Genomic DNA, 54,568 nt, shown 5'->3' on the forward strand with positions numbered 1-54,568 from the left:
CTGGGCATGCGCCTGCCGCGCTTCGGCAAGGTCAACCTCAATGTCAAGGGCAAGAGCGTTGGCGGGGCCGGTGCGCTGGAGGCGTTGCCGAGCACCGGAACCGTCTTGGTCGCGGACGGCCTGGTGGGGCGCGACCTGTCCCGCGGCGACTTCACCGGGCCCTGCATGTACGTCGAACTCGGCGCGGGAGTCATCGCCGGCGGTTCGGGCACGGCGATCCTCTTCGGCCTCGATCCCAAGCTGCTGGCGGCGGTGGCGCTGGCGAGCGCCTCGCCATTGACCGCCGCGCTGGGCGCCAGCATGTCGCGGCAATTACTGCAATCGTCCCGTGGCGCCCTGTTGATGGCCGGGGTCAACGTCGGTGCACAGTTCGGCGGCGGCGCGGCGGCTTACCTGGGGGCGTTGTTCTGATGCAGGAGGGCGATCCGGGAGGATCGCCCTTTTTACCTTGCGCAGGCGTGCGGCGGCCAGGGCTCCGTTGAGTTCCATGGCCAGCGGGGCGGTGGCGGAAATCGTTACCGGCGCGGGGAACGGTCGTCGGAGATTCCGAACCGGCGTGGATCGGTTCTTTCCAAACAAGCCCATCCACTCGTTCGAGGTGTCGTGCTTGTGTCCAGGTTGATCATGCCCGGAGGGCCGTTGTCGCAAGAATCCGATGTCCGGATCTTCTGTTCACCCAAGGAGCGGCTGGACTTCTACCGGCGGGAAATCCACTACGAGACGGGCCAGCTATCCAGTCGGACCAACGCCTACCTGACGGCGCAGTCGTTCCTCGTCATCGCCTATGCCTCGTCGATGGCCAACCTGAACCCGGCCTGGGGCGAGCTGTTCACCCTGGTGGTGCCGGCGCTCCTGGCACTGCTCGGGATCGTCAATTCCCTGCATGCCTGGCCGGGCATCCAGGCATCCTCGGAGATCATCTGCCACTGGCAGTTCAAGCAGTCCTGCCTGTTGCACAGCGATCCGGAGATCGGCCTGGCCTACGATGATTCGCCATTGTTCAGCGAACGCGAGGTCAACCGCGGCAGCTTCGAGAAAACCTTGCTGTTCTCGCGACGCGTGCCGTTCCTGTTCGCCGGCTTCTGGTGTGCGCTGGGCGTGTTTTCGCTCTGGTTGCAACTGGCCGGTTAGCGCTGGTGGCCCATCGCTTCGGCAAGGCTTGGCGTTGGCGGAGGCTTGCCGGCTCGATAGGCGGGCGCCGTCGGATCCGGGAACGCCCGGCGTCAGGGCGCTGCCTGCTCGCAGAGATCGTTGCCGAGGAGGCGCGCGCCCAGGCCGCGAAGCAGGTAGGTCTCGACATGGCTGCCGTCCGGGCAGTCGACTCGGTAGCCGAGCGCCAGGCCGGCGGAAAGAAGAACGAACAGGAACAGGCCGATATGTTGCAGTTTGCTCATGGTGTTTTCTACGAAAGAGGCTTGAGGGCGCAGGCGCTGCGCCGGGCGATTCTAGTGCAATGAGGCAGGGGGAGGAGCCGATTTGCATGCCTAAGCGTTCTACATGGTCCAGGGCGCCCAGCGATTCGACAGTCGCCCTGCGCCGATCGACGGCGAGCCGGAGCGAATCCGGCTGCAACTGCGTCTGTACCTGGGTTGAGCCGTTGACGGGCGCTGTCGCTGCCTTTATAAGACCGCCTCACGCAGCCGGCAGGCAGTCGAAGATGAGCGACGAAGACGATATTCACGAACCCGAACACGATCACCTGCTGGATAACGATTACCTCGAGGACGAGCGTGACGAAGATACGTTCGGCGCGCTCGACGAGCCCGATGCCTGCGGAACCGGCAGGCGACGTTCCTGCGAATATTGCGACGCGGTCCAGGTGCCAGTCGATAGCGAGGGTTTCTCTATCTGCGCCGATTGCGCAGGGCTGGAGGACTAGCCCTGGTCAGACGCTGACCACCCGGTTGCGTCCGGCACGCTTGGCGTCGTACAGCGCGGCATCCGCCCGGGCGAGTGCCCGTTCCGGTTCTTCGCCGCTGCCGGCCAGGGTACAGCCGGCACTGATGGTCACCGGCACAGACGTGCCGGCACAGTCGATCGGGGTCGCTTCCATCAGTTCGCGGATGCGATTGGCGATCATGGTCAGTTCCGTGGTCTCGCGGACCCGGACCATCGCCACGAACTCCTCGCCGCCGAAACGCGCCAGGAGATCTTCCGGCCGCAGCGCCGCGCGCAGTCGCGAAGCCGCCTCGCGGAGGACGCTGTCGCCGGCCCGGTGCCCCAGGGTGTCGTTGATACGTTTGAAATGGTCGATATCGCTGTAGATGATGCCGATGCGCTGGTCGCTGGCCCGCGCCAACTCCAGTTCATGCTAGTGCAGCACGTGGAAGCCGGCCCGGTTCCACAATTGGGTGAGGGGGTCGAGCAGTGACTTGCGCTGCTCCCGGTCGATCTCCTGGCGCAGGAAGCGGGTGTGCTCGGTGAGGCTGCGTAGCTGGAGATATCCTTCGGCCAGGATCGACAGTCGATTGAGCTGGCGTCCTTCCCGGAGATCCAGCAGCCGCGGGCTCGGGTCGATCAGGCAGAGTGTGCCGATGGCCTGGCCATTGCTGGCGTGCAGGGGCTCGCCGGCGTAGAAGCGGATGAAGGGCGGCCCGGTGACCAGCGGATTGTCGTGAAAACGCGGATCCCTGGAGGCGTCCGTCACCATCAGCGGTTCGCTGGCCAGGATGGCGTGGCCGCAGAAGGACAGGTCGCGCGGCGTCTGTTCGGCATCCAGGCCGATACGGGCCTTGAACCATTGGCGGTCGTGGTCGATCAGACTGATCAGCACGGTCTTCACCCCGAAGGTTTCCCGCGCCAGTTCCACCAGGGCGTCCAGGTAGTGTTCGGCGGGGGTGTCGACCAGCGCCATGTCGTCCAGGGCCTGCTGGCGCAGGGCTTCGTCGGGAGGGAGGGGGCAGGCGAGCATACTGGATCCTGATCACGGTGGAGACTTTCGGTATAGCTGCCGGACAGGCTGAAGGCCAGCCTGGCGTCCGCAGTCGGCGCAAGGGTGAAGAGGGCAAAAAAAATCCCGGCCGCGTGGAGCAGGCCGGGAAAGGATCCAGGGATGTACAGCGCCCACAGCTTATGTCGGCGGCGGTTTCGATGAAGCTGCCGGATCTGGTAGGCGCGATTTTCGCGTCGATGTGTGACCCGCTTCGCCGACTATCCTGGCAAGTGGGGTCGCGAACCAATAGGATTTGCGGGTTTTATTCAATCTGGGTGAATGCGTGCAGGAAATCTACTCTGAAGAACAGATGCGCAAGGCGCTGGGCCTTGCCGAAACGCGACCGAAAAAGGTCCGGACCGAGGCCAGCCAGCCGGTCCGCTACACCATCGTCGAACTGAGCGTGCGCAAGGGCGGGGCGGGATTGCCGCTGCGTTTCGAACATCGCTCGCGCTCCATCAGCAAGGTCACCGCGCAACTGGAAGCGGAGAAGGAAGCCAAGCGCCAGGGTTACCAGGTCTGGGCGCTGCTGGATATCCGTCAGATCTGAGCGAGGCGCCTGCGCGGGGCGCGGCATTGTCCTGGTCTCGGTCCGGCTGCTAAGGTGCGCAGCCCATCGACACAGGAGTCCGGAACATGGAACTGACGATCTTCCAGGTAGACGCATTCGCCGACAGTCCCTTCCAGGGCAATCCGGCGGCGGTCTGCCCCCTCGATGCCTGGCTGGACGACGAGCGCCTGCAGGCCATCGCGGAAGAGAACAATCTTTCGGAAACCGCCTTTGTCGTCGGCCGCGACGGCGACTATCGATTGCGCTGGTTCACGCCGCAGGTCGAGGTGGACCTGTGCGGCCATGCGACCCTGGCGACGGCCTGGGTACTGATCCACAAGCTCGACGACGCTTCCCCGGTACTGCGTTTCGCTACCCGTAGCGGTGAGCTGAGCGTGCGGCGCGAGGGCGACTCGCTGGCGATGGACTTCCCGGCCAAGCGTCCGGAGCCTTGCGCGACACCGGACGGACTGCTGGAGGCGCTGGGTATTGCCGAGGCGGAAGTGCTGAAGACCGACGATTACCTCGTGGTGGTCGACGACGAAAAGACGATCGCCGCCCTGGCGCCTGACTTCGCCCGGCTGAAGGGCTTGCCGTGCCGCGGGGTGGCGGTGACCGCGCGCAGCCAGCGCTTCGATTTCGTCTCGCGCTGGTTCGGGCCCAACGTCGGCGTCAACGAAGACCCGGTGACCGGTTCCGCGCATACTTCCCTGGCGCCGTACTGGGCGCAGCGCCTGGGCAAGACCCGGCTGAGCGCCGAGCAGGGCGGGGCGCGCAAGGGGCGCCTGGAATGCGACGTGCGCGGCGAGCGGGTGGTCATCTCCGGCAAGGCGGCGTTGTACATGAGCGGTACGCTCCATCTCTGATCCCGAAGCAGGAGTACGACGATGCCGGCACCGCAGGTAGGCGTGGGCGTCCTGATCTTGCGGGACGGCAAGGTGTTGCTGGGGCGCCGCAAGGGCAGTCATGGCGCTGGCTGCTGGTCGGCGCCCGGCGGCCATCTCGAGTTCGGCGAGGCGGTGGAGGACTGCGCCCTGCGCGAAGCCCTGGAAGAGACCGGCCTGGCGCTGAGCGAACTGCGCCACGGCCCGTTCAGCAATGACGTCTTCGAGGGGCGCCACTACCTCACCGCGTTCATCCTGGCCGGTTGCGCGGAGGATGCCGAGGCGCGCCTCATGGAGCCGGACAAGTGCGACGGCTGGGCCTGGTTCGATTGGGCCGATCTGCCGGAACCGCTGTTCGCGCCCCTGGCGAGCCTGCGCCGGCGGGGCTATTCGCCCTTCGACCCGAAGCGCTGAGCGACAGGCAAAAAAAATCCCGACCGCGGGGGAGCTGGTCGGGAAATACCCTTGGGGTTCGCACACACCGTGAGCATAGGCCAGTCCGCAACGGCATCAAGAGGAGCCTGTTCGAACTGCTAGGCCCCTTTGGGGGCCGTTCCACTGTCGTCACTTCCGCTCGACGGCGAGCGAAGGGGCTGCCCGCTTGCGTTGCGGTATCCAGAACAGCATCAGCGGCAGCAGCGAGGCCCAGCCCAGCAGGACATCGCCGGCCAGGTGGATGTGTTCGCCGGGCATCAACAGTCCCTGCAGGAACATCAGGCCGAAGTGCGCGGCATTGGCCGCCACGGTGAAGTCGATGAACAGCCGGTGGCGGAAGGGCTGGCTGGCGGCGCGCCAGAGGAATGCGCCCCAGACCAGGTAGATCGTCGAGATCATCAGCTCATAGTGCTGTCCGCCGCCTTGCTGGTCGCCCCAGCGAACCAGGCGGAGCAGCAGGCGCCCGGCGTCGGAGTCGAGCAGCGACTGGTCGAGCCGCAGGAGCAGCGTGGCCAGGGCCAGGCCGAAGAACAGCAGGAAGCCGCCGGCCATCAGGCGAATGCTCAGGGTCAGCCAAGGCGTGGCGGAAACCGGGGAAGGGGAGGCAGTCATGCAGATCACCTGTAGGCCATGTCGATGGCGTTGCCTTCGGTCAGGTCGTCAAAATCCGCACGGCGGAAAGGGCGCTCTTCCCGGGTGATGGTGCGCACCCGTTCGATGTATTCGCGCATGGCGCGGCGGGTATTGCCCTGGGAGGCGGCGGAGAGGAAGCCGGCCTTTTCGCTGGCCATGCCCTCCGTCCAGTCGCGGGAAGCCGCCTGGTAGATCGAACGCTTGATCAGGCGCACCGCTTGCGGTGAGCGCCGGGACAGGCGTTGCGCCAGCGCGTCGGCGGCTTCCAGTAGCTCCTCCGCTGGCGCCAGCCCGTTGACCAGGCCCAGCGCAAGGGCCTGGCGCGGCTCCAGCAGTTGCCCTTCCAGGCACAGCTCCAGGGCCCTGGCTACGCCCAGGCTGCGCGCCAGCATCTGGGTGCCGCCGCCTCCCGGTATCAGGCCGATGAGTACTTCCGGCTGGCCGAGGAAGCGTTCCACCTGGTCGTCCTCGGCCATCAGGCGCAGGTCGCAGGCCAGCGCCAGCTCGCAGCCGCCACCCAGGGCCAGGCCGTTGATCGCGGCGATGAACACCTTGTCCATGCGGCGCATGTGCGCGGTGACCTCATGGAACAGGTTCATGTCGGCGACGCCTGCCAGCAGGGTGCGCCGCAGCAGCTTCCTCGCCCCAGGCAAGTGGCGCAGGAGGCTTTCGCTTTCCAGCAGCAGGCGTGTCAGCCAGGCCGGCATGGAAAAGGTGATGGGGGCGACGGCGCGCTCGATCTCGTCGACGTCGAAGTGGGTCAGGAAGACCCCGTCCGCCGCTCCGGAAAGGATGACGGCGCCGATGTCCTGGCGTTGCTCAAGGTCTTCCAGCAGGTCGGCCAGCTCCTGCATCACCGCCGTGGTGAGGAAGTTCGCCGGGGGATTGTCGAGCAGGACTTGCAGGACGCGTCCTCGTTGTTCTATGCGCAGGTGTCGCGGTGCTAGAGTCATTGCGGCTTCCTCATTGGATAACGAGCGTTATATAACGATCATTATCCAATGTGACGACATCGTCTCCCCAACCAACGGATAGTCGGCATGCGCTACAAACCGGAACAGAAACAGGCCACCCGCGCCCTGCTGTTGAGCAAGGCCGCTCCGCTGGTGAAGCGCCAGGGCTTCGCCAGCACCGGCCTGGACACCTTGATGAAGGCGGCTGGTCTTACCACCGGGGCGTTCTACTCGCAATTCTCCAGCAAGGCGGAGTTGCTCGAAGCGATCCTGCAGCGCGAGCTGAGCGCCCAGCACGATGCCTTTCCGCTGGACAGCCTGGAGCAACTGGCCGGCGCCACCCGTCTCTACCTCAGTCGCGGTCATGCGCAGCATGCCGACATGGGCTGCCCGATTCCGGCGCTGGCCGCCGAGGTGGGCCGGGCAGGGCCCGAGGTGCGGGAAACCTTCGAACGCGCCCTGGAACAACGGCAACGGCGGCTGGCCGAACTGATGGGCGACGAGAACCGGGCCTGGGTGCTCACCTGCCTGTCGGTCGGCGCGGTGCTTCTCGCGCGTGCCCAGGCGAGCGAGGTGGCGCGCGACAAGGTCCTGGATGCGGCGCTGGAGCATGCGCTGGGCCTGCTTTCGGCGAGCGGAGCGGTTTCGCCGCAAGCGGACCGGGACTGATTGCACAACTGCAATGTTCGGCGTCTAGCGTCAGGCTTTCCCTCCGACAGGTAAGCCCATGAACGCCCATCATCTCGAACTCGCCAAGGCCCTGCTGGTGTTTGCCCTTGCCGTCGCCGGCCTGGTGGTCGGTCTCATGCCGATGGAGTTCTGAGCGACGCAGGTCCGGCTTCGCGCTTTTCCCTCGTCTTCGAGTGGTCTCTGGCGTTGCACCGGTTTAGGATGCGCGGGTATTTCGGAGCCGCTTCGCTTGGCGTCGCCCGCCGCTGCGCTCCGAAACCGAGCATTGCTCGAACCAGAACGAGATCGAAGGTGCATCGCCACGAGCGGCGCACGGCCTGATGATAGATGGAGGCAACATGAGCGCGGCTCAGCCAGGCATTCTCACCCCGATTCCGGTGGTGGGTCGCTACCTGTTTTTCAGCATTTCCCAACCCGAGCAGGTGGCCGCGACCTTGGCCAGCCTGGCCGCGGCCACCGATGGTTACCAGCTGGTGGTGGGTATCGGCCATTCGCTGATGCTCAGCCTCGGCAAGACCGTCGAGGGCATGAAGGACTATCCGGTGCTCGCCGCGCCCGGCATCGACCTGCCGTCCACGCCCTCCGCGCTGTGGTGCTGGCTGCGCGGCGAGGATCGCGGCGAGGTGACGCTGCGCTCGCACGCGCTGGAACGGTCGCTGGCGCCGGCCTTCCAGCGGACCGGCGCGGTGGATGCGTTCCTCTACGGCGAGGACCGCGACCTGTCCGGCTACAAGGACGGCACCGAGAACCCCAAGGGCGATGCGGCGCTCGAAGCCGCGCTGGTCTCCGGGCGCGGTGCGGGCCTGGATGGCGGCAGTTTCGTTGCTGTCCAGCAGTGGCTGCATGACTTCGACCGGATGCAGGCGATCCCCGGCGAGGAGATGGACAACATCATCGGCCGCCGCAAGTCCGACGACGAAGAACTGGAAGACGCGCCGGCCTACGCCCACGTCAAGCGCACCGAGCAGGAAAGCTTCGAGCCCGCCGCGTTCCTCCTGCGGCGCGGCGCGCCCTGGTCCGACGAGCACCGCGCGGGGCTGTTGTTCGCCGCCTTCGGCCGCTCGTTCGAGGCCTTCGAGGTCCAGTGGCTACGGATGATCGGCGTGGAAGACGGGGTGCTCGATGGCCTGTTCCGTTTCACCCGGCCGATCAGCGGCAGCTACTTCTGGTGTCCGCCCATGGCCGACGGCCGCCTCGACCTGTCCGCCCTCGGCCTCTGAGCCCGCCGCGGCAGCAGGCCAGGCCTGCTGCCGCGTCCTGCGCGGCGCTAGTGGGCGGTGGCCACGGCGGCCTCGTCGATCAGCGCCGCTACTTCCTTCGCTCGCGAGGCCAGTGACGCGTGGCTGGCATCGAGGGTGACGATCTTCCTCGGTGCGATCCGCGCGGCCATCCGCTCCTGGTTCTCCGGCGCAATCATGCGATCGGCGCTGGAAATCTGGTACCAGGAGGGCTTGCTCTTCCAGGCCGGGCTGCCGATGGCATCGCCGAAAGTGCTGGCCAGCGGAGCCTTCTGGGTGATGCCCATGACCAGCCCTTCGTCCGCAGCGAGATCCTGGCAAAAGCTTTCGTGGAACCTGTCCGCCTTCACCCAGAGATAGCCATCGCTGTCCGGCGCCAGGTTCGCTGCGGCCAGGGGCAAGTGCTCCTGGGTGATGCCACCGGGACTTTCGCCGCTGTCGGGGGCGAAGGCGGCGATATAGACCAGCCCGACCACATTCGGCTGGTTGCCGGCCTCGGTGATCACCGCGCCGCCATAGGAGTGTCCGACCAGCAGGACCGGCCCCTGTTGCTGCGCGATCATCTTGCGCGTCCGCTCGGCATCGTCCGCCAGCGAGGTCAACGGTAGTTCGACGGCATGCAGGTTGTCGTGGCCGAGGCGTTTCAGTTCGAGAATGACCTTGCTCCAGTGGGCGGCGCCGCCCCAGAAGCCGTGGACCAGGATGATCGCAGGCAGGTTGCTCATCGTGTTGCTCCCTTGTGGGTGAGGGTTGCTGGCATGAGACATCGCCCGGCGAGCATACGAGGTCGCGATGGGCGGGCGATAGCGGGAGGCGAGGACGTTCGTCGAAAAGAACAACTCCTTGTTCCGGTAGGCGACGTGATATCGGCACGGCGGTATGTTGCAAGTCCGGACCCGACCGATCGGGTTGTCGCGACGGGCATGGAGGGGTGATCGGTCGGTCGGGTTCGCGTCTTTTCGGGGCACCCGAATCTGAAAAAATCTTGCTTCTCGCCATACCGGGGGAGCGGGGCGGGTAGATTTTCTTCCGAATCCTTCACTTTCTACCCGGTCATGGAAAAAGCTCTGAAATTGGCGTCATGCCTCTACGGCCTGCTGATCCTGCTCAGCCTGGCGATGGTCGCCTTCCTCAGCCAGTTTCCGTTTCTCCTCAGCTCGGGAGCGGAAAACCTCTCGATGTCGATCCTGCCGCTGCTGATCCCGCTGATGGTCGGGCTGGTCGTCTGCGAGGCGGTGCGGGCGGTGGTGCCGAAGAAGCGCTAGGCGCGGCGCCGGGATCAGCGGCCGAGAATGCGCTGGCGGCGCATCCGGTACTGCTCGTAGGGAAGGCCCTGGCGGTTCAGCTCTTCCAGCTGGCGTTCGCTGGCGCTGCGGGAAAACGATTCCTCGACTATCGAGTCCGGCGTGACAGGCTGTGCGCAGGCGCTGACCAGCAGCACGCCCAGGACCAGGGCAATGCGTGGCATGCGATCTCCATGGACTACGGCAGAAGGGAAAAAAAGGCCATTACCAAGCGGGGGGAGGGTTGGTAATGGCCTGTACAAGGGACATTTGCCAGGCCTTGGGGATCTGGCGAAAAAGACGATATCAAGGGGGAATTTGATTAGCCAGCTAACAAAGTGGAATGAAGTTTTGCGGCAGGCGTAACAATTCTGTCCGAATCGTCATTCTTGCGTCACCGCCGGGACAGAGCGGTTTCGGCAGACTGCGGGGGAGTCGCCGAAGGAGATTCGTCGTGGACGATACGCTCAGGTTCGCCTCGCGCTTGTGCAAGTTCATCGTCGCCGCCAGCTTCCTGCTCGTGGCGGTCGCCAGCCTTTGCCTGTGGTGGACGGGCCAGGCCTACGAATACGCGGCGCTGGCGTTCTTTCCGTTCGCCGTACCCATGCTGCTGCTGATCATGGTCTGCGACCTGCTGGCAGCGCTGAATGGCAGGCGTCGCTGAGTGCCCGGGCCGCCTAGCGCTTTCAGCTAGGCGGATGTCGAACCCAGACAACCGGCACCCCGCGCGTGGCCCTATGGTGAGGCATTCATCCACTGCCTTCCTGGAGCGACCATGTCAGATTTCATCACCGTACTGCGCGATACCTGTCCCGTACCCGTGCTGGACGCCACCAAGTGGAAGCGGATCGACGGCGATCCGCATACCGTCAACCTCAACGCATACGCCTCGGCGGACGGCAGCAAGCTGATGGGCACCTGGATCTGCACGCCGGGCAAGTGGGAGGTGAACTACGAACGCTGGGAGTTCTGCCACTTCCTCGACGGCTACTGCATCATCACCCCGGAAGGCGAGCAGCCGGTGCACCTGAGGGCGGGCGACGTGTTCGTCATCGAGCCGGGCCTGCGTGGTACCTGGGAGGTAGTGGAGACGGTGCGCAAGTACTTCGTCTTCGCCTGACGGTATTGCCGCACGTCCGGGATGCCTGCCGGACGTCGCGCCTCAGTCCTGGTGGACGATGCGGCGGATGGTGCCGCCGCAGGACTGGTAGCAACTGCGGTACTCGTCCTGGCAGTCGTCGCCGAAATCGAAGTTGCGCTGCGGGTAGGGGCAGGACTTGCGCTTCTTCTTGTCGCTGTTCTGCATGCAGTAGTTGTAGGCCGTGCTCTGCGCCTGGTAGAGCGCCTCGTCCTGGCGCTGCTGCAGCTTGGCGAGGGTCTTGCACTGGCGCTTCTCGGCATTGCACTGGCTCACGCAGTGCAGGCCGGCATCGCTGGTCGGCGGAATGTAGGAGTAGCTGACGCTAGGGCCGCAACCGCCGAGCAGCAGGGCAAGACCGAGGAGGGGGAGCAGAAGGTGTTTCCGGAACGGCATTGTCGATATCGATAAGCAATGGCAAGCGAGAGCGAATGCTATCACTGGCTTTCCGAAGCTGTACGGCTCTACCCGATAAGGTTGAACTGGCGCACGAAACGCAAAAAAGAAAACCCCGGGACTGGCCCGGGGTTCTCGTCGCGCTCGCAGGTTCGATCAGAACACGCTGAACGGGTACTCGACGAAGGCACGGATTTCGTTGCCGTCGTCGTTGTACGAGCGGGCGTCGTTGGAGACACGCAGGAACGAGCTGCGCAGACGCAGGGTGAGGTCCTTGGCCGGACCGCTCTGCACCACGTACTGGACCTGGTTGAAGATCTCGCGCTCCTTGCCGTTGCTGGTCTCGGCGGTCTTGATGTTGTCGCCGCGCACGTAGGCTACGCGGTAGGTCAGGCCGGGCACGCCGTACTTGGCGAAGTCCAGGGCGTAGCTGACCTGCCAGGAACGCTCGTCCTCGGCGTTGAAGTCCGACCAGTAGGAGTTGGCCAGCCAGATGGTGGTGCCGCCGTCGCCGATGCCGCCGGCATTCTGGTACCAGCCGTAGTTGTAGCCGGTGTCGCCGGTGTTGCGCTGGTGGGCGATCATGAAGGTGTGGGCGTCGATGGTGTAGGACGCCGCCAGGCTCCAGATCTTGTTGTCGCGGTTACCGTTGAAGTTCTGGTCGGCGAAGTCGCTGTCCAGCTTGGTGCGATAGCCGTTGAAGTCGAAGTTCAGCGACTGGTCGGCCTGCAGCGGGATGGTGTAGTTCAGGTTGATGTACTGCTTCTTCAGTACGTCCTCGACGTCGGAAGCGTACAGCGAGGCGTTGAAGTGATCGGTGAAGGCGTACTTGCCGCCGAACACGTTGATGCTCTTCAGGCCGCCGCTGTCGCGCCCTTCGGCGCTCTTGCGGGATTCCGCGGTGAAGCGACCGGCGTTCAGCTCCAGGCCCTCGATCTCCTTGGAGGTGATCAGGGTGCCGCTGTAGCTTTCCGGGAGCAGGCGCGAGTTGTCGTAGCTGAGCACCGGCAGGCTGGGCATCTGGTCGCCGTACTTGAGCACGGTGTTGGAGATGCGGAACTTCACCGCCGCGCCGCCCTTGGACAGATCGTCCGCCGCGGAGCCGCTGTCGCCCTGCTTGAAGAAATCGATACCGGCGGCGCCGCTACGACCCTTGCCGCCGTCCAGGCGTACCGCGTACAGGCCGAACGCGTCGACACCGACGCCCACCGTCCCCTGGGTGAAGCCGGAGGTGAAGGTGGCAGTGGCGGCCTGGCCCCATTCGGCCTTGTCCTGCCGGCCATGTTTGTAGTCACGGCTGATGTAGCCATTGCGGAAGAACAGATCGAGGTGGCTGTCCTCGACAAACCCCTTTGCTGCTTCTTGGTCATTGGCCATCGCCTGGCTTGCAGTCGCGATGCCCAGTGCCAGCAGGCAAATCCTTTTCTTCAACATCTTATTGTTCCTGGTTGTTGGCTTGATGTGCGCTGAAATTGAAGGAAGCGCAAGGTTCGAAGTGCACGGGAGTCATTTGTCCCATTTACCGTGCGTGGCGGTTCTGGTTTCTTGTTTCTCCCGTTGGCGGCGCAACAATACCAGAACATTGTTCGATCCAAGAAAGCTTCGAGTCATTTGCTAATAACCAAAGTGTAAGGAAAGCCCCTTCCATAGGCTCTGAATCGGGCGTTGCCGGATCGCTTCGTCATGCGCCTGCAATATCAACCTTATCGATAAGTACCATGCCGCGAAGTCGCTGCAGTTCTCGCTTTGGGCGGTGATACCGTCGAATCGTGAACGGATCGACAAAGAGGGACGTGACATGAAGATTCTTATCGCTGTATTCGCCGCCCTGGCCCTGTCCGCCTGTGCCTCGCCTCCCGCTTCGAACGCCCCGGCGCTGGCCGCCAGCACCAGCAAGGCTCCCTACGATTACGCGATGTGCGTCTTGCCCAAGTGGCAACGCCAGGCGCCGGGCGTGGCGCTGGTGGAGGAAGGCCGCGGCTATCGCCTGGCGGACGCCGGTCAGTGGCTGGAGGTGCAGCCGGCGGGGGGTGGCAGCCTGGTGCGAATCCATGATCAGCAGCCCTGGGTCACCCGCGGGGCCTTCATCGATGCGGCCAGGACCTGTTCCTGAGCCGCGAGGAAGAGGGAAGAGCTCCGGCCCCCCTAGCATGAAGTGTCCGGAGCTCTACGGCCGCAAACGGAGGATGGCCGCAGAACGATCATCTGCCTATGGCCGGCGCTGCGCTTGATCGAGATCAAGTACTGGAGGCCGGGGAGCCGGCGTGTGCGGCGATTCGCGTGACGGGTCTCGTTTTTTCTGTGAAGTGCATTGCATAACGCTTCAATCGGGACGGGTGGCCAGCATGCCAACCAGTTCCTGGGCGGCCTTGCGCAATGGCTGGTTTTTCAGCCAGATAGCGTGGACAGGCAGTTTCAGCTCGTTCTTGGTATTCCTGAAGTCCAGGCGTACCAGCCTTCCCGTTGCCAGCAGCGGCGCGACCCGGGACAACGGGAAATTGCCCCAGCCGATCCCCGCCTCGACCATTTCCAGCGCCGTGCCCAGGCTGTCGGTGCGCCAGCAGGCGCCGGCAATCAGCGGACGGGTGTCGGCCAACGGCAGGTCGCAACTGGCCACCAGGATCTGCCGCACGTTCACCAGCTCTTCCAGGTACAGCGCCTGCCCCGGCTTCTGCAGGGCGGGATGGCGCGGCGAGATGGTCGCGACCAGCGATTCCGCGCCGACATACTGGAAGCGCTCCTGCGGGTTCACGCTGATGCCGGCGAATCCGAAGCACAGGCTGATGCGGCCGCCATGGAGCAGGGCGAGGGCATCGTCCTGCGCCGCGCTGAGCACCTCGACATCGAGCAGCGGGTAGCGCTCGGAAAGGGTGCGGAGGGCGCCGAACAGCCGCCCGCTGTCGATGTCCGCAACCACGCCGAGCGACAGGCGGCTTTCCAATCCCTGGGAGAGTTCCAGCGCATGCACCTGCAACTGGGCGAGCTGCTCGGCGATCATCCGCGCTTGCGGTGCCAGGGCCCTGGCCAGCGCCGTAGGACGGGCTTCGCGGTGGGTTCGCTCGAAAAGGGCGAAACCCAGCTCCGCCTCCAGGTTGGCGATGCCCATGCTCACCGCCGAAGGCACTCGACCCAAGGCACGGGCGGCGCCGGAAAAGGAGCCGCGGTCGAGGACGGCGAGGAACAGCTCGATGGTATCGCTGGAAAAGTTCATGGCAATTCTCCTATCAGCAGATCTGAAAGCTGCTGACTTTTTCTGTCAAGAAAATTGATCCAACCTTGCCCGCCTTTCCGCTATCACGCCCGAGAGGTCCACGTGCAAGGCATCAAGCGCAAACTGGTCTACGTGACCGCCTACGAATTGATCGGGATGAGTATCTCGACCCTGGGGCTGGCCCTGCTCGCCGGTTCCACGCCCACTACCACCGGCCCCCTGGCGGTGGTGATCACCACCGTCGCGGTGACCTGGAACTTCATCTACAACTGCCTGTTCGAGTTCTGGGAGCGGCGCCAGGCCGTGCGCGGACGCAGCATTGCGCGGCGGGTGGCGCACGCCATCGGCTTCCAGCTGACCCTGGTGGTCTACCTGATCCCGCTGATCGCCTGGTGGATGGGGATTTCCCTGCTGGAGGCGTTCTGGCTGGACCTGGCGCTGATCGTCCTGATCCCGTGCTACACCTTCCTCTTCAACTGGGCCTTCGATCGCCTGTTCGGCCTCCCAACTTCCGCGTTGCCGGCCGGCGAGGCGGCCTCCGTCTGAGGATTTTTTTTCTTCAGCGCCATTCGCGCTCGCCTTGGCCGGGGCAAATCGCCTACCTTAGACGGACGTGCGCTGTGGTGCCGGTTCAGGGAGGAAGTACGACCGCAAGCCATGAAGGTCTGCCCCGGCGAGGATGGGGTGCGGCATTTCGATGAACGGATTGGGGTCACTATGCGGATTTTGGGGATGCTACTGGGGACCGTCTTGCTGGCGGGTTGTTCGACATCGACGCCCTCGCTCGACGAGACGGACCAGGTACCGAAGGAGCGTTTGTACAACTACCAGTTCCGTGACGACGGCGACGCCTTCCTGGTGGTTTCCCGGGACCGCGAGTTCCTCGGCAGCGTCTGCAATACCCGCTTGATCATCGATAGCCGCCTGGCCGCCGAGATCCAGGCCGGCGAGAGCGCGCGTTTCCGTCTTCCGGCGGGGCTGCGGGTGGTATCCGTGCAGGGCGATGGGATCTGCCGCGGCGAGGCGCCCAAGCAGGTGGTGCATGTGCAGAACGGGCAGACCACGCATTACCGGATCACCGTCGACTCCGGCCTGAACATCGGCCTGGTGCCGGGCTGACGCCGGCGCAACGAAAAAAGCCGCCCGTGGGCGGCTTTTTCATGCGCGGCGTTTATTCGCTGACCGCTTTCTCGACCTTTTCGGACGCCGACCAGATCCGATAGCGGACCTCCACGTCCTTCGGCGCATAGACCACGATCGGCAGCTTGCTGTTGTAGCGCAGCAGGAAGCCTTCGCCGACCACCGGGATGAAGCGCTGCTCCTTCTTCTGGCCGGGGCAGGCCATCATCGTGCTCATCGGCCCGCTGACCTTGTCCAGGCGGTAGTAGGAGTAGCCCCAGCCTTCCAGGGTATGTTCTTCCAGCTCGCCGCCCAGGCGCTGCTGGTTGCAGTCGGCCTCGAGGGTCTTGCCGGCGATGATCTCGACCTTGAATGCGTCTTCCGCGTCCTGTTTCGGCAGGTGGATGACCTGGCGGGTGAAGCCGGCATCTGCCTTCGGGTAGGGAACCTTTTCATCCAGTTTGGCGGCCATGGCGGTGCTGGAAAGAGCGGCAACGCCGGCGGCGATCAGTAGTGCTTTCATGTCCTTGAGGTTCTCCTTACGTGGTAACGCGAGCAGGGTAAGACACCGAGGCACGGGTGAAAAGTTCAGTGGGGGACGTAACGGAATGTTCCATGTCCTGGGCCAGCCGGTCGGGGCACGGCCGAATCGCGGGCAAAAAAAAGACCATCTGCGGGGGGAGGGCGATGGTCTTCAAAGGAGCGTCGGGGACTTGGGGTTCTCCCGACGCCGCTACGATCTCACGCCGCTCCGCTGGGGAAAAATGCTTTGGACTGATAGTGGCTATCGATGCCGGTGACTTGAAATTCCCCGCCAACTCATAGCAAGTTCCGCACGATAGAGCCGTCAGCGCATCAGTTTGCGTTTTTTCAGCGGGTCAGTTGCAAGGCCAGTTCATCGACCTGTTCGGCCCAGTCGGAGTCCTCGGCCAGGGCCTCGCGCAGGAAGCTGGCCTGGGCAGGGTTCCAGAATGGCGCATCGGGCAGCGCCGTGCCCTCCTCGAGGTGGTGCCGGGCGAGAAAGGCGACGATGTCGTCCCGCCCAGCGGGGAGCCCCAACTGGCGGAACAGGTTGGAAAAGGTGTGCGGGCTGGTGTCCATGACGGTTCCTCCTGGATTCGCTGTTTTTCCACTATAGCCGGCGGGACGGCAGGGCCGCCGTGGGAGCCGGGGGTGGGTAATTTTGTCGCAGATGAAAAAGACTGTTGTGCGCGGCGTGCTTCATGGCGAAGGGGCGGGCGCTTATTATTAGCAAGCTAATGATAACCGGAGTCAGCCTATGTCCAGAATCGAAGTCGCCGTGCTGGTGGGGACGTCCGTTCCCGAATCGCTGCGCAGCAAGGGATTGCTGGCCTGTTGGATCCTGATGGTGGACGGCGCCATGTGGGCCGGCCCCTTCACCAGCCGTGACGAGGCGGAAGCCTTGAAGGGAACCTGGGAACTGAGTTGGCCGCTGGAGGCGGCGATCTCCGCCTGAGCCAAGGCCCTTGCCTTGCCGAAAAGCCCGCCGAGCGCGGGCTTTCTGTTGCCTGCGGAAACGCCCTAGCGGCGGCCCACCAGCAGGCCGAGGAGGAAGCCGGCGCCGGCCGATACGGCGATGGTCTGCCAGGGATGGTCCTCGACGTATTCCTCGGTCGCTTCGGCGGCCGCCTGGCTGCGTTGCACCACGCCGCGGCGGGTGCGCTCGATGGCGTCGCGACCACGATGCAGCACGGAATTGATCTGTTCACGCAGGTTCGCGCCCTCCTTGCCGGCCAGGCTGCCGGTGCCGCTCATCAACTGGTCCACCTCGGCGATCAGGTCCTGCAGTTCGGCCATGGCCTGGTCCTGGATAGCCTGCTTGGCGCGAGCGGAGCGGGTTTTCAGAGTCATGTCGGTCTCCTTGACGAGGATGGTTACCTAGGTATGGAGTCGCCCGCTTCGCTGAAAGTTGCACGGCATGGCCTGCGTCGGGGGCTTCCGTAGCATGCGGGAGAGCCGTTTCAGGATGCCCCGGCCTCGCCGCGCAGGTAGCGGTCGAGGTCGATCGCTTCGCCGCTCTTGAGTTTCAGGCGTCGGCGCAGGTCGTCGAACATAGCGTCGTACTCGCGGCGCTGGCGCACGATCGGTCCCTGCCGCAAGCGCAGGCCGTGGCGCCGGGCCAGGCGACTGGCACGGCTGGCGAAATGCACGGCGGCGTCGCGCGGCAGTTCGAAGCTTTCGCTGAAAGGCTGGCCGTCGATCCGGCCCTCCATGTCGAAGTGTACGGCCACCGGGCGGGCCTCGGCCTCCAGGACCCGGTAGCGCAGGTGGATATCGAATGCCTGGCGGTCGACTTCGCTGGCCGAGGCGAGATGCAGATGGCCGGGAATGAACATGGCCTGCCTCCTTTTCGGATAACCGGGGAAATGCCCTTGCCTGCCAGGGTATGCTTCGCCGGCCTCGGGACGGCTGTCCCAGGTCAGTTTTTTCCGGATTGGAGTGGGGATGCGAATGGCGCTGGGAGCGTTCGGGTGTTGACTGACTGGGCCGCGTACGCCGGGCTGTTCCTCTCGGCGTTCGGTTCGGCGACCCTGCTGCCGTTGCAGTCGGAAACCGTGCTGGCCGCCTTGCTGCTGCGCGGCGGCCAGTCGGTCGCGTGGCTGCTGGCGCTGGCCATCGTCGGCAATGTGCTGGGTTCCTGGGTCAACTGGTGGCTGGGTCGCTACCTCGAGCATTTCCGCGGTCGCCGCTGGTTTCCCGTGGGCGAGGTGCAGTTGCTCAGGGCGCAGCGACACTATCGCCGCTACGGCCGCTGGACCCTGCTGCTCAGTTGGGTGCCGGTCATCGGCGATCCGCTGACGCTGGTGGCCGGCATCATGCGTGAGCCCTGCTGGAGTTTCCTGCTGATCGTCGGCCTGGCCAAGACGCTCCGCTACCTGGCCCTGGCTGCGCTGGTGCTGGGCTGGGCCGGCTGAGCGCTTCGTCGGCGAGCGTAGAACTATTTTTCGCGGGGCAATGTCCATTGCTGCGAGGTGTAACTGCCGCCTCATCGCCCCCGGGGCCTTTAGTTGCCGCTGTGGTCCCGGGGGCTTCTCTTTTCCTGCCTGTTTCCGGCGATGCGAGGTGCGCAATGTCGAGGGTGGTAGCGGGATCGCTGGTCTGCCTGCTGCTCGGTTCGGCGCCGGCCTGGGCATCTACGGCCGAGGCGTGGCAGGCGCACGACGCCATGGTGCGTGCCGCCTGCCTGAAAGCCAGCGGCTTGCGCCAGGTACGCGCGGTGGGGCAGGTACTGCCCTTCGACGATGAGGTGGGCTATTCGGCGCTGCTCCTGCAGGGCCGCTATCCGCAGTCGCACATGCAGGGCCGCCAGGGCCGCGAGCTGTGTCTGTACCGGCGCGCCACCGGCAAGGCCAGCGTCAGCGAGGCCGACGCCCTGCTCAAGCCTTGAGTTCGGGGTCGTCGTTCTCCGGAAGTTCGCGCTCGCCAGGGTCCTTGCCGTCTTCCGAATGGTGTTCGATCACCGCGTTCAGCTCGGCGCCGAACAGCACCACTGCCGCCGACAGGTAGAAGTACAGCAGGAGGATGATGATCGCCCCGATGCTGCCGTACATGGCGTTGTAGTTGGCGAAGTTCTTCACGTAGAAGCCATAGGCGAGGGACGCGGCGATCCAGGCGATCACCGAGAGCACCGAGCCTGGAGTGATGAAGCGGAAACGCTGCTCGACATCCGGCACCAGGTAGTAGAACAGCGCCACCGCGAGCATCAGCAGGAACACCGCAAGAGGCCAGCGCAGCCAGGTCCAGAGCGTCACCAGGTACTGTTCCAGACCGACCAGGCCGGCGATCCAGGCGATCACCTGCGGCCCGGTGACCATCAGGCCGGCCGCCACCAGCAACAACAGGGCGATGCCGAGGGTGTAGAGGATCGACAGGGAGAAGCGCTTCCATACCGGGCGGCTCTCCTTCACGTCGTAGGCGGCGTTGAGCGCGATCATCATCGAGCGGATGCCCGCCGAGGAGGTCCACAGCGCCACCGCGATACCGATCGACAGCAGGCCGCCTTTCTGCTGCTGCAACTGGTCGATCACCGGGTTGACCTGATCCATCGCCTCGGGCGGCAGCAGCAACGCCGCCTGCTCGCGCAGCCAGGCGAAGAACTCCGGCAGGTGCAGGTAGCCTACGAGGGTGATCAGCACCAGCAGGAACGGAAACAGCGAGAACAGCATCTGGTAGGCGAGGGCCGAGGCGTAGGTCGGCATGTCGTCCTCAAGGAACTCGTTCACGGTGCGCTTGACCAGGCCGAACAGGCCTATTTCCCGATAAGCCGTACGGAACATTCCATCTCCTTGCTGTGTGCGTGCCGATGACGATCGACCACCGATGGCCGCTTGCCGCCAGGCATTTTCCGTTGGGTGAAATTCGTCGCGTCCTTTCTGGGACGCCACGGCGGGCGAATTGGTTCGTCGCCGGCGTCATCATTCGGTCGCATCCGTTAGCCAGACTGCGCCTGCCCGCCGCGCGGCGGGCCTCCGTCCAACTTCTCAGAAATGGAGCGCACCATGTCTGTCGACCTGAAGAAAATCGCCGCTGCCTTTCCCGAGTTCCAGTTGTCCAGCAAGAGCCGCCATGACGGCGCGCTGTTGTTGCAGTTGCAGGCCGCCGACGGCCGCTACGTGGCTCGCACCATACCCTCGCCGCAGCTCAGCGCGCCGCCGGAGACCGAGTGGCTGATCCGCAGCATCCGCCGGGAACTGGCCGTGCCGGGCATGGAAATGGCGATGGCGGCACGCTGAGTTTTTTCGCCGCGGGAACCGATGATGCGATAATTCCGCCTTTCCACACAGCTGACGGGAAGGCAATGAAGCGCGAGAAGGTTCGGGACAGGCAGGCGGCAGGGAAGATCTCGGCGACCCACATCATCGCCAATCCCACCCTGGCCAGGGAATGGATCGTGTTCTTCAAGAAGGACGGCGGGCGCAGCTATTTCCTGGTCGACGAGAGCGACGAGGTGATGTCGTTCCGCCGGCTCGACGACGCGGTCAAGGAGCTGCGCGGGCTGGGCATCAAGTTCGCGGAGATCCATCTCTAGGAGCGGCGTCGCGCGGTCGCCACTGGCCAGCCTTGCGCGCCCGCGCTTCTTCCTCGGCGAACCGGTACTGGCCGCGCGCCTCGGCCGTCTGGCCGCTGTCCGGCGCGTCGCGCCAGCTGGCCAGGCCAATGGTCAGCAGGGCCAGCCCGGCATCCAGGGTATGTCCGCAGGTGGGGCAGTCGGCCGGGGTGACCCAGGCCGCGCCGAGGATGCGGAAGCGCGCGTCGCGGCCTTGCTCGCGGATGGTCGCCGATTTGCCGAGCAGCATGTCTTCCAGGGCTTCCCGGGCGCGCCGACGCCAGGGCTCGGCGGCCGGTAGCTCGACGGCATTGAGCTGGATGCGCAGCGCCTTGTTCGCGCCGGGCAGGCGGCAGCCCAGGCTGGCGTCGTCGTGTATCGCCACCACCGTGCAGTCGAAGCGGCGCTCCCCGGCGTCGGCGGCGAACGCCAGGGCGGCGCAGAGCGGCAACAGGGCGAGGGTGCGGAAGATCATGGGCTACTCCGGCGGAGGTCAGCGTCGACGCGAGGATAGGTTGCTGCAGGTCGCCAGGTCCACCGGGCCGACATAGGGATTGCCCCAGCCCATCACGCAGCCGACCATGTGGTTGCGCTGGCGCTCCCAGGTCTGTGGCGGGTACTGCTTGTGCCAGGCGTTGTAGAGCTGGCGATCCTGCTTCGACAGGCGCAGGCCGTAGCGGTCGCTCATGTAGAAGTAGGTGCGGGCGATCATCCCGCGGATCTGCGGGCGTGGCATCGCCTTGCGCGCCTTGAAGTCCACCACCATCGGGCAGGCGCCGTATTGCTGGGGTTTCTGCGGCAGCCAGCCGAAGCCGAAGTTGCTGCGGTCGCCGTTGACCTCGCCGATGCTCGGCACCAGGTTGTGCAGGTCGGCCTCGGCGCGCTGGTAGGTGCTGTCGTGCCTCGCGCAGTTGCTCCGCCCGCCGTTCTGCCAGCAGCGCCGCTGGTGACCGATCACCCAGGCCGGGACGATGTGTTCCCACTCGATGCGCCGCGCGCGGTTGGCGTTCTTCCTCGGCTTGTAGCCGCAACTGGCGAGGTCGACACGATTTCCCGAGTAGCGACAGCCGCAGTAGAACTCCACGGATTGCCGGGCGTAGAGCTTCCAGCCGATTTTCTTCGCTTCGGAGAACGTGCGCGGGGCGTTGGCCTGGCCGGCGCTGGCGAGGAGGAGGGCGAAAAGGCCTACAAACAAACGGGAAAGCATGCGGCAACTTCCAAAAAAATCCGCATGTTACTGATTTTGCAGGAGATGCCAATCGTGGCCAGTCCATGGCCAGGCGAGGGGCGGACCTTCCCGTTTGCGCCGCGTCCATGCGATGGTTAGTATGCGTTCCGTATATGTTTTGTAGTCGAGGTGTAGTGTGGGCCTGGTGAAGATTTCCGAGCAATTGCACGAAGAGGCGCGCATCGCCTGCAAGGCCATGTCGCGCTCGATCAATGCCCAGGCCGAGCACTGGATGCGCATCGGCATGCTGATCGAAGCCAATCCCGGCCTGACCTATGCGCAGGTGCTACGCCAATTGATGGACGAAGCGCGCGAAAGCGACCGCCGCGAGCAGGACGCGGCGAGGATCTCGGGATGATCAAGAGCGCGGAGGAAATCCAGCGCATGAGCGTGGCCGGCGCGCTCACCGCGAAAGTCCTCGAAGCCCTCGACGAGGTGGTGCGGCCAGGCATCAGCACGGTAGAGATCGACCGCTTCTGCGAGCGCTACATCGTCGACACCCTCGCGGCGATTCCCGGCAGCAAGGGGCAGTACGGCTATCCGTTCACGGTGAACACCTCGGTCAACGAGGTGGTCTGCCATGGCTGGCCGTCGGCGCAGCAGATCCTCCGCGACGGCGATATCGTCAACGTCGACGTCACGGTGATCAAGGACGGCTATTTCGGCGACAGCAGCAAGATGTACCGGGTCGGCGCCATCGACCGCCAGGCGCAGAAGCTGCTCGACGTCACCCGCGAATGCCTGTACCGGGCGATCCGCGTGGTGCGCCCGGACGCCACCCTCGGCGATATCGGGCATGCCATCCAGAGTCACGCCGAAGCCAACGGTTATTCGGTGGTCCGCGAATACTGCGGGCATGGCATCGGCCGCAAGATGCACGAGGCGCCGCAGGTCCTGCACTTCGGTCGCGCTGGCGCGGGTGCGCGGCTGAAGGCCGGGATGACCTTCACCATCGAACCGATGATCAACCAGGGCGGCCACGCGGTGAAGCTGCACAAGGACGGCTGGACCGTGACCACTCGCGACCGCCGCCTGTCGGCCCAGTACGAGCACACCGTGCTGGTCACCGAGCGGGGTTGCCGGGTCCTGACCCTGCGCGACGAGGAGCGCGAGGCGCTGGCCGACCTGGCTGGCTGATCGACGCCCGGCCTGGTTACACTGAGACGACTTTTCCGAAGGGAGGCTGGCGGGTGTCCGGCAGGCGTTTTGGCGAGTTCGAACTGCGCGCCACCTGGTTGCGCGAGGACAGTGGCTATCTGGCCGAGATCGAGATAACCAGCATCGACGACGGACGCACCGAATGGCTGGTGCTGCCGGGCCAGCCGCCGTGCGAGAGTCCGGCGGCCGCGCTGTCGCTGGCGGAAGCGGCGCTGTACCGGGTGCGCGGCTTCGATGCGCGGGGCCGGCCGCTGTTTTCCGACTGAGCCTGCTGGCAAATCGCATGATGCATTTCGCACGATCTTGCAGTTTGCACGGACCGCTTCGCTGAGTCTTTTCGTAAGTTATTGATTTTGAATGGTTTTAATTTTCCATGTGGCTGGCATGAAAGCTGCCACCTTTCCCCGTGTTGCGGCTGCGCTGAAGTTCGCGGTCGGTTTTCATGCAAGAGGGGATAAACGATCATGGAAAAGTCCATCAAGATGCTGTTCGATGCCTTCCAGGCCACCTTTGCCGTATCCACCCAGATGCGTCCGGACGGCGGCGCCCTGCTGACCCTGCGCAACGGCGAAGAGATCGTGACCCGTCGCGTGGTGTCCGCCGCCCAGTTGGCCGACGAGAAGCGCATGTACTGGTTCATCAACGCCGTGCGCCGTGACCTGGCCCTGGAGGCGGGGAGCCTGCCGGTGGATGTGGTCGGCACCCTGCGTCGTCTGCAGGAGCGCGGCCTGCCGAGCTACATGGCGGGCTGAACGGTTCGTCCGGAATCCTGGCGGAGACCTCCGGCAGGGCGGGCGAGAGTGCTAGAGTGAAGCTTCGAGGGGGCTGGGCGAGGATCGACCGGCCCCCGCTCGTGTCGGAAGGGAAGGCCAGGGCTGGCCTGCCCGTTCGGCGCTTCGGCAGGCTGGCGCAGAACGATGCAAGGTCGTTCGGGTCAGCATCAGGGATGAAATGACTGACAGGAGTCGGGATGCTGCGTTACGTCGTGGGTTTTCTCGCGTTCACCGTGCTGGCGGCCTATCTGTTGCTGGGGGTTTCCCAGCACGCCTTCCTGCCGTGACCGGTCGGCATGGCGGCTTCAGCTGCGTTGCGGAAGAGGCTGTGGCGGCCGTGCGGGATGCCGGTTTTCGGCTTGCCGTGCCTTGCGTTGCAGGCGTGCGCGCCGACGCGGCACGCGCAGGAAGGCCCACAGGGTGACGCCGGCGAGGCCCAGCCAGGCGACGATCAGCAATGTGACGAAGGATTCGGGAGTCATGGTTCATCCTCCTCTTACCCAAGGATAGACCCTGCGGGAAGGGGAATTACTGCAATCGGTCTTCGACCATGGTCTGAAACGCGGTCATTCGGGGCCGGCACCGACCAGGGCCAGGCAGCCGGTCAGGCTGGTCAGCAGGGGCAGGGCGAGCAGGAAAGCCAGCCAGATGGCCTCCATGCGCAACAGCGTGGCGCCGAGGAACAGCGCGACCAGGAGGATGGTCATGAGCAGGGCGGTCCAGCCGAAGTACATGGCGAAGTTGTCGATGCCCAGGCCGATGCCCCAGCCCAGCAGCAGGGCCCATACCCCGGCCAGTGCCAGGCCGAGGGCCAGCATGCTCGCCAGGGTCCGGGCGGACGGGGCATGCAGCGGGTGGTTGCGGAATAGCTCGTAGAAGATCGGCGTATTCATCGGCGTCACCTCCGCAGGGGAACTTCCAGCCTAGTCCAGCGGGCGAGACGGCCCTAGACCTATTTGTCATTACGGGGCGTGACCTCAGGCCGTTAACATCCATCTTTTCCAGGCGATGCCGTGCATCGGGCTGCGGGCCCGCTCACCGTTCGTCGCGCTGAGTCGAAAAAGAAACCGAAAGGGTTGCGTGCATGAGTGGCGAACTCGCCTCGTTCGAGGTGGATGGGTATCAACTGGTCTATCAGGACCTGGGCGAGGGCACGCCGGTGCTACTGGTCCACGGTTCGCTCTGCGACTACCGCTACTGGCAATGGCAGTTGCGCAGCCTCGGCGAGCGCCACCGGCTGATCGTGCCGAGCCTGCGTCACTACTACCCCGAGCGCTGGGACGGGCAGGGTGCGGACTTCACCAGCGCCCGCCACGTCGCCGACCTGCTGGCGCTGGTCGAGCGGCTCGGCGAGCCGGTACACCTGCTCGGCCATTCCCGCGGCGGCAACCTGGCGTTGCGCCTGGCGCTGGCCGCTCCGGACGCCCTGCGTTCGCTGAGCCTGGCCGATCCCGGCGGCGACTATGCCGCCGAGGTCTACGCCCACGCCGGCCTGCCTGCGCCCGAGGAGCCATTGGAACGCAACCAGTTCCGGCGCCAGGCGCTCGAATTGATCCGTGGCGGCGAGGCGGAACGGGGACTGGAACTGTTCGTCGATACGGTGAGCGGCGCCGGGGTATGGAAACGCTCGTCGGCGACGTTCCGCCGAATGACCCTGGACAACGCCATGACCCTGGTCGGGCAGGTGGCCGACCAGCCGCCGGCGCTGGCGCTGTCGGAACTGCGCTCGATCGACCTGCCGAGCCTGATCCTCAATGGCGAACGCAGCCCGCTGCCATTCCCGGCCACCGCCGAGGCGCTGGCGGCGGCCCTGCCGCGCGCCGAGCTGCAACGCATCCAGGGCGCGTCCCATGGCCTCAATGCCACCCGTCCGGCGGCTTTCAACCGGTCGGTACTGGAGTTCCTGGCGCGCGTCGATGGCGTTGCGCCGGACGTGGAAACGTCCTGAAGCGAGGCCGGGCGAACTGACCGCTCGTCAGCTCGCCGCGGATGCTTTACCATGGGCGCTTCGCGCCGGATCAGCTCCGGCGTTTTTCGTCAGTATCCATTCCCAGTGATCTCCGTCCGCGCGCTTCGGCGCAGGGGTGCCGCAAGGCGCCTGCCACTGTGAGGCAGGCCGGCCCGGCGGGCGACGCTTACTGGCACATCCCAACCCACGTGGCCTTTGGTAGGGGTCACCACTAGGAGAGGAGGCGCCATGCCCATCATTACTCTTCCCGACGGCAGTCAACGTTCCTTCGATCACCCGGTCTCCGTGGCCGAGGTGGCCCAATCCATCGGCGCGGGCCTGGCCAAGGCGACCCTCGCCGGCAAGGTCGACGGCCGCCTGGTCGACGCCTGCGACACCATCGATCGCGACGCGACCCTGCAGATCATCACGCCCAAGGACGAGGAAGGACTGGAGATCATCCGCCACTCCTGCGCCCACCTGGTCGGCCATGCGGTCAAGCAGCTCTATCCGACCGCGAAGATGGTCATCGGCCCGGTGATCGAGGAAGGCTTCTACTACGACATTTTCTTCGAGCGCCCCTTCACCCCCGAGGACATGGCGGCGATCCAGCAGCGCATGCGCGAGCTGATCGACAAGGACTACGACGTGATCAAGAAGATGACCCCGCGCGCCGAGGTCATCGAGCTGTTCAAGTCCCGTGGCGAAGACTACAAGCTGCGCCTGATCGACGACATGCCGGACGAGAAGGCCATGGGCCTGTACTTCCATGAGGAGTACGTGGACATGTGCCGCGGCCCGCACGTGCCGAACACCCGCTTCCTCAAGGCGTTCCAGCTGACCAAGATTTCCGGCGCCTACTGGCGCGGCGACTCGAAGAACGAGCAGTTGCAACGCATCTACGGCACCGCCTGGGCCGACAAGAAGCAACTGGCGGCCTACATCCAGCGCATCGAAGAGGCCGAGAAGCGCGACCATCGCCGCATCGGCAAGCAGCTCGACCTGTTCCACCTGCAGGAAGAAGCGCCGGGCATGGTGTTCTGGCACCCGAATGGCTGGAGCGTCTACCAGGTGCTCGAGCAGTACATGCGCAAGGTCCAGCGCGACCATGGCTATGTCGAAGTGCGTACCCCGCAGGTGGTCGACCGCATCCTCTGGGAGCGTTCGGGCCACTGGTCGAACTACGCCGAGAACATGTTCACCACCTCCTCGGAAAGCCGCGACTACGCGGTCAAGCCGATGAACTGCCCGTGCCACGTGCAGATCTTCAACCAGGGCCTGAAGTCCTACCGCGACCTGCCGCTGCGCCTCGCCGAGTTCGGCGCCTGCCACCGCAACGAGCCTTCCGGCGCGCTGCACGGGATCATGCGCGTACGCGGCTTTACCCAGGACGACGCGCATATCTTCTGCACCGAAGAGCAGGTGAAGAAGGAAGCGGCCGATTTCATCAAGCTGACCTTGCAGGTCTACCGCGACTTCGGTTTCACCGACATCGCCATGAAGCTGTCGACCCGTCCGGCCAAGCGCGTCGGTTCCGACGAGCTGTGGGATCGCGCCGAAGGCGCGCTGGCCGATGCGCTGAACGAATCCGGCCTGGCCTGGGAATACCAGCCGGGCGAGGGCGCGTTCTACGGGCCGAAGATCGAGTTCACCCTGAAGGACTGCCTCGGTCGTAACTGGCAGTGCGGCACCCTGCAGTACGACCCGAACCTGCCGGAGCGCCTGGACGCCAGCTACATCGCCGAGGACAACAACCGCAAGCGCCCGGTGATGCTGCACCGTGCGATCCTCGGGTCCTTCGAGCGCTTCATCGGCATGCTCATCGAGCACTACGCCGGAGCCTTCCCGGCCTGGCTGGCGCCGACCCAGGCAGTGGTGATGAACATCACCGACAAGCAAGCCGATTTCGCCGCCGAGGTGGTGCGGATCCTCGGGGAAAGCGGATTCCGTGCCAAGTCCGACTTGAGAAACGAGAAGATCGGCTTTAAAATCCGCGAGCATACTTTGCTCAAGGTTCCCTATCTCTTGGTTATTGGAGATCGGGAAGTTGAATCGAAGGCCGTCGCGGTGCGTACGCGCGAAGGGGAAGACCTGGGCTCCATGCCCGTCACCCAGTTCGCTGAGCTGTTGGCACAGGCGGTTTCCCGGCGTGGTCGCCAAGACTCGGAGTAATCATTATTAAGCGTGAAATGAGACAGGATAAGCGAGCTCAACCGAAACCCCCGATCAACGAGAACATCTCGGCTCGTGAGGTACGGTTGATTGGAGCTGATGGCCAGCAGGTTGGTGTTGTTTCGATCGATGAGGCGATCCGCCTAGCCGAAGAGGCGAAGCTGGACCTGGTTGAGATTTCGGCCGACGCGGTGCCTCCTGTCTGCCGCATCATGGACTACGGCAAGCACCTGTTCGAGAAGAAGAAGCAGGCTGCGGTCGCCAAGAAGAACCAGAAGCAGGCGCAGGTCAAAGAAATCAAGTTTCGTCCAGGGACGGAAGAAGGGGATTACCAGGTAAAACTACGCAACCTGGTACGTTTCCTTAGTGAAGGGGACAAGGCCAAGGTATCCCTGCGATTCCGCGGCCGTGAGATGGCTCACCAGGAGCTGGGGATGGAGTTGTTGAAGCGGGTCGAAGCCGACCTCGTGGAGTACGGCACCGTCGAGCAGCATCCTAAGCTGGAAGGACGCCAGCTGATGATGGTCATCGCTCCCAAGAAGAAAAAGTAACCACCAGGGCACTGGCAGGCCTTGCGGTTATGCGTAATCACTCAATGCGGAGTATCCGAACATGCCAAAGATGAAGACCAAAAGTGGCGCGGCCAAGCGCTTCAAGAAGACTGCTGGTGGCCTCAAGCACAAGCACGCCTTCAAGAGCCACATCCTGACCAAGATGACCACCAAGCGTAAGCGTCAACTGCGCGGCACCTCGATGCTGAACAAGTCTGACGTTGCGCGCGTAGAACGCTCCCTGCGTCTGCGCTGATTATTAAGGTAGAGGATTAATTCATGGCTCGTGTTAAGCGTGGCGTTATCGCCCGTCGTCGTCACAAGAAAATTCTGAAGCTCGCCAAGGGCTACTACGGTGCACGCTCGCGCGTGTTCCGCGTTGCCAAGCAGGCGGTGATCAAGGCTGGCCAATACGCCTACCGTGACCGTCGTCAGCGCAAGCGTCAGTTCCGCGCACTGTGGATCGCCCGTATCAACGCTGGTGCTCGTCAGAACGGTCTGTCCTACAGCCGCCTGATCGCCGGCCTGAAAAAGGCGGCCATCGAGATCGACCGTAAGGTCCTGGCCGATCTGGCAGTGAACGAAAAAGCGGCGTTTACCGCGATTGTCGAGAAAGCGAAGGCAAGCTTGGCTTAAGCCCTACGACAATCACCGGACTTCGGTCCGGACGTAACGTCACCGATAGGGGAAGAGCCTTACCGCTCTTCCCCTATTTTGTATCTGGAGTCCATACATGGAAAACCTGGATGCGCTGGTCTCTCAAGCATTGGAGGCTGTGCGACACACCGAAGACGTCAATGCCCTGGAGCAGATCCGGGTTCACTACCTCGGCAAGAAAGGCGAACTGACCCAGGTGATGAAGACCCTGGGCGACCTGCCGGCCGAAGAGCGGCCGAAGGTCGGCGCGCTGATCAACGTGGCCAAGGAAAAGGTCCAGGATGCGCTGAACGCGCGTAAGACCGAGCTGGAAGGGGCCGCGCTGGCCGCCCGGCTGGCCGCGGAGCGCATCGATGTCACCCTGCCCGGTCGTGGCCAGCTGAGCGGCGGCCTGCATCCGGTCACCCGCACGCTGGAGCGCATCGAGCAGTGCTTCAGCCGCATCGGCTACGAAGTCGCCGAAGGCCCGGAAGTCGAAGACGACTACCACAACTTCGAAGCGCTCAATATTCCGGGCCACCACCCGGCGCGTGCCATGCACGATACTTTCTATTTCAATGCGAACATGCTGCTGCGTACCCACACCTCACCGGTGCAGGTGCGGACCATGGAGTCCCAGCAGCCGCCGATCCGCATTGTCTGCCCGGGGCGCGTCTACCGCTGCGACTCCGACCTGACCCACTCGCCGATGTTCCACCAGGTGGAAGGCCTGTTGGTGGACGAGGGCGTCAGCTTCGCCGACCTCAAGGGCACCATCGAGGAATTCCTCCGCGCCTTCTTCGAGAAGCAGCTCGAAGTGCGCTTCCGTCCGTCCTTCTTCCCCTTCACCGAGCCGTCGGCCGAAGTGGACATCCAGTGCGTGATCTGCAGCGGCAACGGCTGCCGCGTGTGCAAGCAGACCGGCTGGCTGGAAGTCATGGGTTGCGGCATGGTGCACCCGAACGTGCTGCGCATGTCCAACATCGATCCCGAGAAATTCCAGGGCTTCGCCTTCGGCATGGGCGCCGAGCGCCTGGCCATGCTGCGCTACGGGGTGAACGACCTGCGTCTGTTCTTCGATAACGATCTGCGCTTCCTCGGACAATTCCGCTAGGCCAGAACGCAACCGGATTCCTTAGGAGAACAGGATGAAATTCAGTGAAAAGTGGCTGCGGAGCTGGGCAAATCCGCAGGTTTCCCATGACGAGCTGGTCGCTCGCCTGTCCATGGTCGGCCTCGAGGTCGACGCCGACCTGCCGGTCGCCGGCGCCTTCAGCGGCGTGGTGGTCGGCGAGGTGCTCTCGACCGAACAGCATCCGGACGCCGACAAGCTGCGCGTCTGCCAGGTCAGCAACGGCAGCGAGACCTTCCAGGTCGTCTGCGGCGCGCCCAACGTGCGCGCGGGCCTGAAGATTCCCTTCGCCATGATCGGCGCCGAACTGCCGGGCGACTTCAAGATCAAGAAAGCCAAGCTGCGTGGCGTCGAGTCCTTCGGCATGCTCTGCTCGGCCAAGGAATTGCAGATCAGCGAAGAGAACGCCGGTCTGCTCGAGCTGCCGGCCGACGCGCCGGTCGGCCAGGACGTCCGCACCTACCTGGAGCTGGACGACTACACCATCGAGGTCGGCCTGACCCCGAACCGCGGTGACTGCCTGTCGCTCGCCGGCCTGGCCCGCGAAGTCAGCGCCATCTACGACGTACCGCTGGCGCCGGTGGCGGTGGATGCGGTCGCCGCGCAGCACGACGAGACCCGTCCGGTCGAACTCGACGCGCCGGCCGCCTGCCCGCGCTATCTCGGACGGGTGATCCGCAACGTCGACCTGAGCCGGCCGACCCCGTTGTGGATGGTCGAGCGCCTGCGCCGTTCCGACATTCGCAGTATCGACCCGGTGGTCGACGTCACCAACTACGTGATGATCGAACTGGGCCAGCCGATGCATGCCTTCGACCTTGCCGAGATCAACGGCGGCGTGCGCGTGCGCATGGCCGAGGACGGCGAGAAGCTGGTCCTGCTCGACGGCCAGGAAATCACCCTGCGCGCCGACACCCTGGTGATCGCCGACCACCAGCGCGCCCTGGCCATCGCCGGGGTGATGGGCGGCGAGCACAGCGGCGTCAGCGACAGCACTCGCGACCTGTTCCTCGAAGCCGCGTTCTTCGACACCATCGCCCTGGCCGGCAAGGCCCGCTCCTATGGCCTGCACACCGACTCCTCGCATCGCTTCGAGCGCGGCGTCGACAGCCAGTTGGCGCGCAAGGCCATGGAGCGCGCGACGCGCCTGATCCTCGACATCGTCGGCGGTGAACCGGGGCCGATCGTCGAGCAGGTCAGCGAAGCGCACCTGCCGAAGGTCGCGCCGATCACCCTGCGCGCCGAGCGCGTGACCCAGATGCTCGGCATGCCGCTGGACGCCGCCGAGATCGTGCGCCTGCTGCAAGCCCTGGAGCTGACGGTGGTAGCCGATGGGGAAGGGCAGTGGTCGGTCGGCGTACCGAGCCATCGCTTCGACATTTCCCTGGAAGTCGACCTGATCGAGGAACTGGCCCGTCTCTACGGATACAATCGCCTGCCGGTGCGCTACCCGCAGGCGCGCCTGGCGCCGAACAACAAGCCGGAAGCGCGCGCCGCGCTGCCGCTGCTGCGGCGCCTGCTGGTCGCCCGCGGCTACCAGGAAGCGATCACCTTCAGCTTCATCGATCCGGCCCTGTTCGAACTGTTCGATCCGGGCACCCAGCCGCTGACCCTGGCCAACCCGATCTCCGCCGACATGGCGGCGATGCGTTCCAGCCTCTGGCCGGGCCTGGTCAAGGCGCTGCAGCACAACCTCAACCGCCAGCAGTCGCGGGTCCGCCTGTTCGAAAGCGGCCTGCGCTTCGTCGGTCAACTGGAAGGCCTGAAGCAGGAAGCCATGCTCGCCGGCGCCATCTGCGGCAAGCGCCTGCCGGAAGGCTGGGCCAACGGTCGTGACGGCGTGGACTTCTTCGACGCCAAGGCCGATGTCGAGGCAGTGCTGGCCAGTGCCGGCGCCCTCGGCGACTTCAGCTTCGTGCCCGGTGAGCACCCGGCGCTGCACCCGGGGCAGACCGCGCGCATCGAGCGGGACGGGCGGCTGGTCGGCTACCTGGGCGCGCTGCATCCGGAACTGGCGAAGAAACTCGACCTCGAGCAGCCGGTGTTCCTCTTCGAGCTGCTGTTGGCCGAAGTGGTCGACGGCCACCTGCCGAAGTTCCGCGAGCTGTCGCGCTTCCCCGAAGTGCGCCGCGACCTGGCGCTGCTGGTGGACCAGGACGTGCCGGCGCAAGACATCCTGACACAAATCCGTGCGGCGGCCGGCGAATGGCTGACGGACCTCAGGCTGTTTGATGTGTATCACGGTAAAGGCATTGATCCGCATAGAAAAAGCCTTGCCGTCGGCTTGACCTGGCAGCATCCATCGCGCACTCTTAATGACGATGAAGTCAATAGCACGACGCAGAACATCGTCACGTCGTTGGAAGAAAGGTTCAATGCCACGTTAAGGAAATAGCGTATGGGGGCTCTGACGAAAGCTGAAATTGCGGAACGTCTGTACGAAGAGCTGGGCCTGAACAAACGGGAAGCCAAGGAGTTGGTGGAGCTGTTCTTCGAAGAGATCCGCCAGGCGCTGGAGCACAACGAGCAGGTCAAGCTGTCCGGTTTCGGCAACTTCGACCTGCGCGACAAGCGCCAGCGCCCCGGACGCAACCCGAAGACCGGCGAAGAAATCCCGATCACGGCCCGCCGCGTTGTCACCTTTCGTCCAGGGCAGAAACTGAAGGCCAGGGTTGAGGCATATGCTGGAACCAAGTCATAACGACGAGCTGCCACCGATTCCCGGCAAGCGCTACTTCACCATCGGCGAAGTCAGCGACTTGTGCGCGGTCAAGCCCCACGTGCTGCGCTACTGGGAGCAGGAGTTCCCGCAGCTCAACCCGGTGAAGCGCCGCGGAAACCGCCGCTATTATCAGCGCCAGGACGTGCTGATGATCCGCCAGATCCGCGCGCTCCTCTACGACCAGGGCTTCACCATCGGCGGGGCGCGCCAGCGCCTCTCCGGCGACGAGGCCAAGGACGACGTCACCCAATACAAGCAGCTCATCCGCCAGATGATCGCCGAGCTGGAGGAAGTCCTGCTGGTCCTGAAAAAGTGACGGAAGCAAAAAAAACTTCCACTTATCAGAAGCTTAGTATATAGTGCGGCTCACTTCGGAAGCACAGCCACTGAGCTTGGAAGTACAGTCGGGGCGTAGCGCAGCCTGGTAGCGCACTTGCATGGGGTGCAAGGGGTCGAGTGTTCGAATCACTCCGTCCCGACCAAAAAACCCTAGAAAATCCAACCACTTAGCGGTGGTTGGATTTTTTTATGCCCGCTGATTTTTCGGCGTCGCCGAGAAAATGGCTTTCTGGTTGCCAATTGGTTGCCAATTGAGATTGACTAGGCTGTACAGGCTCCCGGCAGATCTGCAGGTGTTCTGGGGCTGTCTCTACCTGATCGAGGGGGCGCTTTCCGGAGAGCGCCAGCATCGCAGCCCATGTGTGCTTGCCGATGCTTTCGGAGTAGGTGTGCCATTAGAGCTATAACCGAGCGGTATAGCGGAATATGATAAGTAGTTCGAATTTTGCAGATGTGTGAGTGTCGCCCACGTCAGCCGATTAACAAGGATGGCCATTGATGGACAAACTCTGGAAGCAGATCACCCCATCCGATTACGCATGGGAACGGGAAGCACTGGAGTTTGCCAGGCAATTGCTCCCTGACCACGATCCTTATCGTGCTTGGGCCAACTTCGAGTTCATTGCTCAGGATGGCTCCATCAACGAAGTTGATCTCATGGTGTTGACGCCCAAGGGCATGTACGTCATTGAGATCAAGTCCCACCCCGGCGTGATTCGGGGTGATGCTGCCAACTGGGTTTGGGAAAGGCCTTTGCCCAAAGGTGGGCAGAAGATCTTCGACAATCCCCGTTTGCTTGCTCGTCGCAAAGCGCAAAAGCTGGCGTCCCTGCTGAAGTTGCAGCCTTCATTTCATCGAAGCAAGGAAACCGTGCCTTTTATTGATGCTTTGGTGTTCCTCTCTGCAGAGGACCTGGTTATCAAGCTAGAAGGTAATGCGCGCCAAGGTGTGGTCAATCGGCAAGAGCTGCTCCGCGAAATCACCCAAATCGATGAAAACTGGAGGCATCGGCAGATTACTGCGTATGCAGCCAAAGTCATCTCGCGCGCGGTAGAAGAGGCAGGCATTAAAGAGTCCGTGCGCATGCGTCGTGTGGGCAGCTATGAGCTTCAGAGCCTGCTCGACGAGTCCGATACCTATCAGGATTGGCTGGCATTGCACCCGGATCTTGGGCTGCAGCGCAAGGTTCGCATTTATCTGACCCAGGGTAAGCCACTGGAAGAGGTCTCTCGGCTCGAAAAAGCGGCCAAGCTTGAGTTCCGCCTGCTTGAGGGTATTGAGCATCCAGGAATTCTGCGAGCGCACGAATTTCAGCAGCATGACAGCGGCCCTGCACTGGTCTATGAGCACGATCCTAAGGCATTTCGTCTTGACCATCTTCTCATGCATCTGGGTAAGGATCGGCGCCTGGATACCGTTCAGGCCACCTACCTGCTTCGTCTCATTGCCGAGGCGGTGCAGTACGCGCATGGGCAAAAGCTTTATCACCGTGGCCTGAGTCCTCAGTGCATCTGGGTCAAGCCTCTGGGCGATGAGAAGTACAGTGTCAAAATCAGCAACTGGGCCACTGCCGAGCGGATATTCGAGAGTGAGTCGCGCAACATCAGCGCGCTAACCCGCCTGAGCAACCTTGTGCATGAAGAGGCCGGGCCTTATGTCGCCCTGGAAGCGCACACTGGCGCTGCAGACGGCGTGCACTTGGATGTGTTCTCCCTGGGGGCGATCGCCTATCACTTATTTACCGGCAAGAAGCCCGCGCAAACCGACATCGAGTTACTGGACAAGCTTCGCCGAGGCAGTGGCCTGCAGGTTACTGATGAGATCAACGGTGCAAGCGAGGCTATGCAGTACCTGGTGCAGTATGCCACGCACCCTGATGTCGGCAGCCGGTTGGAATCGGTCAGTGAGTTCATCAAACGGCTGGATGACCTAGAAGATGAGGTTAGTCAGCCGAACACGCTTCGAACTAACCCAACTGAAGCCCGCAAAGGGGACCTCCTGCCTGGAGGCTTCCAGGTTATTCAGCCGCTTGGCAAAGGTGCGTGCTCAGTCGTATTCCTGGTCGATTACCAGGGGCAGTCTCGCGTTCTGAAGATCGCTTCGACACCTGACCACAATAGCCGTCTTACGAAAGAGGGCGAGGTGCTGGCCAGGTTGCGTCACCAGGCCATTGTTCCTTACTACAAAACCCTGGATATCGTTGGCCATACCGCTCTGCTACTCGACTACGCGACCGAGGGCACCCTGGCACAGCGCCTCCGCCATGTCGGCGCTGTGCAGCTGGAGCTGCTTGAGCGCTTCGGTGACGACTTGCTCAGTGCGGTTGTGCATCTAGAAGACCGGGCGTTGGTGCATCGTGATATCAAGCCAGAGAACATCGGCTTGGTGATGCAAGGCAGCGTTCTTCACCTCATGCTTTTTGACTTCTCCCTGTCCAGTGTCGGTGCTGACAATATCAGTGCTGGCACTCTGGCCTACATGGATCCGTTCATCCGTGATCCTGGCCGCCGTCGTTGGGACGACCATGCCGAGCGATTCTCTGTTGCGCTGACCCTTTACGAGATGGCCGCAGGCGCGTTGCCCGGGTGGACTGCCTCTGAAGGGCTGCCGCATCAGCTCGAAGGTGAGCTGGAGGTCGACCGAACCGTCTTCGATCCGAGCATTCGCGACCGCATGGTTGAGTTCTTCAAGCGAGCCTTGGTTCGTGATGTGCGCAAGCGCTTTGCCAGTGCCGGCGAGATGCTGCGTGAGTGGCGCAAGACGTTCCATGATGCGCGCACTGAGTCTCTGCACACGACCCAGCAGCCACAGGAGCGTACGTGCCCCATCAGCGAGGCTCAGTTGGATACGCAGATCGGTCTGTTGGCTCTGAGCCCACAAGCGCTGGATACCCTCAGTCGCCGGAATATCAATAGCGTTGCTGACCTCATCAAGCTGAATCGCTCCCGTGTTCGCGTTTGGACTGGGGTGGGGGTAAAGACCCGTAATGAGCTATCAGATGTCATCGGTCAGCTTCAGGCGCGCCTTCTGGACGGTCAGCAAGTTCAGCAATTGGATAGTGGTGACACCAGCATTGTCAGTGTCGACCGACTGTTCCAGCAGGTTCTGCCGAAGTCCACTGATCAGACTCGGTTGAGCTTTCTTAACGAATACCTGGGGCGATTGGACGAGGATGCGCCAAAGGGCTCTCACAACGTTCATTGGCCTACGCCGGCAGCCATCAGCGGCCACCTCGGCATTGAGACTCTGCTGGTGCGTGAACTGGTCGACAAGGTTCTGACCCAGTGGGGCAAGACCAAAGCGATTACGGATTTGAGAGAGGACATTGTTGGCCTGTTGGACGACAACGGCGGCGTGATGACAGCGGTCGAAGTGGCTGACGCAATCCTGCTTCGTCGCGGCTCGGTACAAGACAGCCCACTGCGTGAGCGCTGGGCCTATGCCGTTGTGCGGGCAGCCGTAGAAACGGAATTGAGTAAGCAGGAGCCTCGTTGGCTTTTGCGTCGCTCCGGTAACCGCTTCCTGATTGCCGATAATCGTCAGGGGCGAGGGGAGGAACTGGCCGATTATGCTTGCGATCTTGGCAGCCTGGCAGATGAGTGTGCGCGCCAGCTGCCACTGCTTGCTCCCGTTCGTACGCTGGAGAAGATCCGCGCTGTGCCAGCGCCAGAATCATTTGCAGGTCTGAGTAACCATCGGCTTCTGCGTTTGGCTGCGGCTGCATCCGAGAGTGCAGCACTATCCAGCCGTGTGGAATTTTATCCGCGAGGGATGCCCGCCAAGCTTGCTTTGGAGTTGGCCCAGGGCGCGCTATTGGGCAGCAAGGCGCTTACTGTCAAAGATATTCAGACCCGCGTAGCCGGCCGCTATCCCGCAGCACAGGAGCTACCAGGCCGTCCTGAGCTGGATGAGTTGGTGCGCGCCCTGGATATCGGTTTCCAGTGGAATGGCAGCTTTGAGTTTGCCAACGGCGATAGGGGTGGTTACTGCCTGCCAAGCGCAGGGATGACCAGCTTCGCATCAGCCGGTTCTACTCACTACAGTCCGACTCAACAAGGCGAAGACGACACCTCCACACTCAAGTCGGTTAAAGAACTGGGTTTGATGCTGGAGAAGGCAGTGACTGCCTCCCACTTCCTCGCGCTAACCGTCCGGCCGCGTCAGTGGTGGCAAGCGCAGGAAAAACTCTGCCGAGACTATCCGTTTAAGCGCATCAGCTTTGATGAACTGCTACTTCGCCATGTACAGGCTGTATGCGCCAGTATGCCCAAAGCGCCGGATTGGCAAGTGGTGCTCAAGGCAGACGCCTGTGAGCACAGTTCACGCGATTGGCAGAACCTGCAGCGCCTGGTGCAGCGCACGTTACCGGCCATGGCTGAGGAGATCCTGCAGGCCGGTCAACCAGTGCTTTTGACAGAGCCAGGGCTGCTGGCGCGCTATGAGCTGGTGACAACATGGCTGAATGACCTGCGCCAACAGTTGATGAATGTTAGTGGTCGCAGCGGCATTGCGTTGCCTGGGTTGGTTCTGCTCATCGCCGTCGATGCGCAGCGTTCCGCGGCGATGATCGATGACGTATTGGTGCCTACAGGCGCCGGTAGCAAAGAGTTTGCTCATATTCCCAGTAGCTGGCTGGACGATTCCCAGTCACTACCTCAGGCAGTCAAAACCACTGCCTAATAAAAATTGATAGCAGACCCAGTGCCTTCAGGTAATGGGCCACATGCATAAGGATTTACCTGTGATTAACCGTGCCGATCTGCTGAAAAACCTGCAGTCCCTGTTACCGCATATTGAGAAGGACATCCTCGCCTACAGCGAGTCCAACGCGGAGCTCAGTGAACATTTGCAGAGCGAATATCGCGCGGCGGTTGAGGCTGAACGCACCGCCGAGCACTTCGTTTCCTGGCGTGAAGCGCAAATAACCCAGGCCGCAGTGGCCTGGGTATTGACCTGTGTGTTTGTGCGTTTTCTTGAAGACAACGGCTTACTGAACGAGCCAGTGTTGGCTGGCCCGGTGAGTGATGCGCAGGGGCGAAATGCCTTGCAGCAGGCTAAAGAGCGCATGGTGGCTTACTTCAACGAAAACCCGACCTTTGAAGAGCGCCACTACCTGCTCGATCTATTCGCGGAACTGGAAAAATATCCGGTGATCGCGGAGCTCTTGGATCATCGCCATAACCCCCTCTGGCAGATTCCGGTTTCGGCTGATGGTGCCAAACGTCTGATTGACTTCTTCCAGAAGATCGATGCAGACAGCGGTGAGATCGTCCACGACTTTACCGACCGAGAATGGGATACCCGCTTCCTTGGCGACCTCTACCAGGATCTTTCTGAATCCGTGCGTAAGCGTTATGCGCTGCTGCAAACCCCGGAATTTGTTGAGAGCTTTATTCTCGACTACACCCTGGAGCCGGCGATTCAGACTTTCGGTCTGCCGGGGCTGCGCCTAATCGATCCTACATGCGGTTCAGGGCACTTTCTGCTGACGACCTTTGAGCGGGTGTTCAATCAGTGGTTGAAGCGCGAGCCTGGCACCAACGCCCGTGAATTGGCGCAGCGAGCATTGGACGTAGTGCATGGTACAGATATCAACCCCTATGCCATTGCCATTTGCCGATTCCGTTTGTTGATTGCTGCAATGAAGGCAGCAGGCAGCATCAAGATCAAAGATGCACCCAGCTTTCATTTCAACCTGGCATGTGGTGATTCACTATTGCATGGCCGTCGATTTGAGTGGCAGGGGCAGGGTATCCAGGGTGGATTGCTGGATGAGGGAAATAAGCACGTTTATGAGGTGGAAGATCCCGCGAGACTCGAAAAAATTCTCGGGCAGCGTTACCACGTCGTAGTGGGTAATCCACCTTATATTGTCGTCCGCGATAAGTCTTTGAATCAGGCTTATCGAGATAGATATCAAACTTGTAAAGGCAAGTACTCATTAGGTGTTCCGTTTACGGAGCGTTTTTTTGATTTGACAGTTGTTGCGGACAGTAGTCGACCTGCTGGCTTCGTGGGAATGATAACTGCCAATAGCTTCATGAAGAGATTGTTTGGTCGAGAGTTGGTCGAAAAATACCTGCACCGGAAAGATGTGACGCACGTTATTGATAGTGCCGGTGCTTACATACCGGGTCATGGTACGCCAACTGTAATTCTTTTCGCGCGCAATCGTGCCCCTGGCGCTGAGCATGTACGTACGGTTATGGGTAAGAGAGGGGAGCCTGCTACCCCGGTTGATGCGTCCCAGGGAGAGGTGTGGTGTTCTATTACCGATATGGTAAATACGCCGGGCCAAGAAAATGATTATGTCAGTGTGGCTGATCTTGATAGGTCTTTGTTTTGTGTGCACCCATGGAGTATTGGTGGCGGTGGTGCTGGTGAGCTAAAGGCGCTACTTGATGAAACTCACAGTCAGCGCTTAGGTGTGGTCGCTAACAATATTGGGATTGCAGCTGTCACACTTGAAGATGAAGCTTTTTCTTTTTCAAGGCATGTAATTGAGCGTTTCGTTGGAGATCAGGCTGAGTTTGTTACGATGGTGGATGCGGACTCCATTCGTGATTGGGCAGATTTCTCTAAGAATTTGGCTATATTCCCATATAGGGGAAAAGATCTGAAGGTGGTTGTGCCTTCTTCTGTTAGGAGATTTCTTTGGCCTATCAGGACCAATCTCAATAACAGGGTTTGGTTCCGTAAGAGTCAGGCTGAGCGTGGTTTAGATTGGTGTGAGTATGGTCATATCTCAAGGGATAACTATTCTTTTGACTTGGCGATCTCATATCCTGAGGTTGCAAGTCATAATCACTTTTATCTAAGCCAATGTCGTAAAGTCTATCAGCAGACGTCGCCGTTAATTACTCTTGGTAAAAAAGCAGTTAAGGATGACTACTATTCTCTGCTGGGTATTCTCAATAGCTCTTTGGTATGTTTCTGGATGAAGCAAGTGAGCCAACAGAAGCAGATGACTGGCGGTGACGGTGTTCGTGTTGAGTCAAGGGCCAAGGTTCCTTATCAGTTCTCGAGCACGTCCTTAAAGAAGCTGCCTATACCTGAAATATTTGAGAGGCCCGAATTTAGAAGGACTGTTTCTAGCCTGGCTGCCCAGGCAGATGAAGCGGCAAACCGAATTTTGCAGCTTTCTGCGGATCAAGTTTTAGCTCGGGCGCTTGAGCAGGGGCTTGACCTTGAACATTCCTGGCTTGATGCACAGACAGAGAGGAATAAGCTCAACAGTAGGCTTGTCCTTATACAGGAGGAGTTGGACTGGTGCTCTTATTATGCCTATGGACTATGCGACTACTCACTGCTGGCTGATATTCAGGCTTGGTTTGATTCTGATATTAAAGCTGGTGAGAGGCCTTTTGAGATACTCGCAGGAGTAAGTGAGGAAGGTTTTTCTGTTCCAAATAGTATTCCCCATAATTGGCCAGAAGAGATGCAAAGCAAATGGAGGCAACGGATAGATGCCATCCATACAAATCAGTGGGTTCGTGTTATCGAGGATTCGCATTACAAGCGGCGCTGGATTGGTCGTCAAGGATTATTTAACCATGTGGCAAAAAATGATGAAATAAAAACGGCATGTAAAAATTGGATGCTGGAGCGACTTGAGCATTCTTGTAAAGTGAGTGAACTAAAAACGTGCGCTCAATTGGCTGATGTCATTCGGGCTGACGAAAATGTGGCTCGTGTTGCTAATTTTTGCTATGGCGAATTTTTTGATCTGCAATCGATTGTCGCTGATTTAGTAGATGCTGAGCATGTGCCGCAAATGGCTGTGGTGCGTTTGAAAACAGTCGCAATGGATAAGTTCAGGGCATGGCAGGAGGTATGGGAGAAGCAACGTCTGGAGGATGCGATTGATGTTAAATATCGAGTTGATCAGCCGCTGCCTGAGGAAGACGCCCTGATTTCTGAAGAAAAAGCTAAATACGACCTGGCTTTAGCGCAAGCAAAGCTAGAGAAGACTGAGCGAGTAGGTGACATTCCTTTACCTCCGCAATACAAGTCCACTGATTTCCGTAAGCCCAGTTATTGGCCGCTGCGCGGCAAACTGGATGTCCCTAAAGAGCGCTTCTTCTCATTACCTGGCTGTGAAAAAGACGGCGATACCACACTTGTCATCGGTTGGGCCGGTTTGAACCACTTGCAACGTGCCCAGGCGATTGCAGCTTGGTACCTGGATCGCAAAGAAGGTGAGGGCTGGGAAACTGAGCGACTTATGCCCATGCTGGTTGCGCTGGATGAGTTGATCCCCTGGTTGAAACAATGGCACAACGAGGTGGATCCAGAGTTCGGCGAGCGCATGGGGGATTACTACGAGGCTTTCCTGCTCGAAGAACTGCGAAATCTGGAAATTACGCGGGTCGACCTTTTGAGCTGGCAGCCGGCAGCTGTAGCTGGAAAGCGTGGCGGTCGCAAAAAGAAAGTGGCCGAGCAGAACTGATTCTGGGGTTTGACGCATGACATTGATTAAAGAGCTGATCGAGATCCCAGAAAAGGTTCAACGGGGTGATTTCGTTCTTAACCTGTCCAGTGGGTTGGCTGATGCAGCTATCAGCCAAACGCTTGAGCAGTATGTGGTGACGCCGCAGCTGCAGCGTTCGTTCGACGATGCCTTGAGCTTTATCAAGAGCACCGTGGTGGGCAACCAGAACCGTCAGAAGGGCGCGTACCTGCACGGCAGCTTCGGTAGCGGTAAGTCGCACTTTATGGCGGTGCTCCACCTGCTGTTGCAGGGCAACTCCCAAGCCCGGGCGATCAACGAGCTGGCGCCTGCTGTAGCCAAGCATGATGAGTGGCTGCAGCAAACCAATATCCTGCTGGTGCCTTACCACATGATCGGTGCAGCCAGTATTGAGGCTGGTGTGTTGGGTGGCTACGCGCGGCATATCAAGCAGCTGCACCCCGATGCACCGGTCCCCGGCTTCTACATGAGTGATCGGTTGTTCCGTGATGCTCGGCAACTGCGCAGCACTATGGGTGATGCGAATTTCTTCGCCACTCTGAACAACGGCGCAGCAGCGGCCGAGGATGATGGCTGGGGTGATCTGTCGACTGGTTGGGATGCAGCCAGCTTCGATGCAGTGCTGAATGACCAAGCTGGGGCTGACGATAAGGCTCGCCTGGTCGGTGATTTGATCGGCACCTTCTACAGCTCCATGGCGGATATGGCTAACAGCGAGTACGGCGGCTACGTCGATTTCGATGAAGGCCTGCGCATCATGACTGAGCATGCCAAAGCGCTCGGATACGACGCGATCATCCTGTTCCTCGATGAGCTGATCCTCTGGCTGGCTAGCCACCTCTCTGACCAGCGCTTTATCGCTAACAACATTCAGAAAGTGGTGAAGCTGGTTGAAGCCAGCGAGCAGCGTGCGCTGCCTATGGCCAGCTTTATCGCTCGCCAGCGTGATCTGCGTGAGTTCGTGGGGGATCAGTACAACGGTGCGGAACAGCAAGCGCTCAGCGACTCGCTCAAGTACTGGGATGGTCGTTTCCACACCATCACCCTGGAAGACCGTAACTTGCCAGTCATTGCTGAGCGTCGCTTGCTCAAGCCGATCAATGCGGCTGCCAAGGCGGAAATCGACAATGCTTTTGCGGCCATGGATGCTGGTTTGCGCAGTGAGGTGCAGGAAATCCTGCTGACCAACCAGGGTGACCGCGAAATGTTTCGCTCGCTGTATCCCTTCAGTCCTGCCCTGGTGCAGGCGCTGGTGGCGCTTTCTTCCGCTCTTCAGCGCGAGCGTACTGCGCTCAAGGTCATGCTGATGCTGTTGGTCGATCAGCGCGAAACCCTGGAGTTAGGTGGATGCATTCCGGTCGGTGACCTGTACGACGTGATTGCTTCTGAGGCTGAGCCGTTCTCAGAAGTGATGCGTATGCATTTCGACAATGCTCGCCATCTTTTCGAGCGCAAGCTGGTGCCGCTACTCGAGGAAGAACACAACCTCAAGCTGGATCAGCTGCTGGAGCTGCCTGCGAACGATCCAGGCCGTCGCGCCTTTACCAACGACATGCGCCTGATCAAAACCTTGTTGCTGTCGGCGCTGGTTCCGGAGGTGGAGTGCTTCAAGCAGCTCACGGCAAATAAGCTGGCTGCGCTGAACCACGGCACCATCAAATCACCGATCCCAGGGCGTGAAGCTCAGACGGTTTTGCAGAAGTGCCGCAAATGGGCGGGGCGAGTCGGTGAGATCAAGATCAGTGATGACTCCAACCCGGTTATCGCGATTCAGCTTTCAGGCGTGGATACCGAGAGCATTCTTGAGCAGGCGAAAATCCATGACAACGATGGCGCACGTCGCAAGCTGACCAAGGATTTGCTGTTCGAAGCCTTCGGTGTTCAGGATGACAATCAGCTGTTTATTGAGCATCCATTTGCCTGGCGCGGCACTCGTCGTACCGTAGAGGTGATGTTTCAGAACATCCGCGAGATTTCCGACTTCACCACCTTTGAGGCGCGTGGCGATGATTGGAAGGTGCTGGTCGACTTTCCGTTTGACCAGGGCAACCACTCTCCCGCGAGCGATAGGGCACGCATCCAGGAGTACGAAGCCACTGGTAATGCGACACAGACCCTTTGCTGGTTGCCGTATTTCTTCAGCCAGTCGGCCCAGCGCGAACTGGGAACCTTGGTGACTCTAGAACACGTACTGAAAAGCGATGATCGCTTCGCTTCCTTCAGTAAGCATCTGAGTCCTATTGAGAGGGGGCAGGCACGTACGCTTCTCGATAACCAGCGCAGCCAGTTGCGTCAGCGTATTCGTGACTATCTGATGGGCGCATTCGGTGCCGCGCAGCCACTGTCGGGTTCGCTGGATGATTCGGTGCAACTGGAAAGCCAGGTTTATTCGCTGGAGCCTGGATTTACTCCGCAGCTGCCGGTGGGCAGTAATCTGCGTGCTGCCTTCGAGCACCTGCTTAACCAGGCACTGAGCTTCCAGTATCCAGACCACCCTGAGTTTGATGGTGAGGTCAGGCTGGCAGACTTGGGTAAGGTGATGGAGCAGCTGCGTCGGGCTGTGCATGCCAGCAATGGCCGCATCGATATCGACACGCCGTTGCGCTCGATCATGCGTTCGATTGCACAGCCACTGAAGCTTGGCGAGATGCATGAGCGGCATTTCATCTTCAAGGATGATTGGCCGAAGCACATGACTCGTGAGCTGGCCAAGGATGAATACGCCGGAGATCCAGTGACGGTGAAGCGCCTACGTTCGGCGATTGATCAGCCGACACCCAAAGGGCTGCCGGACATTGTGCAGAACTTGCTGATCATGGTGTTTGCCGAGCATGGCCAATACGCCTTCTCGTTGCATGGTCAGGACTATGAGCCGACGCTCAAGGACATGCCGGATAACCTGTTACTGACCAAGCAGGATTTGGCTGAGCCAAACATCTGGAAGTTGGGTGTAGATAATGCTTCCGCCATCTTCGGCCTGACGCCCAATAAGCTGCGCACCGCCAACCATCAGAATGCACTGGAAAAAGATGTGCAGGATGAGGTTAAGCGCCAACTTGGGCATTGCGAGGAACTTGTTACTGAGCTCAGAGGTGCATTGAGCCGGGTTAATCAGGGGACGCAATGCAATCGTCTGCGCAATGCCGAGTATGCAGTGAGCCTGCTGCAGACCTTGCAGGGTAAGCAGGGTGCGGATCTGATCGCGGCGCTGGCAGATATTCAGCCGCCCACCAACGCGATGGCTCTCGCCAAGAGTATCGTCAGCGCTGCCAGCGTGACCCAGGCAATCCAGGACAATAACTGGCAACTGCTGGAAACTGTTTGGAAGTCAGGGGCAGCTGAGGCGTTGCAGATTAAGCAGCGTGTCAGTGCAGCGTTGACCGCGGATGAACTGGTGACGGCGCTGGCCCAAGCGCTTCGACAGGCTCAGGCAGATGCTACATCGCAGTTGACGCGCAACGTCGTTCCGCCGACCAGTCCGGATGTGCCGCCTGCCGATACCAGTGTCAACAAAGGTGCCGGTGGCAGAAAGGTGCTGGAGCAGGTTCAGCAGAGTGGTTTGACCAGCAAGCAGGCGCGCAACTTGTTCGCAGAGATTGAGAGCAAATTGCAGGACGGCTATGTGCTGGATGTGAGCTACAGCATTGTGCGCATGGATGGGGTAGAGGATTGAGGTGATGTCGATCATGCAGGCGAGCGCGACATTGCCGATGCCGGTGGTGACCCAACTGCAGGCAGTTTTTCAGCGTGACGCTGAGGCTGACTGTGTGGCATTAGTGTGGCCAAACCCTTTAGCGGCTTTAGCTGTAGAACAAGTTGTTGAAGGGCGAAAAGTCAGGGCCATTTACTGCGTCTCTGAGTTGGCGATGCGCGAGGCCTTGGTCAAGCATCAACAAGATCGAAAGGAGACCTCAGAGCGTCTTGTGCTGCTGTCGGGCTTTGCCGAGACGGATCTGGCTATGGACGTGCTGGCCAGAATTTGGCGTAACGAGCCTCAGCGGATAAGCCCTTGGAAGACCCTGCAGCAACTGATTCGTGTAAGGGATATTGATCCTCGCCTAACTCGCAAGCATGGCCGTTGGGTAGCTGAGGCGATGCTCAATGGTGTTGAACACTATCAGGGCAAAATCAGCTTCGGTGAGATTCTGGATGAGGAAACAGCCTGGCGTGCTATCGCTATGGCTCATCTTAACTACCAAGAAGCCGCGTTGGATCTGCAGTCGGTATTGAGTTGGAGTACCAAGGGTGATGTCAGTGCGCTGATTACGGCTCTGCCAGGCGATATTCGAGACAACCTTGGGGATTGGTTGGCCCGCGGCCTGCCCGACACTCATGAGGTGGTATCGACGCTGCTTCTGAATGATCAGGGGAGTGATCTGCTCGCCGTCGCCTTGGCGTGCTCCGTGCTGTTTTCCTCGGACATTGAACGTCTGCAAGCGCTTGATTTAACCCAGCTGCATATCAGTCGTGGGATTTTCCGTGAGCGCTTTTTGGGTGGGAAGAAGATCGAATTCCGAGTCCTGCAGCCGCTGGGCGAGGTCGCAGTTACTCTGGTCAGGCAGTGGATAGGTGCTCTAGGTTTCCCTAGCTATGCACGCTTCTTGTCGAAAGCAGAGCAGATTCTTGCGAGCTTAGATATGCAGGCTGCCGCCGAGCACTCGGCACTTTTGCCTTGTGGTTTGCACGCGCGCTTTAGTGCTTTTGCTTCAGCCCTGGATGTAGCTCTGGACGGCGGCGACTCCATGGCTGCGGAGTCGGCTTTGCAGCAGATAGAGGGGCATCGTCTGGCTGGCTTGGATCGCTACAGCGAGACTGTTGCTCGGGCCAATATGGCCATGCGCCTTCTACGTTGGCTCAAGCAGGCGCCTAGCCTGGACGGAACTGCAGTTAGCCTGATCGGCGATTACATCGAGCAGGGTGGTTTTTGTGATTGGGCACGAACCGAAATTTGGGCGGGAGATGCTGAGGAGTCTCTGAGTACGGTGTACCAGAAGCTCTCGCAGCACGTTGTGCGTTACAGGGAACGGCAAAACCAGGCTTTCGGGCAGCAACTGGCAAGCATCGCTCGCGGTGATCATCTGCCTGCTCGATTCGTTCCTGTCGAGCGCGCCCTGGATGATCTGGTTGCACCATTGGCCGAGCAGGGGCAAGTGCTTTTGCTTGTGCTGGATGGGATGAGCGAAGCCGTTTACCGGCAGTTAAGTGCAGACCTCACCCGTAATCATTGGTTGGAGCTACAGCCCGTTGGCGCGCAGGGCGATGCATGTCTGGTCGCAGCCTTGCCCACGGTGACTCAGGTCAGCCGTTGCTCGCTGCTATCGGGGGCTCTGTGTGAGGGCAATGCCAACGACGAGAAGAAGGCTTTCAGTAGCCACCCTCAGCTAAAAAAGCTGGCCTCCACCAAGTTTCCACCGCAAGTGTTCCATAAGCAGGATTTGTCCCAGTCTGGATCTGGCAGTTTGCATAGCAACGTTCGGGGGATAATTGCGGGTACAGAGCACCGAGTTCTGGCAGTGGTGATCAACGCCATCGATGATCAGCTGTCCAGTAGCTCGCAAGTTAAGGTCGACTGGTCCTTTGAAACCGTGGCCTTACTCCGGCATGTGATGGAGGCTGCTCGCGAGGCTGGCCGTGTGGTGATCATTACCAGTGATCACGGTCACGTGCTGGATCATGATTCGGTTTACCAGCAGTCAGCCGACGAAAACGGCGAGCGCTATCACCCGGTTGCTCCCAGCATCACACCCTCTGAGCTGGAAGTCCTGTTGTCGGGGGATCGTGTCGTGATGGCCAATAAACAGGTGATCCTCCCTTGGTCAGAGCGTCTGCGTTATACCAAAAGTAGGAGCCATGGCTACCACGGTGGTGGTTCGCTCCAGGAGGTTGTGATCCCGCTTGGGGTCTATATCAATGCCGCCACGCGGCAAAGGGTAGAGGGTTGGCGTGAGGTGCCTCGACGACTGCCAGCCTGGTGGTATTCGACAAAAGCCATTGAGGCAGAAATGCCGAGCGCGGTTGATGAGCCCACCGTATCAGTCGAAGCACCCACCAAGAAAGCAGCTGGCAAGAAGCAGGCTGTGGCTGAGGTTGTCGAGGACATGTTCGGCTTTGCATCGCCAGCGAAAGCCTTGAGCAAAAGCGCTCCGGTGGTCGCTACAAGCGATTGGGTTGCTGAGTTGCTCAGTTCGCCGGTCTATGGCCAAGTTCGCGATAGAGCAGGCCGCACAGCAATTAGCGATGAACAAATGCAGACGCTGCTGAGGCTGATGGAAAAGCATCGCTGGCAGGTGATGGAGGCGGTGCTTTGTTCCGAGTTGCTGATCCCGAAACTGCGGATTCGTGGGTTTCTCGCGGGAGCACAGAAACTGCTCAATGTGGATGGCTATCCGATCCTTTCAGTCGAGCGTGATTCCCAGACAGTGCGTTTGAACGTTGCAGATCTGAAGAAGCAGTTTGAAATTCAATAACTACAGGGTGTAGGCATGTCGATTAGCCAACAACGTCGTCAGGATATTCTGGACGCTCTGCGGCGTGGAACTGTGCCGCAGTATGGTTTAGATGCCTTAGCTGTTGGCTTGTTGCCCTTCGAGCGCGCCTTTGATGAAGAGCTGGAAAAGGTCAGTCGAGGCGGGGCGGTATTCAAGGCTATTCGTGGCGAGTACGGCAGCGGTAAAACCTTTGCGTCACGTTGGCTCCGTGAAAAAGCACACCGACTCGGCTTTGCCTGCGCCGAGGTACAAATTTCCGAGACTGAGACGCCGCTGCATCGCCTGGAGACGGTCTATCGGCGTTTGATGGAGCGTTTAACGACGCCAGATATGCCCTCGGGCGCTTTTCAGAATATCGTCGAAGCCTGGTTCTACACCCTTGAAGAGGATGTACTGGCCCAGCATGACATCGATCCGAACGACTCCGAAGCGTTGATCGATGCCACTGATTTACTGATGGAAAAGCGCTTGGGCGAAGTGGTGCGCTCAGCACCTGCATTTGCCCTAACTCTACGTGCCTACCGGAGAGCTCTCCTAGAAGGCCAGGAAGAGATCGCCAACGGGCTTTTGGCCTGGATGGCAGGTCAGCCGAACATTTCTGCTGCGGTTAAGCGCTATGCAATGATCAAGGGCGACATCGATCATTTCGGCGCGTTGAGCTTCCTGCAAGGTGTTTTAACCATACTCAAGGACTCAGGGCATCCTGGTCTGCTGCTGGTGCTCGACGAGGTTGAAACACTCCAGCGTATGCGCGGAGATGTTCGCGACAAGAGCCTGAACGCACTGCGTCAGTTGATGGATGAGGTGGACTCTGGGCGATTCCCTGGCCTTTATCTGGTTATCACAGGTACTCCAGCCTTCTACGATGGCCCTATGGGCGTACAGCGGCTGTCTCCTCTAGCTCAGCGTCTGGCAGTCGACTTCACCACTGATGCTCGGTTCGATAATCCTCGTGCCGTGCAAATTCGTCTCCGTGGTTTCAGCCAGGAGTCTCTGGAGGAGGTCGGTCGCAAGGTGCGTAACCTGTATGCCGATAACAGCGCTACGGCTGACCGCATTCTGCGACTGGCAGACGATGATTACATCGCTGAGCTGGCCAAGGCGGTGACCGGTAAGCTGGGCGGCAAAGTCGGGATTGCACCGCGGATCTTCCTGAAAAAACTGGTGGGTGAGGTCCTGGATCGTATTGACCAGTTCGAAGACTTCAATCCGCGACAGCACTACGCATTGACCATTTCAGATACCGAGCTGACATCGGTCGAGCGCGCTACCAGTGCGGCAAGCTCGGTAGATGATATCGAGCTCGATCTTTGAGCTGTCTGATTGGAGCTTTGCTGCATGAGTGAGTTCGACAAGCTCCACCCTGCCTTGCAGCACCACATCGTCAACTCTCTAGGTTGGAACGGTTTACGGCCTTTGCAAGAGGCCACTATCCAGCCCGTCCTCGATGGCGAGCACGCAATTTTGCTGGCTCCGACGGCCGGTGGAAAAACCGAAGCTGCAAGCTTTCCGGTGTTTTCACGCATGCTTAGTGAGAGCTGGGAAGGCCTTTCTGTTCTCTATATCTGCCCGATCAAGGCGCTGCTCAATAACCTTGAGCAGCGTTTGAGTTATTACGGACATCTCCTGGGGCGCAGCGTCGCCCTATGGCATGGCGATATCAGTGCCGCGCGTAAGGCCAAGATTGTGGCCTCGCCACCGGACATTCTGCTGACAACACCTGAGTCGTTGGAGGTCATGCTTGTCTCCAACAAGGTTGATCATCAGCAGCTTTTTGCCAACGTACGGACAGTGATTATTGATGAGGTTCATGCCTTTGCCGGTGATGACCGTGGCTGGCACTTGCTGTCTGTCCTGGAGCGAATCAGCGTTCTAGCAGACCGAGAGATCCAGCGCTTAGGGCTCTCAGCAACCGTAGGTAATCCTGACACGCTCTGCGATTGGCTTGCCGGTAGCTGTAATGCCCGAAGGAGCGTGATTAACCCTCCTGCTGAGAACAATGTGATTCCTGACGTCCAAGTCGATTGGGTCGGGTCGCTGAAAAACGCAGCAGTTGTGATTTCACGATTGCACAAAGGCGAGAAGCGCCTCGTCTTCGTGGATAGCCGATCCAAGGTTGAGGAGCTCGCTGTTGAGTTACGGTGCCTTGGTGTTGCCACCTACATCTCCCACAGTTCCTTAAGCCTGGAGGAGCGGAGAGCTGCTGAAGAAGCGTTCTCCCAGGGTAATGACTGCGTCATCGTTTCTACTTCGACGTTGGAGTTGGGTATCGATGTGGGCGACCTCGATCGGGTGATCCAGATCGATGCCCCGTACACGGTTGCTTCTTTCCTGCAGCGCATTGGTCGCACTGGCCGACGCTTGGGCAGCTCTCGAAACTGTCTGTTTCTAGCTACCAAGGAAGATGCGTTTCTTCGTGCTTTGGCGTTGTTACAGCTGTGGCGGAAAGGGTATGTCGAACCTATCGAACCGCCCGCTAGGCCAATGCATATCTATGCCCAGCAAACGATGGCGTTGGCGCTTCAGCAAAAAGGCATCATCGCTGCCGACGTCGATCAGTGGGTTGGGCGAATGCCCGGTTTTGCTGGAGTCACGCCCGATGACCGGGCTGGCGTTATCAGCTATATGCTTGGGGCCGGGATATTGCACTCTGATGAGGGACTCATCGGGATTGGCACGGCCGGAGAGAGGGCGTTTGGTGAGAAGAACTTCATGGAGCTCTTTTCAGTGTTCACGACGCCCCCCATGGTCAAGGTTTTTTGGGGTAAGCAGGAGTTGGGTGAGGTTCATCAACTGACCTTCGCTGTCCGTGATAACGGCCCGGCGCTGCTTACTCTTGGTGGACGCAGTTGGCAAACGACCTATATCGACTGGCCGCGGAAAAAGGCCTTTGTTGAGCCATCCGAGGTGCGTGGTAAGTCGCAATGGGTTAGTGATGCGCAGCCGCTGAGATACGAGCTTTGTCGTGCGATAGCTGATGCGCTGGTTTCTGATCTCGTGCCTGAGGGGCTTTCATCAAGGGCTCAAGGGCTGCTTGCCGATCTCCGTGATCAGTACGGATGGATGGAATCGGGTAAAAGCACTCTGATCTTTGATGCCGATGGCAATGCCACTTGGTGGAACTTTGCAGGGAAATTGCTGAATTCGGCCATGAAGGATCTGCTGACTGATGAGGCGGATAAGCTCATCGCGGACAATGAGTGCATGACTTTTCGGCACGTCTATTCAGACGAGGCGTTGGTAAGCGCTATTCAAGAGATTCTTGGAGGTGACGCGCATAATTTGGCGGTTCTGCTGGATGAAGCCTTTGTACAAGAGCTGAAATTTGCTGAGTGCTTAAGTCAGAAGGAAATTGATCGTGAGTTAGGGGAGCGGTACTCCGTTGATAGTGATTTCAAGCAGTTCAGCCGAGTTTCGCTCGCCGTTCTGTGGGTGAAGGAAGAAGCCTGATATGAAAATAATCCGTCTCAGCGGAGTCATCGAGACGACCGGCCTTGCTCGATCAACAATCTATAAGCTCATCAGTGAGGGCGGGTTTCCGAGGCCCGTCCCATTGGTAGGCCGCTGTGTTGGTTGGCTTGAGAGCGAGGTCCAGGAGTGGATTAAGAGCAGGATTGCAGCACGAGATCTTAGGGCTTCTGATACTGGCACAGCCTGATCAAGACAGCATGGGGTGGTGGAAACGATAGGTTCTGCCGCGTTCGTTCAGTGTGCTCAGACGGTTTAGTGCTTCTGTATCACTTAGGCCCAATCGCCTAAGCGTGGCATACAGCAAGTAGAACTCAGTTTCGAGGTCGCTCGCGAAGATCCCAGGATCGTCTGAACCGAGACACACCATAATCTCTGGGTCTCCGTCCTCAACGTGGCCTGGAACCCTCATCCAGCGGAGCGAATGGTGCTCGCCGACATGGTGGTACTGACTGATTCTGACATTGCTGGACGGCAGCGTCTCGATGAGGACGCCTCGATCAGCAACCTGTCGCATGAGAGCTTGCTGCAGTCGGAGGTAGCTCGGGGCATCCATGAATTCAGCCTCCTTGGCGATCAGTTCGTCTGCACGTGCTTGCACGCCCGCATCGCTCAACCATTCCCAGAGTAGTCCGACGGATTGAGGCTGGCTCAGACGCATTGAGCGGACCAGCGTTGTTTCCTCACGCCACAGATCACTCAAGGACTCCTGGTGCGGGTCTACCTCGCCGGTCTGGTAGTGCATCAAGTCACGTCGACTAAGTCCGCGAAGCACCATTGCGTCCTCCACCTCGCGAGCCGCCAGCGAGCGCCCAAAGATCTGGCCGGCGATTACCTCAAGTTCGCGCTGCAGTCGGTGCGCACAGGTCTGCATCTCTGGCACGTCCCGCAGGAGTTGCCATGCGGCCAGTAAGCCCGTCATCCATTCGCCACGGGACAGCGTGAGCATGCCCGGCATGCGATCAAGCCACAGGCTTGGCCGGATCCCCATTGCTGTGCCGTGCCCAATTCGGTCGCCGTCGCGCAGATCCAGCAGGGTTAATGCCTCCCAAATGGTGGCGATTCCTGTGAGCAGATGACGGAAGTCTTCACCCGCATGGTAGGTGCGCCGGGTAAGTCCGGCTCGACGGCAGACTCGGAAAGCAGGGGCAAACACATCCGGTGGGGCATGTAGCTCGTTCGCGGCGGCATCGATGCCTCGCACCCAGGTTTTGAGCGGAGGCCAGCGCTCGAGTACAGAAAGCAGCACTCCCGTCGTCCGTCTCAGTTGGAGGTCGAGCGGGTAATGTCGGAAAGGACCAGCCTTGCTCCTCTGCACGGGAGGCCAGGGTTGCTTGATGAAATGCGCGACAAGTGTCAGGCGGTGGATGCTCCGGTGTCGACTAGGTGACTGCTCGAAGTACCGATCGAGCTGGGCCAGCAAGGCTGAGAGGGAGCGTGGAGGCATGCCGAGCGAGTGCCCGGTGTCGGTAGCGTCGCGCAGGTATTCAAGGTAGCCGCCTAGGATGGCTTGGAAGAGCCGGCAGGCCTTCAGTGGACTGTCCTTGGGTGCGAAGCGACCTTCCAGATATCCGATCGTGCTAGTCCCCGATCGAGCCCCATGCATTGCGTGGAACCGATTTCGATAGTCTCGTTCCGCCGGCTCACGTAGTTCCGTCAGGGTCAGCTTCTGGAATTGGTCGAAGCCATACTGCGCCTCGCTCTGGACGAGCAATCGATAGTGTTCGTTCGACAGGAGTAGATAGGCGTGGAACATACGGGCTAACTGCACGCTCGGATATTTGCGAAGCCTTGCGATAAGGCCAGCCATCCAGATGAGTTCACCCTCGACATCAGGCTCGCATCGCCATGACGGGGTCTGCCCTCGTAGTCCGACGGACCACTCATCGTTACCTGCACTGGACAAGGCCTGACAGGACACTGGGAGGAGCGCATTCGGCTCAATCCGGTCTTCAGCGGCTCCGACGAGCCAAGCGCGAAGGCGGCTAGCCGTCAGTAGGTGCTGAAAGAGAACCTGCGGCGTTAACTCGGGATTCGCCTGACCAACTAACTCACGGAGATGGCTGGCGTGCTTGCCTCGGGTCCACGCGGCGATGAACTCCCGGGTTTCTGTGTATGGGTTGCGGATAGCACGCAGCCAGCAGATCTCTGCGGGAGTGCTGCCGTTCAGGTGCAGGTGCGTTTCGTGCAGGCCTTCACGTTCCACATAGTCTTGGATAAGGGCCTCATCGGGTCGAAGGAGTGGTAGGACCTGACTCCGCCACAAGGTTGCATTACGACCGAACGAGACGAGACGCATACTTGACGAGTTGGTAGGGGAGTACTGCCCGACACTGAACGACACGTCAGCAGCTGCCTGAATCGGGATGGCTGAGAGCCGGCTAGCTAGGCCCTGCTGCCAAGCCCCTTGAAAATCCCGACGAACGCACACCTTGTCATGGCGCAGTTCCAGAAATTCGTCGACCAGTGCCTGTAACGATGTGATCAGCACGTCTTGGCCTGATATCTGCTGTGAAACCAGGAATCGCCAAGCTGAGTCGAATATATGGTCTGGAACGCGCGCCGCCCACGGCTGGTAAGCGAGATAAGTCGGCTCTCGGAGCTCGCGCCATTCCAGCGAGTGCGTAAAGGGCTTTTCCCAAGAGAGACGCAGGACGCGATGATCCGACAGCAGTAGGGTCGAGATAAGCGCGCCGATGGATGCCGCCTGGGCGCTCATTCGTCGTTGGCCTCATCTGCAGAACTTGACGTCGCTGCGGGCTTGGAGGCTGTGGACGGTGATCTAGTCCTAGACTGTCCTGCTACGGAGACTTTTCTCAGCAGTTCGGTGAGCTCCTTGGGACGCAGCATCTCCTCAATCGAGGCCGTCTCCGTACTATCGGGGAATAAGGATCTCAGTGCATGTGCGTAGCCCAACTGTGCGTCGAGAAGTCCCAATAGTAGAGGGCACGTC

58 protein-coding genes, 1 tRNA gene and 1 pseudogene (2 of these 60 running past the window's edge) are annotated in these 54,568 nt (G+C 60.9%); 40 read left to right on the plus strand and 20 right to left on the minus strand.

Annotated elements, in window-relative coordinates; all coding sequences use genetic code 11:
* Positions 1-411, plus strand: partial view of a type IV secretion system toxin Tse4 gene (tse4, locus tag FHW81_RS07660; RefSeq protein WP_003099160.1) — the 3' portion only. Its footprint begins 177 nt before the window's first position; the window shows 411 of its 588 coding nt (coding positions 178-588); its start codon lies beyond the left edge, outside the window; its stop codon occupies positions 409-411.
* Positions 412-609: 198 nt separating this feature from the next.
* A complete protein-coding gene (locus FHW81_RS07665) occupies positions 610-1,131 on the plus strand; it encodes a hypothetical protein (protein ID WP_003122551.1) in 522 nt (173 codons plus the stop codon).
* A 92-nt stretch (positions 1,132-1,223) separates the two neighbouring features.
* On the opposite strand, the gene FHW81_RS07670 is transcribed toward FHW81_RS07665, so the two are convergent.
* Positions 1,224-1,394 (minus strand): hypothetical protein, encoded by a 171-nt coding sequence (locus tag FHW81_RS07670; protein WP_003099153.1) that lies wholly within the window; start codon positions 1,392-1,394, stop codon positions 1,224-1,226.
* A gap of 263 nt (positions 1,395-1,657) precedes the next feature.
* Here FHW81_RS07670 and FHW81_RS07675 point away from each other — a divergent pair, with 263 nt between their 5' ends.
* Positions 1,658-1,879 (plus strand): hypothetical protein, encoded by a 222-nt coding sequence (locus FHW81_RS07675; protein WP_003114427.1) that lies wholly within the window; start codon positions 1,658-1,660, stop codon positions 1,877-1,879.
* Positions 1,880-1,885: 6 nt separating this feature from the next.
* Here FHW81_RS07675 and FHW81_RS07680 read toward each other — a convergent pair.
* Positions 1,886-2,911: pseudogene (locus FHW81_RS07680) on the minus strand (diguanylate cyclase).
* Between the two features lie 331 nt (positions 2,912-3,242).
* Here FHW81_RS07680 and FHW81_RS07685 point away from each other — a divergent pair.
* The 3 genes from FHW81_RS07685 to FHW81_RS07695 all read left to right on the plus strand — a co-directional run bounded on the left by FHW81_RS07685 (position 3,243) and on the right by FHW81_RS07695 (position 4,780).
* Positions 3,243-3,482, plus strand: a complete 240-nt coding sequence (locus tag FHW81_RS07685) for a hypothetical protein (protein WP_003114425.1) — start codon at positions 3,243-3,245, stop codon at positions 3,480-3,482.
* Positions 3,483-3,568: 86 nt separating this feature from the next.
* Entirely contained in the window at positions 3,569-4,348 is a 780-nt protein-coding gene (locus FHW81_RS07690) for a PhzF family phenazine biosynthesis protein (RefSeq protein WP_003114424.1), read from the plus strand.
* Positions 4,349-4,369: 21 nt separating this feature from the next.
* Positions 4,370-4,780 (plus strand): nucleotide triphosphate diphosphatase NUDT15, encoded by a 411-nt coding sequence (locus tag FHW81_RS07695; protein WP_003099138.1) that lies wholly within the window; start codon positions 4,370-4,372, stop codon positions 4,778-4,780.
* A 150-nt stretch (positions 4,781-4,930) separates the two neighbouring features.
* On the opposite strand, the gene FHW81_RS07700 is transcribed toward FHW81_RS07695, so the two are convergent.
* Both FHW81_RS07700 and FHW81_RS07705 read right to left on the minus strand, forming a co-directional pair.
* A complete protein-coding gene (locus FHW81_RS07700; RefSeq protein WP_003114422.1) occupies positions 4,931-5,413 on the minus strand; it encodes a DUF6632 domain-containing protein in 483 nt (160 codons plus the stop codon).
* Between the two features lie 5 nt (positions 5,414-5,418).
* Positions 5,419-6,387, minus strand: a complete 969-nt coding sequence (locus tag FHW81_RS07705; RefSeq protein ID WP_003114421.1) for an enoyl-CoA hydratase/isomerase family protein — start codon at positions 6,385-6,387, stop codon at positions 5,419-5,421.
* Between the two features lie 87 nt (positions 6,388-6,474).
* Here FHW81_RS07705 and FHW81_RS07710 point away from each other — a divergent pair, with 87 nt between their 5' ends.
* On the plus strand, positions 6,475-7,056 hold the full coding sequence (locus tag FHW81_RS07710) for a TetR/AcrR family transcriptional regulator (RefSeq protein ID WP_003090825.1): 582 nt from the start codon (positions 6,475-6,477) through the stop codon (positions 7,054-7,056).
* Between the two features lie 341 nt (positions 7,057-7,397).
* Positions 7,398-8,297 (plus strand): Dyp-type peroxidase, encoded by a 900-nt coding sequence (locus FHW81_RS07715; protein WP_003119903.1) that lies wholly within the window; start codon positions 7,398-7,400, stop codon positions 8,295-8,297.
* A 47-nt stretch (positions 8,298-8,344) separates the two neighbouring features.
* Here the strand turns inward: FHW81_RS07715 and FHW81_RS07720 are convergent, their stop codons facing one another.
* Positions 8,345-9,040 carry an alpha/beta hydrolase gene (locus FHW81_RS07720; RefSeq protein WP_003090823.1) on the minus strand — a complete coding sequence of 232 codons (696 nt, stop codon included), beginning with the start codon at positions 9,038-9,040 and terminating at the stop codon, positions 8,345-8,347.
* Positions 9,041-9,388: 348 nt separating this feature from the next.
* Here FHW81_RS07720 and FHW81_RS07725 point away from each other — a divergent pair, with 348 nt between their 5' ends.
* Positions 9,389-9,580 (plus strand): hypothetical protein, encoded by a 192-nt coding sequence (locus tag FHW81_RS07725; protein ID WP_003099127.1) that lies wholly within the window; start codon positions 9,389-9,391, stop codon positions 9,578-9,580.
* Positions 9,581-9,594: 14 nt separating this feature from the next.
* Here FHW81_RS07725 and FHW81_RS07730 read toward each other — a convergent pair whose 3' ends face one another.
* Positions 9,595-9,783 carry a hypothetical protein gene (locus FHW81_RS07730; RefSeq protein WP_009313943.1) on the minus strand — a complete coding sequence of 63 codons (189 nt, stop codon included), beginning with the start codon at positions 9,781-9,783 and terminating at the stop codon, positions 9,595-9,597.
* A gap of 269 nt (positions 9,784-10,052) precedes the next feature.
* Here FHW81_RS07730 and FHW81_RS07735 point away from each other — a divergent pair, with 269 nt between their 5' ends.
* Both FHW81_RS07735 and FHW81_RS07740 read left to right on the plus strand, forming a co-directional pair.
* Positions 10,053-10,262 (plus strand): hypothetical protein, encoded by a 210-nt coding sequence (locus FHW81_RS07735; RefSeq protein WP_003090820.1) that lies wholly within the window; start codon positions 10,053-10,055, stop codon positions 10,260-10,262.
* Between the two features lie 111 nt (positions 10,263-10,373).
* Positions 10,374-10,718 (plus strand): cupin domain-containing protein, encoded by a 345-nt coding sequence (locus FHW81_RS07740; protein WP_003090818.1) that lies wholly within the window; start codon positions 10,374-10,376, stop codon positions 10,716-10,718.
* A 42-nt stretch (positions 10,719-10,760) separates the two neighbouring features.
* On the opposite strand, the gene FHW81_RS07745 is transcribed toward FHW81_RS07740, so the two are convergent.
* Entirely contained in the window at positions 10,761-11,132 is a 372-nt protein-coding gene (locus FHW81_RS07745) for a hypothetical protein (protein ID WP_003160518.1), read from the minus strand.
* 156 nt (positions 11,133-11,288) lie between these two features.
* Complete coding sequence (locus FHW81_RS07750; protein ID WP_003099122.1) at positions 11,289-12,566, minus strand: OprD family porin; 1,278 nt, start codon at positions 12,564-12,566, stop codon at positions 11,289-11,291.
* 364 nt (positions 12,567-12,930) lie between these two features.
* Between FHW81_RS07750 and FHW81_RS07755 the strand changes: the two genes are divergently transcribed.
* Positions 12,931-13,245, plus strand: coding sequence for a hypothetical protein (locus FHW81_RS07755; RefSeq protein ID WP_003143770.1), 315 nt, complete (start codon positions 12,931-12,933; stop codon positions 13,243-13,245).
* A 210-nt stretch (positions 13,246-13,455) separates the two neighbouring features.
* On the opposite strand, the gene FHW81_RS07760 is transcribed toward FHW81_RS07755, so the two are convergent.
* A complete protein-coding gene (locus FHW81_RS07760; protein ID WP_003099119.1) occupies positions 13,456-14,343 on the minus strand; it encodes a LysR family transcriptional regulator in 888 nt (295 codons plus the stop codon).
* A gap of 102 nt (positions 14,344-14,445) precedes the next feature.
* Here FHW81_RS07760 and FHW81_RS07765 point away from each other — a divergent pair, with 102 nt between their 5' ends.
* Both FHW81_RS07765 and FHW81_RS07770 read left to right on the plus strand, forming a co-directional pair.
* Positions 14,446-14,889 (plus strand): PACE efflux transporter, encoded by a 444-nt coding sequence (locus FHW81_RS07765; protein WP_003090812.1) that lies wholly within the window; start codon positions 14,446-14,448, stop codon positions 14,887-14,889.
* Between the two features lie 186 nt (positions 14,890-15,075).
* A complete protein-coding gene (locus FHW81_RS07770) occupies positions 15,076-15,462 on the plus strand; it encodes a hypothetical protein (RefSeq protein WP_003114417.1) in 387 nt (128 codons plus the stop codon).
* A gap of 52 nt (positions 15,463-15,514) precedes the next feature.
* Here FHW81_RS07770 and eco read toward each other — a convergent pair whose 3' ends face one another.
* Together eco and FHW81_RS07780 are read right to left on the minus strand one after the other, a co-directional pair.
* Entirely contained in the window at positions 15,515-15,985 is a 471-nt protein-coding gene (eco, locus tag FHW81_RS07775; RefSeq protein WP_003090808.1) for a serine protease inhibitor ecotin, read from the minus strand.
* Between the two features lie 347 nt (positions 15,986-16,332).
* Positions 16,333-16,563 (minus strand): DUF2789 domain-containing protein, encoded by a 231-nt coding sequence (locus FHW81_RS07780; RefSeq protein WP_003090806.1) that lies wholly within the window; start codon positions 16,561-16,563, stop codon positions 16,333-16,335.
* A gap of 178 nt (positions 16,564-16,741) precedes the next feature.
* Here FHW81_RS07780 and FHW81_RS07785 point away from each other — a divergent pair, with 178 nt between their 5' ends.
* Entirely contained in the window at positions 16,742-16,939 is a 198-nt protein-coding gene (locus FHW81_RS07785) for a hypothetical protein (RefSeq protein ID WP_003090804.1), read from the plus strand.
* A gap of 65 nt (positions 16,940-17,004) precedes the next feature.
* Here FHW81_RS07785 and FHW81_RS07790 read toward each other — a convergent pair whose 3' ends face one another.
* Both FHW81_RS07790 and FHW81_RS07795 read right to left on the minus strand, forming a co-directional pair.
* Positions 17,005-17,334 (minus strand): DUF883 family protein, encoded by a 330-nt coding sequence (locus FHW81_RS07790; RefSeq protein ID WP_003090802.1) that lies wholly within the window; start codon positions 17,332-17,334, stop codon positions 17,005-17,007.
* Positions 17,335-17,444: 110 nt separating this feature from the next.
* Positions 17,445-17,819 carry a DUF5064 family protein gene (locus FHW81_RS07795; protein ID WP_003090800.1) on the minus strand — a complete coding sequence of 125 codons (375 nt, stop codon included), beginning with the start codon at positions 17,817-17,819 and terminating at the stop codon, positions 17,445-17,447.
* A gap of 135 nt (positions 17,820-17,954) precedes the next feature.
* Between FHW81_RS07795 and FHW81_RS07800 the strand changes: the two genes are divergently transcribed.
* Positions 17,955-18,398 (plus strand): YqaA family protein, encoded by a 444-nt coding sequence (locus FHW81_RS07800; RefSeq protein ID WP_003099113.1) that lies wholly within the window; start codon positions 17,955-17,957, stop codon positions 18,396-18,398.
* A 155-nt stretch (positions 18,399-18,553) separates the two neighbouring features.
* Positions 18,554-18,871, plus strand: a complete 318-nt coding sequence (locus FHW81_RS07805; RefSeq protein WP_003099112.1) for a hypothetical protein — start codon at positions 18,554-18,556, stop codon at positions 18,869-18,871.
* Here the strand turns inward: FHW81_RS07805 and FHW81_RS07810 are convergent.
* On the minus strand, positions 18,861-19,760 hold the full coding sequence (locus tag FHW81_RS07810) for a YihY/virulence factor BrkB family protein (RefSeq protein WP_023118595.1): 900 nt from the start codon (positions 19,758-19,760) through the stop codon (positions 18,861-18,863). The genes FHW81_RS07805 and FHW81_RS07810 overlap by 11 nt on opposite strands.
* A gap of 222 nt (positions 19,761-19,982) precedes the next feature.
* On the opposite strand from FHW81_RS07810, the gene FHW81_RS07815 reads away from it, so the two are divergent.
* Complete coding sequence (locus FHW81_RS07815) at positions 19,983-20,216, plus strand: DUF3509 domain-containing protein (protein ID WP_003090796.1); 234 nt, start codon at positions 19,983-19,985, stop codon at positions 20,214-20,216.
* Positions 20,217-20,281: 65 nt separating this feature from the next.
* Positions 20,282-20,512: a hypothetical protein gene (locus tag FHW81_RS07820; RefSeq protein WP_003090795.1), complete on the plus strand. Its 231-nt coding sequence runs from the start codon at positions 20,282-20,284 to the stop codon at positions 20,510-20,512.
* Here FHW81_RS07820 and FHW81_RS07825 read toward each other — a convergent pair.
* Together FHW81_RS07825 and FHW81_RS07830 are read right to left on the minus strand one after the other, a co-directional pair.
* A complete protein-coding gene (locus FHW81_RS07825) occupies positions 20,487-21,005 on the minus strand; it encodes a thermonuclease family protein (RefSeq protein WP_003114413.1) in 519 nt (172 codons plus the stop codon). The genes FHW81_RS07820 and FHW81_RS07825 overlap by 26 nt on opposite strands.
* A gap of 18 nt (positions 21,006-21,023) precedes the next feature.
* The gene (locus FHW81_RS07830) at positions 21,024-21,737 is read right to left on the minus strand and encodes an endonuclease (protein WP_003099106.1); all 714 of its coding nucleotides are present in this window, start codon (positions 21,735-21,737) and stop codon (positions 21,024-21,026) included.
* A 157-nt stretch (positions 21,738-21,894) separates the two neighbouring features.
* On the opposite strand from FHW81_RS07830, the gene FHW81_RS07835 reads away from it, so the two are divergent.
* The 4 genes from FHW81_RS07835 (at position 21,895) to FHW81_RS07850 (ending at position 23,668) form a co-directional block, all read left to right on the plus strand.
* A complete protein-coding gene (locus FHW81_RS07835) occupies positions 21,895-22,116 on the plus strand; it encodes a ParD-like family protein (RefSeq protein ID WP_003090688.1) in 222 nt (73 codons plus the stop codon).
* Positions 22,113-22,895: a type I methionyl aminopeptidase gene (gene map / locus FHW81_RS07840; RefSeq protein WP_016852714.1), complete on the plus strand. Its 783-nt coding sequence runs from the start codon at positions 22,113-22,115 to the stop codon at positions 22,893-22,895. Before FHW81_RS07835 ends, map begins: the two co-directional genes overlap by 4 nt.
* A gap of 53 nt (positions 22,896-22,948) precedes the next feature.
* Complete coding sequence (locus tag FHW81_RS07845; protein WP_003090686.1) at positions 22,949-23,182, plus strand: hypothetical protein; 234 nt, start codon at positions 22,949-22,951, stop codon at positions 23,180-23,182.
* Between the two features lie 198 nt (positions 23,183-23,380).
* The gene (locus FHW81_RS07850; protein ID WP_003090684.1) at positions 23,381-23,668 is read left to right on the plus strand and encodes a DUF3509 domain-containing protein; all 288 of its coding nucleotides are present in this window, start codon (positions 23,381-23,383) and stop codon (positions 23,666-23,668) included.
* A 326-nt stretch (positions 23,669-23,994) separates the two neighbouring features.
* Here the strand turns inward: FHW81_RS07850 and FHW81_RS07855 are convergent, their stop codons facing one another.
* On the minus strand, positions 23,995-24,171 hold the full coding sequence (locus tag FHW81_RS07855; protein WP_003099098.1) for a hypothetical protein: 177 nt from the start codon (positions 24,169-24,171) through the stop codon (positions 23,995-23,997).
* 84 nt (positions 24,172-24,255) lie between these two features.
* Positions 24,256-24,582 carry a hypothetical protein gene (locus tag FHW81_RS07860; protein ID WP_003090681.1) on the minus strand — a complete coding sequence of 109 codons (327 nt, stop codon included), beginning with the start codon at positions 24,580-24,582 and terminating at the stop codon, positions 24,256-24,258.
* Positions 24,583-24,773: 191 nt separating this feature from the next.
* Between FHW81_RS07860 and FHW81_RS07865 the strand changes: the two genes are divergently transcribed.
* The 17 genes from FHW81_RS07865 to FHW81_RS07945 all read left to right on the plus strand — a co-directional run bounded on the left by FHW81_RS07865 (position 24,774) and on the right by FHW81_RS07945 (position 51,805).
* A complete protein-coding gene (locus FHW81_RS07865; RefSeq protein WP_003114410.1) occupies positions 24,774-25,637 on the plus strand; it encodes an alpha/beta fold hydrolase in 864 nt (287 codons plus the stop codon).
* 249 nt (positions 25,638-25,886) lie between these two features.
* Positions 25,887-27,809: a threonine--tRNA ligase gene (thrS, locus tag FHW81_RS07870; protein WP_003090677.1), complete on the plus strand. Its 1,923-nt coding sequence runs from the start codon at positions 25,887-25,889 to the stop codon at positions 27,807-27,809.
* Positions 27,809-28,360, plus strand: a complete 552-nt coding sequence (gene infC / locus FHW81_RS07875) for a translation initiation factor IF-3 (protein ID WP_003119938.1) — start codon at positions 27,809-27,811, stop codon at positions 28,358-28,360. Before thrS ends, infC begins: the two co-directional genes overlap by 1 nt.
* Before the next feature lie 61 nt (positions 28,361-28,421).
* Complete coding sequence (gene rpmI, locus FHW81_RS07880) at positions 28,422-28,616, plus strand: 50S ribosomal protein L35 (protein WP_003090673.1); 195 nt, start codon at positions 28,422-28,424, stop codon at positions 28,614-28,616.
* A gap of 23 nt (positions 28,617-28,639) precedes the next feature.
* A complete protein-coding gene (rplT, locus tag FHW81_RS07885) occupies positions 28,640-28,996 on the plus strand; it encodes a 50S ribosomal protein L20 (RefSeq protein ID WP_003099086.1) in 357 nt (118 codons plus the stop codon).
* 97 nt (positions 28,997-29,093) lie between these two features.
* Positions 29,094-30,110, plus strand: coding sequence for a phenylalanine--tRNA ligase subunit alpha (gene pheS / locus FHW81_RS07890; protein WP_003090666.1), 1,017 nt, complete (start codon positions 29,094-29,096; stop codon positions 30,108-30,110).
* A gap of 34 nt (positions 30,111-30,144) precedes the next feature.
* Complete coding sequence (gene pheT, locus FHW81_RS07895; protein ID WP_017001390.1) at positions 30,145-32,523, plus strand: phenylalanine--tRNA ligase subunit beta; 2,379 nt, start codon at positions 30,145-30,147, stop codon at positions 32,521-32,523.
* Positions 32,524-32,526: 3 nt separating this feature from the next.
* Positions 32,527-32,829: an integration host factor subunit alpha gene (gene ihfA / locus FHW81_RS07900; protein WP_003090661.1), complete on the plus strand. Its 303-nt coding sequence runs from the start codon at positions 32,527-32,529 to the stop codon at positions 32,827-32,829.
* The gene (locus FHW81_RS07905) at positions 32,810-33,166 is read left to right on the plus strand and encodes a MerR family transcriptional regulator (RefSeq protein WP_003090655.1); all 357 of its coding nucleotides are present in this window, start codon (positions 32,810-32,812) and stop codon (positions 33,164-33,166) included. The genes ihfA and FHW81_RS07905 overlap by 20 nt, the downstream gene beginning before the upstream one ends.
* 89 nt (positions 33,167-33,255) lie before the next feature.
* Positions 33,256-33,332: transfer RNA gene (locus tag FHW81_RS07910), tRNA-Pro, on the plus strand.
* A 355-nt stretch (positions 33,333-33,687) separates the two neighbouring features.
* On the plus strand, positions 33,688-37,869 hold the full coding sequence (gene pglW / locus FHW81_RS07915; protein ID WP_070870398.1) for a BREX system serine/threonine kinase PglW: 4,182 nt from the start codon (positions 33,688-33,690) through the stop codon (positions 37,867-37,869).
* 43 nt (positions 37,870-37,912) lie between these two features.
* A complete protein-coding gene (gene pglX, locus FHW81_RS07920; RefSeq protein ID WP_164521975.1) occupies positions 37,913-41,638 on the plus strand; it encodes a BREX-2 system adenine-specific DNA-methyltransferase PglX in 3,726 nt (1,241 codons plus the stop codon).
* 16 nt (positions 41,639-41,654) lie between these two features.
* The gene (locus tag FHW81_RS07925; protein WP_070870403.1) at positions 41,655-45,332 is read left to right on the plus strand and encodes a phage resistance protein; all 3,678 of its coding nucleotides are present in this window, start codon (positions 41,655-41,657) and stop codon (positions 45,330-45,332) included.
* 4 nt (positions 45,333-45,336) lie between these two features.
* On the plus strand, positions 45,337-48,126 hold the full coding sequence (pglZ, locus tag FHW81_RS07930) for a BREX-2 system phosphatase PglZ (RefSeq protein WP_070870405.1): 2,790 nt from the start codon (positions 45,337-45,339) through the stop codon (positions 48,124-48,126).
* A 15-nt stretch (positions 48,127-48,141) separates the two neighbouring features.
* Positions 48,142-49,461 carry a BREX system ATP-binding protein BrxD gene (brxD, locus tag FHW81_RS07935; protein ID WP_025242137.1) on the plus strand — a complete coding sequence of 440 codons (1,320 nt, stop codon included), beginning with the start codon at positions 48,142-48,144 and terminating at the stop codon, positions 49,459-49,461.
* A 24-nt stretch (positions 49,462-49,485) separates the two neighbouring features.
* The gene (locus tag FHW81_RS07940; RefSeq protein WP_070870408.1) at positions 49,486-51,597 is read left to right on the plus strand and encodes a DEAD/DEAH box helicase; all 2,112 of its coding nucleotides are present in this window, start codon (positions 49,486-49,488) and stop codon (positions 51,595-51,597) included.
* Position 51,598: 1 nt separating this feature from the next.
* Positions 51,599-51,805: a helix-turn-helix transcriptional regulator gene (locus tag FHW81_RS07945; protein ID WP_083328551.1), complete on the plus strand. Its 207-nt coding sequence runs from the start codon at positions 51,599-51,601 to the stop codon at positions 51,803-51,805.
* On the opposite strand, the gene FHW81_RS07950 is transcribed toward FHW81_RS07945, so the two are convergent.
* Positions 51,806-54,334, minus strand: coding sequence for a hypothetical protein (locus FHW81_RS07950; protein WP_070870410.1), 2,529 nt, complete (start codon positions 54,332-54,334; stop codon positions 51,806-51,808).
* A protein-coding gene (locus FHW81_RS07955; protein WP_170954639.1) for a hypothetical protein crosses the window boundary here: on the minus strand, positions 54,331-54,568 show its final stretch. Its footprint extends 2,387 nt past the window's final position; the window shows 238 of its 2,625 coding nt (coding positions 2,388-2,625); its start codon lies off the right edge, out of view; the stop codon is at positions 54,331-54,333. Before FHW81_RS07955 ends, FHW81_RS07950 begins: the two co-directional genes overlap by 4 nt.

It is taken from the genome of Pseudomonas sp. RC10-4-2 (assembly GCF_050433085.1).
GTDB classification, from domain to species: domain Bacteria; phylum Pseudomonadota; class Gammaproteobacteria; order Pseudomonadales; family Pseudomonadaceae; genus Pseudomonas; species Pseudomonas aeruginosa.

What these genes read in the sequence shown, in the direction of transcription:
- FHW81_RS07905 (WP_003090655.1), top strand. Translation starts at nt 32,810, where the DNA reads ATGCTGGAACCAAGTCATAACGACGAGCTGCCACCGATTCCCGGCAAG.
- FHW81_RS07785 (WP_003090804.1), top strand. Translation starts at nt 16,742, where the DNA reads ATGTCCAGAATCGAAGTCGCCGTGCTGGTGGGGACGTCCGTTCCCGAA.
- FHW81_RS07670 (WP_003099153.1), bottom strand. Translation starts at nt 1,394, where the DNA reads ATGAGCAAACTGCAACATATCGGCCTGTTCCTGTTCGTTCTTCTTTCC.
- ihfA (WP_003090661.1), top strand. Translation starts at nt 32,527, where the DNA reads ATGGGGGCTCTGACGAAAGCTGAAATTGCGGAACGTCTGTACGAAGAG.
- FHW81_RS07810 (WP_023118595.1), bottom strand. Translation starts at nt 19,760, where the DNA reads ATGTTCCGTACGGCTTATCGGGAAATAGGCCTGTTCGGCCTGGTCAAG.
- FHW81_RS07820 (WP_003090795.1), top strand. Translation starts at nt 20,282, where the DNA reads ATGAAGCGCGAGAAGGTTCGGGACAGGCAGGCGGCAGGGAAGATCTCG.
- map (WP_016852714.1), top strand. Translation starts at nt 22,113, where the DNA reads ATGATCAAGAGCGCGGAGGAAATCCAGCGCATGAGCGTGGCCGGCGCG.
- thrS (WP_003090677.1), top strand. Translation starts at nt 25,887, where the DNA reads ATGCCCATCATTACTCTTCCCGACGGCAGTCAACGTTCCTTCGATCAC.
- FHW81_RS07750 (WP_003099122.1), bottom strand. Translation starts at nt 12,566, where the DNA reads ATGTTGAAGAAAAGGATTTGCCTGCTGGCACTGGGCATCGCGACTGCA.
- FHW81_RS07705 (WP_003114421.1), bottom strand. Translation starts at nt 6,387, where the DNA reads ATGACTCTAGCACCGCGACACCTGCGCATAGAACAACGAGGACGCGTC.
- FHW81_RS07795 (WP_003090800.1), bottom strand. Translation starts at nt 17,819, where the DNA reads ATGTTCATTCCCGGCCATCTGCATCTCGCCTCGGCCAGCGAAGTCGAC.
- FHW81_RS07925 (WP_070870403.1), top strand. Translation starts at nt 41,655, where the DNA reads ATGACATTGATTAAAGAGCTGATCGAGATCCCAGAAAAGGTTCAACGG.
- pglW (WP_070870398.1), top strand. Translation starts at nt 33,688, where the DNA reads ATGGACAAACTCTGGAAGCAGATCACCCCATCCGATTACGCATGGGAA.
- FHW81_RS07695 (WP_003099138.1), top strand. Translation starts at nt 4,370, where the DNA reads ATGCCGGCACCGCAGGTAGGCGTGGGCGTCCTGATCTTGCGGGACGGC.
- FHW81_RS07760 (WP_003099119.1), bottom strand. Translation starts at nt 14,343, where the DNA reads ATGAACTTTTCCAGCGATACCATCGAGCTGTTCCTCGCCGTCCTCGAC.
- FHW81_RS07780 (WP_003090806.1), bottom strand. Translation starts at nt 16,563, where the DNA reads ATGGACACCAGCCCGCACACCTTTTCCAACCTGTTCCGCCAGTTGGGG.
- FHW81_RS07755 (WP_003143770.1), top strand. Translation starts at nt 12,931, where the DNA reads ATGAAGATTCTTATCGCTGTATTCGCCGCCCTGGCCCTGTCCGCCTGT.
- FHW81_RS07745 (WP_003160518.1), bottom strand. Translation starts at nt 11,132, where the DNA reads ATGCCGTTCCGGAAACACCTTCTGCTCCCCCTCCTCGGTCTTGCCCTG.
- FHW81_RS07950 (WP_070870410.1), bottom strand. Translation starts at nt 54,334, where the DNA reads ATGAGCGCCCAGGCGGCATCCATCGGCGCGCTTATCTCGACCCTACTG.
- pglZ (WP_070870405.1), top strand. Translation starts at nt 45,337, where the DNA reads ATGTCGATCATGCAGGCGAGCGCGACATTGCCGATGCCGGTGGTGACC.
- FHW81_RS07805 (WP_003099112.1), top strand. Translation starts at nt 18,554, where the DNA reads ATGTCGAGGGTGGTAGCGGGATCGCTGGTCTGCCTGCTGCTCGGTTCG.
- FHW81_RS07790 (WP_003090802.1), bottom strand. Translation starts at nt 17,334, where the DNA reads ATGACTCTGAAAACCCGCTCCGCTCGCGCCAAGCAGGCTATCCAGGAC.
- FHW81_RS07830 (WP_003099106.1), bottom strand. Translation starts at nt 21,737, where the DNA reads ATGCTTTCCCGTTTGTTTGTAGGCCTTTTCGCCCTCCTCCTCGCCAGC.
- FHW81_RS07685 (WP_003114425.1), top strand. Translation starts at nt 3,243, where the DNA reads ATGCGCAAGGCGCTGGGCCTTGCCGAAACGCGACCGAAAAAGGTCCGG.
- FHW81_RS07770 (WP_003114417.1), top strand. Translation starts at nt 15,076, where the DNA reads ATGCTACTGGGGACCGTCTTGCTGGCGGGTTGTTCGACATCGACGCCC.
- FHW81_RS07855 (WP_003099098.1), bottom strand. Translation starts at nt 24,171, where the DNA reads ATGACTCCCGAATCCTTCGTCACATTGCTGATCGTCGCCTGGCTGGGC.
- FHW81_RS07860 (WP_003090681.1), bottom strand. Translation starts at nt 24,582, where the DNA reads ATGAATACGCCGATCTTCTACGAGCTATTCCGCAACCACCCGCTGCAT.
- FHW81_RS07715 (WP_003119903.1), top strand. Translation starts at nt 7,398, where the DNA reads ATGATAGATGGAGGCAACATGAGCGCGGCTCAGCCAGGCATTCTCACC.
- rplT (WP_003099086.1), top strand. Translation starts at nt 28,640, where the DNA reads ATGGCTCGTGTTAAGCGTGGCGTTATCGCCCGTCGTCGTCACAAGAAA.
- eco (WP_003090808.1), bottom strand. Translation starts at nt 15,985, where the DNA reads ATGAAAGCACTACTGATCGCCGCCGGCGTTGCCGCTCTTTCCAGCACC.
- FHW81_RS07815 (WP_003090796.1), top strand. Translation starts at nt 19,983, where the DNA reads ATGTCTGTCGACCTGAAGAAAATCGCCGCTGCCTTTCCCGAGTTCCAG.
- FHW81_RS07730 (WP_009313943.1), bottom strand. Translation starts at nt 9,783, where the DNA reads ATGCCACGCATTGCCCTGGTCCTGGGCGTGCTGCTGGTCAGCGCCTGC.
- rpmI (WP_003090673.1), top strand. Translation starts at nt 28,422, where the DNA reads ATGCCAAAGATGAAGACCAAAAGTGGCGCGGCCAAGCGCTTCAAGAAG.
- FHW81_RS07675 (WP_003114427.1), top strand. Translation starts at nt 1,658, where the DNA reads ATGAGCGACGAAGACGATATTCACGAACCCGAACACGATCACCTGCTG.
- FHW81_RS07720 (WP_003090823.1), bottom strand. Translation starts at nt 9,040, where the DNA reads ATGAGCAACCTGCCTGCGATCATCCTGGTCCACGGCTTCTGGGGCGGC.
- FHW81_RS07740 (WP_003090818.1), top strand. Translation starts at nt 10,374, where the DNA reads ATGTCAGATTTCATCACCGTACTGCGCGATACCTGTCCCGTACCCGTG.
- pheT (WP_017001390.1), top strand. Translation starts at nt 30,145, where the DNA reads ATGAAATTCAGTGAAAAGTGGCTGCGGAGCTGGGCAAATCCGCAGGTT.
- FHW81_RS07940 (WP_070870408.1), top strand. Translation starts at nt 49,486, where the DNA reads ATGAGTGAGTTCGACAAGCTCCACCCTGCCTTGCAGCACCACATCGTC.
- pheS (WP_003090666.1), top strand. Translation starts at nt 29,094, where the DNA reads ATGGAAAACCTGGATGCGCTGGTCTCTCAAGCATTGGAGGCTGTGCGA.
- FHW81_RS07825 (WP_003114413.1), bottom strand. Translation starts at nt 21,005, where the DNA reads ATGATCTTCCGCACCCTCGCCCTGTTGCCGCTCTGCGCCGCCCTGGCG.
- FHW81_RS07865 (WP_003114410.1), top strand. Translation starts at nt 24,774, where the DNA reads ATGAGTGGCGAACTCGCCTCGTTCGAGGTGGATGGGTATCAACTGGTC.
- brxD (WP_025242137.1), top strand. Translation starts at nt 48,142, where the DNA reads ATGTCGATTAGCCAACAACGTCGTCAGGATATTCTGGACGCTCTGCGG.
- FHW81_RS07850 (WP_003090684.1), top strand. Translation starts at nt 23,381, where the DNA reads ATGGAAAAGTCCATCAAGATGCTGTTCGATGCCTTCCAGGCCACCTTT.
- FHW81_RS07710 (WP_003090825.1), top strand. Translation starts at nt 6,475, where the DNA reads ATGCGCTACAAACCGGAACAGAAACAGGCCACCCGCGCCCTGCTGTTG.
- FHW81_RS07690 (WP_003114424.1), top strand. Translation starts at nt 3,569, where the DNA reads ATGGAACTGACGATCTTCCAGGTAGACGCATTCGCCGACAGTCCCTTC.
- FHW81_RS07945 (WP_083328551.1), top strand. Translation starts at nt 51,599, where the DNA reads ATGAAAATAATCCGTCTCAGCGGAGTCATCGAGACGACCGGCCTTGCT.
- FHW81_RS07700 (WP_003114422.1), bottom strand. Translation starts at nt 5,413, where the DNA reads ATGACTGCCTCCCCTTCCCCGGTTTCCGCCACGCCTTGGCTGACCCTG.
- pglX (WP_164521975.1), top strand. Translation starts at nt 37,913, where the DNA reads ATGCATAAGGATTTACCTGTGATTAACCGTGCCGATCTGCTGAAAAAC.